At 34.8% G+C, this 57,671-nt stretch carries 48 protein-coding genes (1 of these 48 running past the window's edge); 43 read left to right on the top strand and 5 right to left on the bottom strand.

The annotated features are described in order from the left end of the window. Both pdxH and KO505_RS07290 read left to right on the top strand, forming a co-directional pair. Positions 1 to 586, top strand: the 3' portion of a protein-coding gene (pdxH, locus tag KO505_RS07295) for a pyridoxamine 5'-phosphate oxidase (RefSeq protein WP_216054795.1). The gene continues 59 nt to the left of window position 1, outside the view; only the last 586 of its 645 coding nucleotides appear in the window; the start codon falls outside the window, past its left edge; the stop codon is at positions 584 to 586. 167 nt (positions 587 to 753) lie between these two features. Beyond that, on the top strand, positions 754 to 1,542 hold the full coding sequence (locus KO505_RS07290; protein ID WP_216054794.1) for a TatD family hydrolase: 789 nt from the start codon (positions 754 to 756) through the stop codon (positions 1,540 to 1,542). Positions 1,543 to 1,549: 7 nt separating this feature from the next. Here KO505_RS07290 and KO505_RS07285 read toward each other — a convergent pair whose 3' ends face one another. Continuing rightward, a complete protein-coding gene (locus tag KO505_RS07285; protein WP_216054793.1) occupies positions 1,550 to 2,170 on the bottom strand; it encodes an AhpA/YtjB family protein in 621 nt (206 codons plus the stop codon). Between the two features lie 137 nt (positions 2,171 to 2,307). On the opposite strand from KO505_RS07285, the gene serB reads away from it, so the two are divergent. Together serB and cysS are read left to right on the top strand one after the other, a co-directional pair. Further along, the gene (gene serB / locus KO505_RS07280; RefSeq protein WP_252731692.1) at positions 2,308 to 3,387 is read left to right on the top strand and encodes a phosphoserine phosphatase SerB; all 1,080 of its coding nucleotides are present in this window, start codon (positions 2,308 to 2,310) and stop codon (positions 3,385 to 3,387) included. 96 nt (positions 3,388 to 3,483) lie between these two features. Further along, a complete protein-coding gene (gene cysS, locus KO505_RS07275; protein ID WP_216054792.1) occupies positions 3,484 to 4,863 on the top strand; it encodes a cysteine--tRNA ligase in 1,380 nt (459 codons plus the stop codon). A 104-nt stretch (positions 4,864 to 4,967) separates the two neighbouring features. On the opposite strand, the gene KO505_RS07270 is transcribed toward cysS, so the two are convergent. Next, a complete protein-coding gene (locus tag KO505_RS07270) occupies positions 4,968 to 5,567 on the bottom strand; it encodes a Yip1 family protein (protein WP_216054791.1) in 600 nt (199 codons plus the stop codon). 411 nt (positions 5,568 to 5,978) lie between these two features. Between KO505_RS07270 and KO505_RS07265 the strand changes: the two genes are divergently transcribed. Next, on the top strand, positions 5,979 to 7,493 hold the full coding sequence (locus KO505_RS07265; RefSeq protein ID WP_216054790.1) for a hypothetical protein: 1,515 nt from the start codon (positions 5,979 to 5,981) through the stop codon (positions 7,491 to 7,493). Between the two features lie 106 nt (positions 7,494 to 7,599). Here KO505_RS07265 and KO505_RS07260 read toward each other — a convergent pair whose 3' ends face one another. After that, the gene (locus tag KO505_RS07260) at positions 7,600 to 8,394 is read right to left on the bottom strand and encodes a hypothetical protein (RefSeq protein WP_216054789.1); all 795 of its coding nucleotides are present in this window, start codon (positions 8,392 to 8,394) and stop codon (positions 7,600 to 7,602) included. A gap of 147 nt (positions 8,395 to 8,541) precedes the next feature. Here KO505_RS07260 and KO505_RS07255 point away from each other — a divergent pair, with 147 nt between their 5' ends. Together KO505_RS07255 and miaE are read left to right on the top strand one after the other, a co-directional pair. Next, positions 8,542 to 10,566, top strand: a complete 2,025-nt coding sequence (locus KO505_RS07255) for a winged helix-turn-helix domain-containing protein (protein WP_216054788.1) — start codon at positions 8,542 to 8,544, stop codon at positions 10,564 to 10,566. 132 nt (positions 10,567 to 10,698) lie between these two features. Beyond that, a complete protein-coding gene (miaE, locus tag KO505_RS07250) occupies positions 10,699 to 11,463 on the top strand; it encodes a tRNA isopentenyl-2-thiomethyl-A-37 hydroxylase MiaE (RefSeq protein ID WP_216054787.1) in 765 nt (254 codons plus the stop codon). A gap of 23 nt (positions 11,464 to 11,486) precedes the next feature. Here miaE and KO505_RS07245 read toward each other — a convergent pair whose 3' ends face one another. Further along, the gene (locus KO505_RS07245) at positions 11,487 to 12,005 is read right to left on the bottom strand and encodes a hypothetical protein (protein WP_216054786.1); all 519 of its coding nucleotides are present in this window, start codon (positions 12,003 to 12,005) and stop codon (positions 11,487 to 11,489) included. A gap of 293 nt (positions 12,006 to 12,298) precedes the next feature. Here KO505_RS07245 and KO505_RS07240 point away from each other — a divergent pair, with 293 nt between their 5' ends. The 36 genes from KO505_RS07240 to KO505_RS07065 all read left to right on the top strand — a co-directional run bounded on the left by KO505_RS07240 (position 12,299) and on the right by KO505_RS07065 (position 56,147). Continuing rightward, entirely contained in the window at positions 12,299 to 15,022 is a 2,724-nt protein-coding gene (locus KO505_RS07240; protein WP_216054785.1) for an SLBB domain-containing protein, read from the top strand. 6 nt (positions 15,023 to 15,028) lie between these two features. Beyond that, entirely contained in the window at positions 15,029 to 15,940 is a 912-nt protein-coding gene (locus tag KO505_RS07235; protein WP_216054784.1) for a Wzz/FepE/Etk N-terminal domain-containing protein, read from the top strand. A gap of 16 nt (positions 15,941 to 15,956) precedes the next feature. Further along, complete coding sequence (locus KO505_RS07230; RefSeq protein ID WP_216054783.1) at positions 15,957 to 16,862, top strand: sugar transferase; 906 nt, start codon at positions 15,957 to 15,959, stop codon at positions 16,860 to 16,862. A 1-nt stretch (position 16,863) separates the two neighbouring features. Then, complete coding sequence (locus tag KO505_RS07225; RefSeq protein WP_216054782.1) at positions 16,864 to 17,682, top strand: glycosyltransferase; 819 nt, start codon at positions 16,864 to 16,866, stop codon at positions 17,680 to 17,682. A 12-nt stretch (positions 17,683 to 17,694) separates the two neighbouring features. Further along, positions 17,695 to 18,816 (top strand): hypothetical protein, encoded by a 1,122-nt coding sequence (locus tag KO505_RS07220; RefSeq protein ID WP_216054781.1) that lies wholly within the window; start codon positions 17,695 to 17,697, stop codon positions 18,814 to 18,816. Further along, a complete protein-coding gene (locus KO505_RS07215; RefSeq protein ID WP_216054780.1) occupies positions 18,813 to 19,628 on the top strand; it encodes a phosphorylcholine transferase LicD in 816 nt (271 codons plus the stop codon). The genes KO505_RS07220 and KO505_RS07215 overlap by 4 nt, the downstream gene beginning before the upstream one ends. Positions 19,629 to 19,631: 3 nt before the next feature. Next, positions 19,632 to 20,672: a hypothetical protein gene (locus KO505_RS07210; protein ID WP_216054779.1), complete on the top strand. Its 1,041-nt coding sequence runs from the start codon at positions 19,632 to 19,634 to the stop codon at positions 20,670 to 20,672. A gap of 3 nt (positions 20,673 to 20,675) precedes the next feature. Beyond that, entirely contained in the window at positions 20,676 to 21,560 is an 885-nt protein-coding gene (locus tag KO505_RS07205) for a hypothetical protein (protein WP_216054778.1), read from the top strand. 439 nt (positions 21,561 to 21,999) lie between these two features. Further along, a complete protein-coding gene (gene galE / locus KO505_RS07200; RefSeq protein WP_216054777.1) occupies positions 22,000 to 23,013 on the top strand; it encodes a UDP-glucose 4-epimerase GalE in 1,014 nt (337 codons plus the stop codon). Positions 23,014 to 23,128: 115 nt separating this feature from the next. Beyond that, positions 23,129 to 25,939 (top strand): SLBB domain-containing protein, encoded by a 2,811-nt coding sequence (locus KO505_RS07195; protein WP_216054776.1) that lies wholly within the window; start codon positions 23,129 to 23,131, stop codon positions 25,937 to 25,939. Positions 25,940 to 26,041: 102 nt separating this feature from the next. Continuing rightward, complete coding sequence (locus KO505_RS07190; protein ID WP_216054775.1) at positions 26,042 to 26,395, top strand: four helix bundle protein; 354 nt, start codon at positions 26,042 to 26,044, stop codon at positions 26,393 to 26,395. Between the two features lie 35 nt (positions 26,396 to 26,430). Beyond that, positions 26,431 to 27,480 carry a Wzz/FepE/Etk N-terminal domain-containing protein gene (locus tag KO505_RS07185; protein WP_216054774.1) on the top strand — a complete coding sequence of 350 codons (1,050 nt, stop codon included), beginning with the start codon at positions 26,431 to 26,433 and terminating at the stop codon, positions 27,478 to 27,480. After that, positions 27,477 to 28,610: a non-hydrolyzing UDP-N-acetylglucosamine 2-epimerase gene (wecB, locus tag KO505_RS07180; protein ID WP_216054773.1), complete on the top strand. Its 1,134-nt coding sequence runs from the start codon at positions 27,477 to 27,479 to the stop codon at positions 28,608 to 28,610. The genes KO505_RS07185 and wecB overlap by 4 nt, the downstream gene beginning before the upstream one ends. A 58-nt stretch (positions 28,611 to 28,668) precedes the next feature. Next, on the top strand, positions 28,669 to 29,970 hold the full coding sequence (gene wecC / locus KO505_RS07175) for a UDP-N-acetyl-D-mannosamine dehydrogenase (protein WP_216054772.1): 1,302 nt from the start codon (positions 28,669 to 28,671) through the stop codon (positions 29,968 to 29,970). Beyond that, positions 29,960 to 31,597 carry an asparagine synthase C-terminal domain-containing protein gene (locus tag KO505_RS07170; protein ID WP_216054771.1) on the top strand — a complete coding sequence of 546 codons (1,638 nt, stop codon included), beginning with the start codon at positions 29,960 to 29,962 and terminating at the stop codon, positions 31,595 to 31,597. Before wecC ends, KO505_RS07170 begins: the two co-directional genes overlap by 11 nt. After that, the gene (locus KO505_RS07165; RefSeq protein ID WP_216054770.1) at positions 31,584 to 32,222 is read left to right on the top strand and encodes an HAD family phosphatase; all 639 of its coding nucleotides are present in this window, start codon (positions 31,584 to 31,586) and stop codon (positions 32,220 to 32,222) included. The genes KO505_RS07170 and KO505_RS07165 overlap by 14 nt, the downstream gene beginning before the upstream one ends. Further along, the gene (locus tag KO505_RS07160; RefSeq protein ID WP_216054769.1) at positions 32,219 to 33,487 is read left to right on the top strand and encodes a hypothetical protein; all 1,269 of its coding nucleotides are present in this window, start codon (positions 32,219 to 32,221) and stop codon (positions 33,485 to 33,487) included. Before KO505_RS07165 ends, KO505_RS07160 begins: the two co-directional genes overlap by 4 nt. Continuing rightward, positions 33,480 to 34,574 (top strand): glycosyltransferase family 4 protein, encoded by a 1,095-nt coding sequence (locus KO505_RS07155; RefSeq protein ID WP_216054768.1) that lies wholly within the window; start codon positions 33,480 to 33,482, stop codon positions 34,572 to 34,574. Before KO505_RS07160 ends, KO505_RS07155 begins: the two co-directional genes overlap by 8 nt. Further along, complete coding sequence (locus KO505_RS07150; RefSeq protein ID WP_216054767.1) at positions 34,558 to 35,796, top strand: hypothetical protein; 1,239 nt, start codon at positions 34,558 to 34,560, stop codon at positions 35,794 to 35,796. The genes KO505_RS07155 and KO505_RS07150 overlap by 17 nt, the downstream gene beginning before the upstream one ends. Beyond that, complete coding sequence (locus KO505_RS07145; protein WP_216054766.1) at positions 35,789 to 36,943, top strand: glycosyltransferase family 4 protein; 1,155 nt, start codon at positions 35,789 to 35,791, stop codon at positions 36,941 to 36,943. Before KO505_RS07150 ends, KO505_RS07145 begins: the two co-directional genes overlap by 8 nt. After that, a complete protein-coding gene (locus KO505_RS07140; RefSeq protein WP_216054765.1) occupies positions 36,934 to 38,040 on the top strand; it encodes a histidinol-phosphate transaminase in 1,107 nt (368 codons plus the stop codon). Before KO505_RS07145 ends, KO505_RS07140 begins: the two co-directional genes overlap by 10 nt. Then, positions 38,018 to 39,136, top strand: a complete 1,119-nt coding sequence (locus tag KO505_RS07135; RefSeq protein ID WP_216054764.1) for a Gfo/Idh/MocA family protein — start codon at positions 38,018 to 38,020, stop codon at positions 39,134 to 39,136. The genes KO505_RS07140 and KO505_RS07135 overlap by 23 nt, the downstream gene beginning before the upstream one ends. Then, the gene (locus KO505_RS07130; protein ID WP_216054763.1) at positions 39,133 to 41,253 is read left to right on the top strand and encodes a bi-domain-containing oxidoreductase; all 2,121 of its coding nucleotides are present in this window, start codon (positions 39,133 to 39,135) and stop codon (positions 41,251 to 41,253) included. The genes KO505_RS07135 and KO505_RS07130 overlap by 4 nt, the downstream gene beginning before the upstream one ends. A 171-nt stretch (positions 41,254 to 41,424) precedes the next feature. Further along, positions 41,425 to 43,011 carry a heparinase II/III family protein gene (locus KO505_RS07125; protein ID WP_216054762.1) on the top strand — a complete coding sequence of 529 codons (1,587 nt, stop codon included), beginning with the start codon at positions 41,425 to 41,427 and terminating at the stop codon, positions 43,009 to 43,011. Further along, a complete protein-coding gene (locus KO505_RS07120; protein WP_252731691.1) occupies positions 42,996 to 44,237 on the top strand; it encodes a glycosyltransferase family 4 protein in 1,242 nt (413 codons plus the stop codon). The genes KO505_RS07125 and KO505_RS07120 overlap by 16 nt, the downstream gene beginning before the upstream one ends. Positions 44,238 to 44,284: 47 nt before the next feature. After that, the gene (wecA, locus tag KO505_RS07115) at positions 44,285 to 45,334 is read left to right on the top strand and encodes a UDP-N-acetylglucosamine--undecaprenyl-phosphate N-acetylglucosaminephosphotransferase (protein ID WP_216054761.1); all 1,050 of its coding nucleotides are present in this window, start codon (positions 44,285 to 44,287) and stop codon (positions 45,332 to 45,334) included. A gap of 239 nt (positions 45,335 to 45,573) precedes the next feature. Beyond that, complete coding sequence (gene cysD, locus KO505_RS07110; RefSeq protein WP_371819974.1) at positions 45,574 to 46,482, top strand: sulfate adenylyltransferase subunit CysD; 909 nt, start codon at positions 45,574 to 45,576, stop codon at positions 46,480 to 46,482. A gap of 242 nt (positions 46,483 to 46,724) precedes the next feature. Further along, on the top strand, positions 46,725 to 47,069 hold the full coding sequence (locus KO505_RS07105; RefSeq protein ID WP_216054760.1) for a four helix bundle protein: 345 nt from the start codon (positions 46,725 to 46,727) through the stop codon (positions 47,067 to 47,069). Between the two features lie 57 nt (positions 47,070 to 47,126). Continuing rightward, entirely contained in the window at positions 47,127 to 48,548 is a 1,422-nt protein-coding gene (gene cysN, locus KO505_RS07100; RefSeq protein ID WP_216054996.1) for a sulfate adenylyltransferase subunit CysN, read from the top strand. A 226-nt stretch (positions 48,549 to 48,774) separates the two neighbouring features. Next, a complete protein-coding gene (locus tag KO505_RS07095) occupies positions 48,775 to 50,514 on the top strand; it encodes an SLC13 family permease (RefSeq protein ID WP_216054759.1) in 1,740 nt (579 codons plus the stop codon). Between the two features lie 96 nt (positions 50,515 to 50,610). Beyond that, complete coding sequence (locus KO505_RS07090; protein WP_216054758.1) at positions 50,611 to 50,967, top strand: four helix bundle protein; 357 nt, start codon at positions 50,611 to 50,613, stop codon at positions 50,965 to 50,967. A gap of 21 nt (positions 50,968 to 50,988) precedes the next feature. Then, the gene (cysC, locus tag KO505_RS07085; protein ID WP_216054757.1) at positions 50,989 to 51,612 is read left to right on the top strand and encodes an adenylyl-sulfate kinase; all 624 of its coding nucleotides are present in this window, start codon (positions 50,989 to 50,991) and stop codon (positions 51,610 to 51,612) included. Positions 51,613 to 51,765: 153 nt separating this feature from the next. After that, positions 51,766 to 52,740: a DHH family phosphoesterase gene (locus tag KO505_RS07080; RefSeq protein WP_216054756.1), complete on the top strand. Its 975-nt coding sequence runs from the start codon at positions 51,766 to 51,768 to the stop codon at positions 52,738 to 52,740. A gap of 94 nt (positions 52,741 to 52,834) precedes the next feature. Next, entirely contained in the window at positions 52,835 to 53,860 is a 1,026-nt protein-coding gene (galE, locus tag KO505_RS07075; protein ID WP_216054755.1) for a UDP-glucose 4-epimerase GalE, read from the top strand. 132 nt (positions 53,861 to 53,992) lie between these two features. Further along, on the top strand, positions 53,993 to 54,961 hold the full coding sequence (locus KO505_RS07070) for an NAD-dependent epimerase (RefSeq protein WP_252731689.1): 969 nt from the start codon (positions 53,993 to 53,995) through the stop codon (positions 54,959 to 54,961). A 16-nt stretch (positions 54,962 to 54,977) separates the two neighbouring features. Continuing rightward, positions 54,978 to 56,147 (top strand): nucleotide sugar dehydrogenase, encoded by a 1,170-nt coding sequence (locus KO505_RS07065; RefSeq protein ID WP_216054754.1) that lies wholly within the window; start codon positions 54,978 to 54,980, stop codon positions 56,145 to 56,147. A gap of 247 nt (positions 56,148 to 56,394) precedes the next feature. Here KO505_RS07065 and galU read toward each other — a convergent pair whose 3' ends face one another. Then, positions 56,395 to 57,288, bottom strand: coding sequence for a UTP--glucose-1-phosphate uridylyltransferase GalU (gene galU / locus KO505_RS07060; protein ID WP_216054753.1), 894 nt, complete (start codon positions 57,286 to 57,288; stop codon positions 56,395 to 56,397). Between the last annotated feature and the right edge of the window lie 383 nt (positions 57,289 to 57,671).

Raw genomic sequence — 57,671 nt, 5'->3', positions numbered from 1 at the left:
GACAAATGATCCTATGACACAGTTTGATGTTTGGCTAAAACAAGCCATAGATGCAAACCTACAAGACCCAACGGCAATGGTCGTGGCAACGGTTGATGAAAATGGTCAGCCATCACAGCGTATCGTGTTGTTAAAAAATAGTGATGAAAATGGGTTTGTATTTTTCACCAATTTAGCCAGTCGAAAAGCACAAGAGTTAAAACAAAATAACAAGATATCACTCCACTTTCCTTGGCATGCATTGGAAAGACAAGTGATTGTTTATGGTGAAGTTGAGCCATTAACAACAAAAGAAAATATGACCTACTTTTTATCACGCCCTAAAGAGAGCCAGTTAGCAGCTTGGGCTTCCAAGCAGTCACATCCAATCAATTCTCGAAAAATGTTAATGGAAACCTTTGAGCGCATGAAACATAAATTTAGCCAAGGTGACATGCCAACCCCTGATTTTTGGGGGGGATATAGAGTTAAGCCTTCTAAAGTCGAATTTTGGCAGGGGGGGGAATATAGGTTACATGACAGAATCATGTACACCCGAAAGGAGTCGGATACCTCAAGTTGGGATATACAAAGGTTAGCGCCATGAAATAGTGTTAAGAGCAGCTTCGAGTTTCGAGATACGAGATATGAGTTTCGAGATACGAGATATGAGCTTCGAGATACGAGATATAAAGCCTTACAGCCCTAAAGCCTTTTAACCTTCAAGCCTTTAATCCATCATGAAAGGGATTAATAAATAATGAGCCAAATAAAATGCAATTGATTGATAGCCATTGCCATCTTGATTTCTCTGACTTTGAAGACGATTTAGATTCAGTCATCAAACGTGCAAATCAACATGGTATTGACTCATTTATAGTGCCTGGAGTGTCTAAGACAAATTGGTCGAAAGTAACTAAGTTAACTCTACGCTTTGATAATGTTTATTGCGCATATGGTATTCATCCAATGTTTTTAAAAGATAGTGTAATCAGTGAAAGCGAACAAAGTGATGTTTGTTTTGATGATTTAACGGTACTAGAAAACCTACTACAGAATGAACCTTGTATTGCGGTGGGTGAATGTGGACTGGATGCGACGGTTGATAATATGCCATTACAACAACAAGTGTTTAAGGCGCAGATTGAACTGGCCAATAAATACAATAAACCGTTAATCGTACATCACCGGAAAACGCATCATTTGATCCAACAATGTTTCAAACAAATTAAACCACTTAATGGCGGAGTTATTCATGCCTTTTCTGGCAATCTACAAGAAGCACAAAAGTACATTGAATTAGGCTTTAAACTTGGAGTAGGCGGTGGGGTAACTTATGAACGTGCGACAAAAACACGTGCAACCATTATCAAATTTGGTTTGTCTCATATTGTATTAGAAACAGATTCACCAGATATGCCGTTATGTGGCCAGCAAGGGACGCGAAACGAACCAAAGAATATATATGGCGTTGCCAAGGCTCTCGCTGAGTTATTAGAATGTTCAATTGATGATGTAGCAACAACAACGACGGAAAATGTAAAACGTTTATTCAGTCTTTAATTTTATCTTAGTGTTCGTCTTTTACACTTTCTTTGACAAAGTAAGAGTGAGATGAAAATGGTCTTAAACCTATAGTGAATAAATACCCAATCAATCCTGCAATACAAGCCAGTAATACAATTTGTTGGCTAATTCGGCTGATAAATAAGTTACCACTTTGCTGTAAGTTTTTCTTTAACACGGTAATACGTACAAATCCCAATAATTCATTTTCATCGTCACGGATCTCTTTAACAAAAGGGGTCGGTAGCAATGGTTCAAATTCTTGGTTTAGCTGAGTAATGAAACGGGCTTTTGTGGTGATTGCATTATCGCTTTTACTTAATACTAATCCTTTATTGTCATAAATAACCATTTCTAAGATATAGTCAGACTTAAGGGCTGAATCAGTTAAGTGATCGAGTGATTTTATATCGTCTTGAGATATATAGGTTTTAGCACTGTGTGAGGTTTGCAGTAATATATTCTCAGCTAATACTATCGAGTTTTCTTCAAGCATAGCTCGTCCTTGATTACTGACATTTAGCCAAAGACTGATAGTGACAATTAATAAAACAACCGCAAAACCCAACTGTGTGAACTTTCGATTTAACGACGATGTTTTAATGTAAGTAAGTTTTTTACTCATTAGGATCTTATTTATATGAGATTGTTTTAAATACTGCGCATTTCTAGATTAAAAAGCAATGCACTTTAATATATTCTATTAAGTCATTTCTACATTTGATTAAATAATCCACAAAAACTAAAGTTGGAACCCCAAAAATGGCTATAGATGAGTTATCTCACATATTTTCGATATCCGAAGTTTCTTTCGTCCAGGTTCAGCAGCAATTAAAAAACACCGACTTGTTTAATTTAGTTTGGTTAGCAGATAACACAGACAATGATGCACCGACATTAAAAGATATTAACGATTGTCAGCAAGTTAAATTGGAAATGATAGCAGAGCAAGACTTAAGCGCACACTCATCCAGTGCCAAACTTGTTTTATTTAATGATCTTAATTGGCAGATATTGTTCGACTTCATTAAAGTATGCGAAGCAAATTCGATTAATTTGAACATTTGTAAGTTAGTTAAACCCTCGGATGAATTAGATGGAGCCATTAGTTTCACACTGACTGATGCCATTACGAAACAAATCCAGACGGAATTAAATCAATGGGCTGAACAACACGATGTAGAATTGTGTTATGTCGAAAATGGACCATCAATTGATAAACCGGGTTTATTAGTTATGGATATGGACTCAACAGCTATCCAAATTGAATGTATAGATGAGATTGCCAAGTTAGCTGGGGTCGGTGAGCAAGTTGCAGAAGTGACCGCCGCTGCTATGCGCGGTGAATTAGATTTTGCTGAAAGCTTACACGCTAGAGTAGCCACATTAACAGACGCACCAGTATCTATTATTGACCAAGTGGCGGATAATTTACCGCTTATGCCTGGATTGGAAAACTTAGTCTCACAGTTACAATCTTATGGCTGGAAGTTAGTCATTGCATCGGGTGGTTTTACTTATATGACCGATGTTTTAAAACGTCAGTTAAATTTAGATGAAACCGTAGCAAATCAGCTAGAAATGAAAAATGAAAAACTGACTGGCAAAGTACTTGGGCGCATTGTTGATGCCAATGTAAAGGCAGAAACCGTTGTGGAGTTGGCGCATAAATACAATATCGACATCAGCCAAACCATTGCAATGGGGGATGGTGCCAATGATTTAGTTATGATGGAGGCTGCCCAACTGGGGGTTGCCTTTCATGCTAAGCCATTGGTTCGAGCACAAGCCGATGTAAGTGTCAGAACCGGTGGATTAGATCAGTTATTGTATTTACTGTAAAAATCGCATGAATTTAGCCGCGACTTTGTTAGAATGCGCGGTCAAATTTACAATTGTTTTATTAATAATAACGTTATTTAAAGATCAGGAATATAAATGTTACGTATATACAATACATTAAGCCGCCAAAAAGAAGAGTTTAAACCACTAGTTGCAGGTAAGGTTGGCATGTATGTGTGTGGCATCACAGTGTATGACTTATTACATATGGGGCACGGTCGTACGTATGTTTCTTTCGACATTATGCAACGCTATTTCAGATACTTAGGTTATGACGTTACTTATGTTCGTAACATCACCGACGTTGATGACAAAATTATTAAACGAGCTCAAGAAAATAATGAGACGTTTGAGCAATTGACCAAACGTACGATTGACATGATGCATGAAGATTTTGATGCATTAAGAATGTTACCTGCGGATATTGAGCCTAAAGTTTCGACGCATATGCCAGAGATCATTGACGTGATTCAACGTTTAATTAATAAAGAACATGCATACGTGGCGTCCAATGGCGATGTGATGTTTGCCGTGTCATCTTATGGTGAGTATGGCAAGTTAGCTCGTCAAGATTTAACTCAGCTTGTTTCTGGTTCACGAGTTGACGTAGATGAAGCTAAGCGTGATCCCCTTGACTTTGTATTATGGAAATTAGCAAAAGCGGGTGAGCCGAGTTGGAGCTCGCCATGGGGCGAAGGACGACCTGGTTGGCACATAGAGTGTTCAGCAATGAACTCTAAACATCTTGGTAAACATTTTGACATTCATGGTGGTGGTTCAGATTTAATTTTCCCACATCATGAAAATGAAATTGCCCAATCTTGCTGTGCATTCGACACGCCATATGTTAACTACTGGTTACATACAGGCATGGTGCAAGTGGACAATGAAAAGATGTCTAAATCTTTGCATAACTTTTTCACTGTAAGAGACGTATTAAAACAATACGATGCTGAGTCAGTTCGTTATTTTTTAATTAACGGTCACTACCGTAGCCAATTAAATTACTCAGATGATAACTTAAAACAAGCAAAAGCAAGTTTAGAACGTTTATATACTGCTTTACGTGATGTAAATGTGAATACAGATGTTGAATTAAGTGGTTTTGAGCAAGTGACGCGATTTAATGCCGCAATGGACGATGACTTTAATACACCAGAAGCTTTGTCGGTTCTGTTTGAATTAGCTAAAGATTTAAACAAAGAAAAACTGGTCGACGTGAAAAAAGCGTCAGACATAGCCGGTGTATTAGTAAAACTCGGTGAAGTGTTAGGTATTTTACAAACGCCAGCAGAGCAGTTTTTCCAAAGTGGACAAGGTGATGATGTTGCAGTGATAGAGCAATTGATTGTTAAGCGTAATCAAGCTCGTGCTGATAAAAACTGGGCTGCAGCCGATGAAGCGCGTGATGCGTTAACAGCTATGGGCATCATTCTTGAAGACAGTGAAGGTAAAACAACTTGGCGTAAGATCTAATCTATTATTGCGTTAATCGATAAACAAAACTTTATCAATAAACAACGAAAAAGGTGCATCAATGATGCACCTTTTTATTTAACTAATAAAAGTTAGAGTTTGTGTTAATGGCTAAACGCTGGGGCGTAACCTGAACTCCAAAATATGGCAAAAGAGGTCATAATACAAACGAGTAATATCAGACCACAAGTTACAACTGAGCTCGAGTATATAAATCCACGTTCCTCTGGGATATGCATTAAAATTGGAACCCCTGCATAAAGTAGATAAACAGAATAGGCTAATGCACCAAACCCAACTAACATAACAAACCAAATTTCTGGATATAAAGCAGCTAAGCCCGCAGTAAATAATGGTGTTGCTGTATAGGCTGCTAATTCAAGCGTTTGGGTGTAGGTTGGTTTTGAACCAAATGTGTGGGCCATCCAATGTGCTAAGTATCCTAATACAAACACACCGGCTATCAGCGCAAAATACATACCTACGGATAACATTAATGCAGAATTTGTTGGTAAAAATAAGCGTTCTCCAACGCCAACGCTCCAACCTATCGATGTAAGTGAAAAATAAGCACTAATGGCTGGAATTAGTGCGATGATCATTATGTGTGACATAGAATATTTAAAACTTTCGTGTCTATCGTCAATAGAATGCCACTCTTCTACTGGGTGTGCGTAAAGGCCCCACAGGTGGTTTAATATCATAATTACTTCCCTCAACTTCTAAAAAATACCTAATGATTATATTGTTTAATTTCTCAACAATATGTTTATGTTATGACCAAAAAAAGTGGATACGTCAAGTATTTAACAGTTTAAAATTATCGACCTACGTCAGTTTTGGCTCAATATAGAATCATTAATACAGAGAGCAAAAACTCTAATCTTCCGGGTTAGTGCCCACTAAAAAAGGCTTGTGCATTTTAATTATGTTTACATCCCTGACATTAATAGAAGTTATAAATTTTTGATCATTTATTTATTCATACTCTTTACACAATAGATGCACAGTGTCTGCACATTGGGTTGTTAATTTCCTGCTCTAGTCATTTCAAATGGATAAAAGTCTCAAGCCTTGAGAAATCCAATACTATTTCTAATAACAGGAACATATAAATGAATTTTAATCGTGGAATTTTTAATAAAATTAAACGCGGATTGCCTATCATTTTTGCAGCTCATATATCACTTACTCTATTTGGTTGTGACAGTGATTCATCTTCAGGTACTGGCTATATTCAAATGTATAATCTGTCATCGAATGCCCCTGATATTTACTTAACAGTCGATCAATACAGTGATGATGATTTTGTTGAAACCGCATATTCTGGCGTTCCCTTTACAGGTTTAAGTAGCCGCCTTGAATTTGAATCTACAACTTACGATATTGAATTAGCTTGGCAGGATGAATACAACAGCAGCGACTTAGAAAATATCTATGAAAGCCAATTGTCAGTCAGTGATGATATGGTTGAATTTGTGGTCATGACTGACGACGTAAGATCACCTAATGTACTTGTGTATGAATTGCCCATTCGCGATGAAGATGAAGTGGAAGAAGACAGTGATGATGAAGTCTTTAATATTCGTATTTTAAATATGCATGACTCTTCACAAGGGGTGGATATTTATTACTCAGAATCAGATGAAAGCTTCAATGAAGCGCAGTTAATATCTCAAACTAACTATACCCAAATGTCTGAAAATCAAAAATTAGCACAAGATGATCTTATATTTTATTTAACATTGGCTGGCAGCACAGAGGTTCTATTTCAATCACAAGATATATCGTTTCCTTATGCCGCTGAGTACATTATTGTAATTAGAGAAAATACCGGAGCAGGCACATCGCCATTTATTATCGATAAGTTATCGACCACTTCATCAGTTGAATACTCAGACATTAATGCCGAAGCTCAATACCGAATTTATAATGGTATTGTCGAGCACGAATTGTTACCTGAGTATCAAGGGATGTTCGATTTTTACGTGAACGGTGTAGATGAAGAAGCAGAAGTATCGTCATTAACCTTTGGCCAGTTTAGCGATTCAATACTTTCTAATTCTGGCGATTTTAGTATGAGTTTGTTATCACCTGCAGATCAAAGTGTGATTGTGAATAACCATTTATTATCATTAAGCGATAACACAAACACGACGGTTTTCTTTTACCTGTTAGAAGAAGCAGTTGATGAAGATGGTGATAACGATGTTGATGAAAACGGTGATGGTTACATAGATGAAATTGAAATTTCGATTAATTCATTAGTCGTTAATAATAGCCAAAGTGAAAGTATTTATAGTCACCAAATTAATGTAATTAATTTAATCGATGAAAATGAAATCTCAGATGATTTTTCTTATATCAAAGTTTATTTTGTAAAGAGTGATGAGACAATTAGTAGCGCAGATCAATCAACGTCGGCGGTATTTGCAACGCCTAGTTCGGTACAGTTACTTAATAATACTTATGAAGTCTACGTAATAGGACGTTTAGGTAGTAGCGATGTGATTTTAACATCACAAGAATTAGTGTTAGATGAAAACAGCAAAGATCAATTTTTAATTTTAGAAAAAGACTTATCGTCTTCAACTAACTATAAAATGGCGTTTGTAAATCAAGCAAACTAATTATGCGTGGTTATAAACATCCAATGATACCGTAATAATCTTTAAAATAGGCCTCAAATGCAGAGGCCTTTTTTGGTTTTAATGTGCAGATTTTAGGGCAACATAATTAAATGGCAAAATTGCAGGGTTGGTTTAGCTCTATGGTTTTTGAAGCCATGCGACGCAGAAACGATTGTGTTTCTTGATTGGCAATAATCTCTTCAATAAAAGGCAGCAGGGTGGCAGACTCTCCGGTGATCACTTCATAAAAAACATAAGCGGTTAATAGTAAACCTAACTCTGAAGCATGATTACCGTCAGAGCTGTGTAATGGAATTTCAGGATCTTCAATAATGGCTTTGTCCCAAGCTAATCCAACAGGAGCAATACAGGATTTTTGCAGTTTGGCTATACCTGTATGGATTCGATGAACTTGCGCCGCTTCTTTTGTTCTGCCTCGCTGTGGATGCTCTGGAAATAAGATTGGTGTTGCATCTAGCTGTTTCGTTTTATCTATCCAAATTCGAGTCTGAGTGGTTGGGTATCGATAAGCTCCGGATTGAGAGTACTTTTGTCCCTGCAATATCACATGGGTCCATGGTTTACTTTCCAATAACTCCCTTCTTGCCGTTCGGGTTGATTGGTTATCTAAGAACCCCCCCCCGGCATTGACGATTTCAATTTCGGCCGCTGGATTCCCATTGTTAATTAACACTCTAATCACCTCGTCTAGGCCAATAACGTGACTATTTCCAAATATTAATATTTTGTATGTGTTTGAATATCGATTGTCAGGTATCGATAAATTGGTGTTTTTATGTGAACTGCTGTTATCAAAAATGGAGGCGTTATTATTGGCGCTATTTCCTGAACAAGCCATTAAAAAATGCAGCGTAAATATTACAAAACATAAAATGCGCATGATATATCCTTGTTTTAAAGTTAATACGGTTTAAGTTATGAGGTAAAGATTGGAACCGGAGTTTCTCAGCTTATTGATTTAACACAATAAAGAGATAACAATGTTTTCATAATGAAATGGTAATGACGCAAGATAACGAGGATTTAAATGCAATTTGTGTTTGGCGATATAGTGGTTGACACCGAACAGGTGAAGTTAACCAAAGGTGCAATGCAAATTGAATGTGAGCCACGGGTTTTTGACTTGATGGTATATTTTAGTCTACATCCAGCAGAAGCCATTTCAAGGGAAGAGTTAATAACACACGTTTGGGACGGCAGGATTGTAAGTGATGCGGCGGTAAATCGAGCCGTTGGTGAGCTTCGTAAAATTATAGAAGACGATCCATCATCACCACAATGGATAAAAACGGTCAGTAAAGTGGGCTACAAGTTAACCGTTACGCCGGAAGTACTCACGAACAAAGCCACAATTTCTAACAACTTACAAACTCCAACGAATACGGTTAATACCAGTGTAATAACGAATAAAGCAATCTGGATTAGCCTTATATTGTTGTTCATAATCGTTGGATTCTATTTACAAATCACCAAGTCTGGTCTTGATAAAACTAGGTTGATCATTACAGAGAGACAACCACTAACCACATCAGTCGGCAGTGCTTTTAATCCTTTTTACCATGAAAAATCCAATACCTTGTTGTACCTATATCGCTCAAGTCTTAACGCTAATGCTCAAATTTATTTGAAACAAGAACCATCAATTCCGATTACCAATGACGACTATTATTATACAGACGTCGTATATGCGGATACTGGTTATGTGTTTGCCAGCAGAGTTAATAATTTACAACAAAGACAATGTGAAATAGTCAAAATTGAACTGGATTCACAAAAAGTTGATTCAATACTCGGTTGTGGTGAAGGGAATATCAGCCAGATAGTTTATGACAACAGCAATAACCGGTTAGTTTACCAGTATCGAGCAAGTATCTCAGAACCTTATGCACTGTACTCTTATCAGTTAGATACAGGACGAAAAATACAAATAACACATCCGCAACAACGAGGAAATAATACTGGAGATTATGTATTTTCGTTATCACCTGACAATCAAAAGTTAGCCATTGTTGAGTATCTAGGAGATGGTATTGATGAGATAAAAATAGTTGATATCAACAACAATAAAACCAGTATCAGCTTGCCTTTTATTAATAATGTATTTGGATTGGTTTGGCGTACTAATGATCAAATATTTGCCTCAAATAATGACGGCTTGTATGAGTTTAGCGTTAAGGAATTAAGCGTTAACAAAATAGAAATGAATGACCAATATGGACGTCTTGCGATTGGGGCTGGTAAATCAATATTGACTGAGTGGAGTAGAACCACAATTAACATATTTAGATATAGTAATAATGGAACCTTTAAACATCCAATGACGGCAAGCCGAGGAGCAAACATCAACCCTACCTTAGGTAATAGCTCGAATATTATGGCGTTTCTATCGGATAGAACGGGTAAAAAACAGATATATATACAAGAAGAAAATAAACCTGAGGAGGTTGCCACCTTTGATAGTGAGATTGAATATGTCGATGTTATGGCGTGGTCACCGGACGACGATATATTAGTCTCAAGCATCAATAACCGATTATTTGCTTATTCCCTTAATAACAAAAGTTGGCAAGCGCTGGCTCAGCAATATAAAAAAGTGCATTACGTCAGTTTTGTCGGACAAACCATTATGTTCAGTGCCGAAGTGGACGGGCAGTGGAATATATGGCAATTAGATTTAGGTAACGATGAGATTGTACAGGTTACAAAAAAAGGGGGCTATAGTGTTCAAGGTGAGGGCAGATTTATTTACTTTACCAAGTTTAATCATCACGGGTTATATAAACTTGATTTAACAAGTAGTGAAGAGTCAAAAGTGATCGATGCATTCCCTATTGTAGGTTGGCGGCATTGGCAATTAAGAGGCAATTCCATTTATTACCTTCTAGGTAAGCAGTACTTTGTAATTGATATTAATTCGGGTTATAGACAGGCGTTGAAAAATTTTGACGACGAAAAACCGAATCGGTGCCATTTGTCATTTCGTCAGGATCTTTTAGCCTGTGAACACGTCGAATTTCGTACTAGTAACATCTGGCAGCTAAAATGGTTATAAATAAAGGCAGACCAGTTGTTCAATATATTGATGGCTCAACAAATAAAAATCCTAAAAAATCGCAGAGTTGTCAGACACCCTATGATAAAATCAACGGCATAATCACTCCTAAAAACAGATAGAAGCTGCATAATGTCTAATCAAGAATTATTAACACCGATATTGTCATTTTTAAAATGTGAAACGCCACAGTCTTGGATTGACGAAGCCATCAAAATTGAAAACTTACCTGTGTTATTAATTGATCATTTAGTCTGCGAACTTAAAGCCGCACAATCAGCCATGTATTTAATACGCAAGTATGCGGTAGACAAAGAAAGCGGGGATGCCCTATTAAATTGGCTACAACCTTTTGAACAGTTTATATATAAAAAAGAAGGAGATTGGCGTGAATTACCGAGTAAAAATAAACTAACCAAGTCGATGCTCCCTAAGTCTAATTCACCTTATGGACAAGAGTTGATAGATAAAATGGTGTTGTTAATAAAAGAAGAGTTACATCATTTTTATCAAGTATTAGAAATCATGGATGAATACGATGTGGAATATAAACATATAACACCAGGGCGATACGCAAAAGGTATGTTAAAACATGTTAAAACGCACGAACCTCAAACCTTAGTGGATAAACTTATTTGTGGCGCTTATATAGAAGCTCGTTCTTGTGAACGATTCGCAAAGTTAGCACCCTATGTTGACAAAAGACTCGGTGACTTTTACGTCTCTTTATTACGTTCAGAAGCTCGCCATTATCAGGACTATTTAACATTGGCGGAAGAGATTGCTCAATCGGATATTACACAATGGGTGACTCATTTTGGTGGTGTTGAATCAGATTTAATCACATCGGTGGATGACGATTTTAAATTTCATAGCGGAATACCGAGCGGCAGGTAGTTTTTATATCTTTATTGAATAGCCTAAATAACATTCTTTACATTAAACTTATGAAACTCTAGTACGGTATTTAGTACCAATTCTACTTGGTTATTTATGCTTTCAGACATATCGCCATTAAATTCTACTTCTAATAAATAGTCTTGTTCATCGTGATAACAGTCAGACACTTTTAACAGCATGCTTTGTTGAATGTCATCATGCAGTAACTCAAAAAATCCACGGAAGTTAATGTTCTCATCCCATGTACTTAAGTTGTAAGACATGGAAAACCGAAAATGTAACTCGTTATTTATAAAGCCAATGCTGATGGTATCGCAGTATTTATAGATAGAAATTGAACAAGGGAAGTGTAAAAAGGTATTTTCAGGGATCTCATTAACAGAAGTATATTTTATATCGTCGTAAGTTAATTCGGATTTATCACATTCAAAGATATTTAAACAAGACCAGTAATATTCATCTGGAGCAATAGCAAAGCCAGATAATCGTTTATCGTTAAATAATAATTCAATAGCAACTGCAGACCCATGATTGTTCATACTCGTTCCTTGAATGGTAAATTACCCTTAAAAGGAAATTGTAGAAAAGGATAGTTATTTTGCAAATTAAATTAAGTTAATTAATCCATTTATAAAGGCTGTTGGTGTCAAATGAGAAGGGAAAGTTAGTTTTTGGGATGATCTTCACGGTTATGGAATGTATTTTAATCAGTCATGACAATAACTAAAGGATTCTACAAATTATGAGTGCCATCTAGAATAGAATTAGATTACAATTGCCGATTACATTTTTTATGTTTCATAAAAAGACAGAATTCAGGGAATAGCGACATATGTTTAACGGCAGTAAAAACATTCTTTTAATAGTATTTTGCACAGTATTAGTTTCATTAACTAGTTTCTCTATTGGTGCTCAGATCTCTACCACTCCTTCAGCTGCGCAGATAGAACAATTTAAAAAACTTCCAAAGTCACAACAAACTGCATTAGCAAAACAATTCGGGTTCGATTTGTCATTGCTCAATTCTAATATGAGTGGAGTTAAATCTTCGGAAGAAACAACAACACCTGAAACACAGTATTTAAATGGCAATAACAATCCATTACGTCAGGTTGAAAAAACCGCCGAAGAAGACAAAGAATTAAAACCGTTTGGTTATGAGATGTTTGAACAAATGCAGGATGCATTTTTACCTCAAGGTAATATCCCTGTGCCTTCGGATTATATCATTGGCAGTGGAGACAGTATTAACATCTCTTTGTTTGGTAAAGAGTCCCAAGAACATCTGTTGACGGTAAACAACGAAGGCAAAATCACCATACCAGGATTGGAACCAATCTCAGTGGCTGGTTTAAGTTATAGTGAAGTAAAACAGTATATTGCCAATATCATTTCGACAAAAATGATCGGAATGAAATCCGTTGTCTCCATTGGTGAATTAAGAAGTGTTCAAGTTTACGTTCTGGGTGATGTCAAAAAACCTGGTGCTTATTTACTATCAAGTCTATCGACAATTTCAAATGCGTTGTTTATTAGTGGCGGCCCAAATGAAGTTGGTTCACTAAGAAATATACAACTTAAACGTTCAGGCAAAACACTTGCTCATTTTGACCTTTATGAGTTTATGCTCAAAGGAAATGTAACCACAGATCAAAGAATACAGCAGGGCGACGTGATATTCGTTGCTCCAATCGCTAACCAAGTTACGGTTATGGGAGAAGTTCGACGTCCTGCCATATATGAAGTTAAATCTAACGAAACCTTAGCACAACTGCTGGAATTCGCTGGTGGTTTAACACCACAGGGTTATGCCAAGTCAGTACAACTTTCTACATTTGATTCTCAGCAGTTAAGAAAAATTAACACCATCGACTTAACAAACAGTAATAGTAAAACGCAGCTAATACATAACGGCGATATTGTTAAAGTTCATAAAAACATAGAACGTATCGGCGAAGCGGTAAACTTAGCAGGTTATGTGTCTAGACCAGGTGCTCAAAGTTGGCAAGAAGGGATGAGGTTAAATGATATTTTAACTAATCCAGCAGACCTTTTAATTGGTGCTGACTTTGATTACGGGATCATTGTTCGTTCGGTTGGTAACTTTTATCAAACCTTCAATATTAAACAATTCTCACCTATTAACGTCATTCAAGGCAAAGACGTAATACCGTTACATAAAAACGATTTGGTATTATTTTTTAACAGCTTAGGTAAAGAACACTATTACAAAGAACAAGGGTTAATGATTGACGACCTTGAAAAAGAAGTGAAATTAGAAGAAAGAATAAACCAACTAAATACGCCTCAAGGTGTTAAAAACCAAAACTACCGTGTTGCACTAGAAGAGCTTTCTGCTATTTACGGTGATGAAGAAGCCTTAAAAGCAGAAGAGAGCCAGAAAACTAATTATTTATACAAAATCTTGTTTGGTAATTTAGTAGAAAAGCACCAAGCACTTATCAGCACACAACAAATGTCTCGTCATCAATTGTTATATCCAATCAAACAATTGTTGGAGCAAAAAGTAACACCTGGAGCCAAAGTAAAATTAGTGGAAGTAAGAGGTGAAGTACGCTTCCCTGGTATTTACCCTATTAATGGCAAATCTACAGTCACGGATGCCGTCATTGCAGCAGGTGGGTTAAAAGAGTCTGCTAGTTTGTATCGCACTGAAATATCAAGAATAACTACTGATGTAGATGAGACCGTGTCCACGCAACATATGTCCGCAAGTTTGTCGGCTGCATTATCAGGGGTAGAGTCTGAAAATATCAAGCTTGAAGGTCGTGATGTAATTAATGTATTTAAACAAGCTAATTGGAACGAAGAGTTAAAAATCACCTTAGAAGGTGAAGTGCGTTACCCTGGTGAGTACACAGTTAAAGAAAATGAAACCTTAACTCAAGTCATTGAGAGAGCCGGTGGTTTAACCGAATTTGCATCTTTAGACGCTGCATTCTTCACGAGAGAATCGTTGAGAAAACTGGAAAAACAACAAGCTCAAGACATGGCGAGAATGTTAAATAAAGAACTTGCTTTAAAATCCATGAGTTCTTCGGTATCAAATGTAAATGTAAACGACGTGAATAAACTGGTAACCGCACTTTCTGAAACCCCGGGTATCGGACGATTAATTATAGACTTGGAAGACATAATCGCTGGTAATAGAGACGACATAAAGCTAGAAAGTGGTGATAAACTTATCGTGCCTTCTTATCGTAATGAAGTGAATGTAATTGGTGAGGTACAAGTAGCCACCTCTCATATGTATAACCCTGAATGGACCGCTAAAAAATACATCAACTCAAGTGGCGGATACCGTGCACAAGCTGACGATGACAGAGTTTATATTATAAGAGCAAACGGTTTAGTCGATATCCCTGATTTAGATAAATGGTTTGGTACCGACAAACGAGCAAGTATTCACCCTGGAGACACTGTCGTGGTGCCACTAGATGCGAGTTACACAGATAGATTAACGCTTTGGGAAAAAGCAACATCCATATTTTATCAGTTAACAGTTGGTTTAGCTGCGTTAAGTAGTTTTAGGTAGGCTGAAATGGAAAATGTAAAAGTAATAGATATCCAAGAGGTAATTGTCGCTTTATGGCGAAAAAAGTTAATGATCGCAACGATTACTTCATTGCTCGTAGTTATATCAGTTTGCATAGCTTTAGTATTACCAAATATATATCAATCTAAAGCTTTATTAGCACCTAATAGCGAAGAAAGTAGCGGTGGTATTGCTGGTATGTCAGGGCAGCTTGGAGGTATAGCAGCATTAGCTGGTGTAAATCTAGGGGGGAGGTCGACTGACAAAGTTTCATTGGCATTGGAAGTGTTAAAATCACGTGATTTTCTTTTTAATTACTTTAAAGAGAAGGATTTAGCCAAAGATATAATAGCCGCTAAAGGTTGGGAGAGATCTACTAACACTTTAATATATGATGAAAGTGTTTTTGATGTAAATACAAATTCCTGGGTGCGAGAAGTGAGTGCACCTTACAAATCAAAACCTAGTTTTCAAGAGTTATATGATTACTTTATAGAAAACAATTTGCTAATTAACAGAGATGAAGAAACTGGTTTTGTTACAATTGCTGTTAACCATTACTCACCATACTTAGCTAAAGAAATAGTTGTTAATTTGATCAGCCGTTTGAATAAGGTTATTCAACTGCAAGAGTTAGAAGAAGCCGAAAAAACGATACAATTTTTGGAAAGCGAGTTAGAAACTACCAATGTAGCTGAGATGCGTAGTATGTTTTATCAACTAATAGAGCAACAATATCGGACCGTTATGTTGACAAAAGTAAAAGTGGATTACGTGCTTAAAGTAATAGATAGCCCCATTGTTACAGAAAGAAAATATAAGCCATCAAGGGGCTTAATAGTTGTTGTTGGCGCATTACTAGGCTTTTTTCTATCTTGTATTCTAGTTTTATTTGTAACTTTTAAAAATCGTTTTTAAATAGGTAATTGTATTAATGAAAATAAAGCAAAAAAAGATATACATTTATTGTTCAGAAAGTTCACTTGAAAAAATAAGACAAACCCTCCAACCATATGACGTTGAGGTAATTTTCAATGAACACAATTTAACGTCATTTAAAGGTAAGATATTACTACATCATGAATTAAGCCTTGTATCTAAAGAAGAGCGAAACTTTTTAGTTAATGCAACCGAAAGAGGGGCATGGGTTGAGCCATTAGTGAGCTTTCTTGATAGAGTTTTAGGTTATACAGAAGTTGAGTTGTTACAAAGTAGTTACTTTTTGCATACGAAAGCGTTTACTATTTTATCGACTAAACGAACACAAGTGGTGAAAAGAATACTCGACTTATTTTTTTCTATGATTTTACTACTGTTGACGTTGCCTATTATGATTGCAACAGCTATCGCTATTAAGATTAGCTCAGAGGGCCCTATTTTTTACTCACAAAAAAGAGTTGGTCTTTTTAATAAAGAGTTTAAAGTCTTAAAGTTTCGCTCAATGCGCACTGACGCAGAAAGTTCAGGTGCGCAGTGGGCACAAAAAAATGACGATAGAGTAACTCAAGTTGGTCATTTTATACGAAAGACTCGAATTGACGAATTACCTCAGTTGGTCAATGTGATCCTGGGGGAAATGTCTTTAGTTGGTCCAAGACCTGAGAGAGAAGTTTTTGTTAAAGATTTGGAAAAAGACATTTCATATTACAGGTTTCGTCACTCAGTAAAACCGGGGGTAACAGGTTTAGCACAGGTATCTTACCCATATGGAGCTTCTTTAGAAGATGCAATCTGGAAACATAAGTACGATATATATTATATAAAACATCATCGTACTCTTTTTGATTTATACATAATATTAAAAACAGTAAAAGTCGTACTTTTTGGCATGGGACGATAGCTTGATTAACTCATTTTCCGTACTTTGTTCTTTGTATATTGCCGAAGAACCTGACTTTTTAACTTCAGCATTAAAGAGTATTGAAGCTCAAAGTATTCAGCCAGATGAAGTGGTTGTAGTACAAGATGGTCCCCTGACTAATGATTTGTTGGATGTATTAAATGCATGGAAATCACGTTTACCAATTACAACGGTTGTGATTGAAGAAAATGTAGGTTTAGGTAAAGCTCTTAACAAAGGGTTAAGTGTTTGCCGCAATGAGTTAGTTGCAAGGGTTGATACAGATGATATAAACAGACCAAATAGGTTTGAAGTTCAATTAGCTGAGTTTGCTAACGACTCAAGCTTAGCAATAGTTGGCTCCGCTATAGAAGAGTTTAATTTAATTCCTGGAGATTTAGGGCTGGTAAGGCAAGGTGCTACTACAGACTTTATCAAGGAAGAAAGCGTTTATAAAAACCCTTTTAATCATATGACCGTTATGTTTAAAAAGTCTTTGGTTTTGGAAGTTGGAAGTTATCAAGAGCTTCATTTTATGGAAGATTACGCACTATGGTTAAGAATGATAACTGCAGGTTACTCTACTAAAAATAAGGAGCAAATATTAGTCGATGCAAGGATTGGTAATGGCATGGTAGCTCGTCGGTTAGGGCTTAAATATGTTAAATCTGAATACTTATTATTACAATTGAAACAAAAATTAAAATTAGCCTCTCCATTTAAATTGTTAGTTTCGTTTATTCTTAGGAGCTCCACTAGAGTACTTCCAGTTCGTATCATGAGCAGCGTATATAAATTTTTACTTAGAAAAAAAAGCTAGAGTTTGTAAATAATGAAAGCAAAAATATTAAAGCTTTTTAAAAAATTAAGTGATGGAATACTACTTTATATACCACAGCTTCTATTTGGTATTATTGCGCCAATATTAATATATCAGTATGAAAACGCGGCTCAAAATATGCTTGGTTTTTATACAGCAACATTTGGTATTGGATTATTATCTAGTGGTTATGCAAATACCTGTCAGTATTTGACTAGAAGAGAGGATTCACATAACTCTATTTTTGGTTTCTATAATAGCTATATCATTTCTCGTTTTGTATTATTATCTCCTTTGTTCGTAATAGATGTTAATTTTGTTGTTTTTGAATTTACTTATACTAAGTTATTGATTGTATTTATTATTTTAGGGTCGCTACCTAGTTGGGGATTCTTATTTCTCTTAGGCAAACGAAAATTACCTATATTTTTGGCTTGGTTAGAAACAATTTTAAAAATAAGTATTTTAGCTTATGTACTGGAGCAACAATTACCTGTTTGGTATTTTGTAGTCGGAACCGTAGTTATAAATATATTTATAACTCTCTATGTAATATTAAAATACAAAAGTAAGGAGATAATGAAACTTAGAGCTTTTTTACAGAATTATATTCCTTTCATAACATCTGGGGTTTTATTTTCTCTAAGCTGGTTAACATTCATGTCAATTGTTCTTGTTAATTATACCCATACTTCAACGATAGTTGTTTTTTTAGAAAGGACCTTAAGGATATTAGAGCGTGCAAGTGCTGTAATAACTACCGTCCTATTTAGAAAAGACAATAATGTTTATCTAACTTCAGGAGTAAAAACTAAGTTTAAAGCAATAATTAAATGGTCATTAATGCCTGTGGTTGTTTTTAGTTTAGTTGGGAGCATTTATTGGCAACAACATGCTGTATTTTTTATTTTATGTATTATCAATGTGTTAATTGGTCAGCTTGCTCAACAACTCTTTAATCCAAACCGATGGTATAATTTGGGGGGGGTATTAGCCGCATTAACTTTGTTACTTCCAATTATTTTTATTCCAAAAGCTGAACTTTACGGCTTTGAATTATTTACATTAGGCACACTATTAAATTATTTAATAAGACGAAGTTCATTATTAAGCAATACTAAAGGACAACAATGATCGATCTAAACTATATTCAAGAAGAAATGTTAAAAATTGCTATCAAATTTGATGAATTTTGTGAAACACATCAATTAGAGTATTCAATATGTGGTGGTAGTTTGATCGGTGCAGTCAGGCATCAAGGTTTTATCCCGTGGGACGATGATTTTGATGTAGTAATGCCAAGAGCTGACTTTGATAAATTTTTACAATTATGGCCTACCTCTGAATTTTATCAGTTAATTACTACCAAAGATGATTCGTATTATAAAGTGGGGACTCCTGCAAAATTATATGACCCAACAACAAGAGTTGCTGAAATTAACGAAAAAGAAAACGGAATGCCGGAATTTAACCCTTATGGATTATTTCTAGATATTTTTCCAATAGATATTTACCCAAAAAGTAAGTTAGGTAGATTCGCTAATCGTTATTGGGGCTACGTTGTTTTGGCTAAATCGTTAAGCCAATTCTCCATGAGAAATCGCAGTTTGAGCCAACGAAGCATTTTTAAAGTGGTAGGTTTAATTCCAAAATCGCTGATTAATAAAATAAACAATAAATTGGTGAATTGGTTAAAGCAATTTGAATCTAAAACCGGTGATGACTTTTTTGTTGGTTACGGGGTCGAAACTCCATTTCATAACTTAACAATCAAACCTGAGCAAATGTGGCCTGCTAAAAAAGACTTTGATGTAAATGGTCACAAATTTAAAGGCCCAAAAGACCATGTTGCATATTTAACATGCCGGTTTGGTGATTTCATGCAGCTACCGCCAGAAAACGCACGTTTTCAACATATAATTGATGTAAAAAAAGTGAATAAATAAATCATGTCCAAGAAAGTTGTAGCTGTTCTTGCTGAGATGGCATTTTTAAAAGGGATTGTTGGAAGCAATCCTACAGTGGCTTGGTTAGAAGAATATTTTTCTAATGACAATGTTACTTACATAATGCGCGGAAATGAGCCTGACAAAGATGGAGTAATAAATTTACCTTCTTCTAAGGGGACTATTGATTATTTGAAAAACTACTTATTTAATCGTAATTATAGAAGTGCCGCCAAAACAAAAGCAAATAAAATCAGAACTGATATTTCCAATGCAGATCTAGTATGGGTGAGAGCACCATCATTAGTACCAATGTTAATTGCGCAAATATGGAAAAAAGAAGTACAAAATAAACTTAATGTCCATATTTGTGCTAATAGAATGACATGGAGTTATTTAAAAGAAGTTCCATCACTAATAAATGTTGTCCGGTTTATATATGGGGCAATCCTAAAAGTATGTTTTAAACGGCTTGAATCTAAGGGTGTAAAATTCTATTTTACAGGAAAACAGGTTGGAGATAATTTTGGTATAAAAAATGGCACTTATTTAATTGATTATTTGACTGGATCATTAATAGAGAGCGAATTTAACTTTGAAATGATCGCTCTAGGAAGAACGACTAAATTTGCTAATAATAAAGAAATGTTTCGTTTTGCACAGGCTATTGGAAGTCCAATAGATATTTATGGTCCGGGTGAGGCATTAAATAAAAATTTTTCAGGGATTTATAATACAAAAGGCGTTGTTCCACCAAGTAAAATACAAGCAGTGTTATCTAATTACAACACACTAATATGTATTAGTTTCGAGTATTACGAAGGTTTTCCTAGAGTCATAGCTGAAGCTATTCAGCAAAACTTATGGGTTGTAGTTACCAAAAAATGTGTGTTTTTTAACGATATTAAAGATTACCCTAAAATAATAATTTCAGAGTCAATAATTAATGAGCAAGATTATTTAAGTACAATTAACCAGGTGGTTAATAATAAGAGGTTAGATCAATTTAAAGCATTAATATGCGCGCGTTCATTGTTAAAGTAACTTATGAGATTTTTAGTAAAACTGATTTGTATATTTTTAGTTCTTTTTTTAACTAACGAGTATGCTCACGATTATCAAATGCTAGAAAGCGCCTTCAAAAAGCAGCAAGAAAGTTATGGCATTGTTTTTGTAACGTTATCCAAGTTCTATTTTCAGCTCGGCTTAGAATATATCTTACTACATATTACTTACTTATTTATTATGTCTATTTCTATAGCACTAATTACTTCTAACTTACTCTTGATGATAACGCTATTAGTATTAATTGGTCACATTCTAAATGAACAAACTCGATTCTTTACGGGAGCTATGGTTTCAATAGCTGGGTTGCGATATTACAAACCTGCAATTTTAATTAGTTTTCTATTCCATCCAGCTGCATTTGTACTTACTTTAGCCGCTTATTTCATTCATTGGTTTACAAAGTTTAAACAAAGTAATTGGTTCATCATTTATCTAATCACAGCATATGTTGTTGGATTTGCGCTAAAAGAGGTCATTTTAAGCATTGGAAGAGCAATAGGTTACGATTACTCAGGCAGTATTTATTTAGACCCTATATCGTTAGCTGGTCAGTTATTTTTATTCGCTATAGCAATTTTTGAGGTCTTTAAAAAACAATTAGAAGAACAAACTAATCAGGAGCAAGTTAAACAAAATGAAGTAAGAGCATTTATATTGTTATGTGTAGTATGTTCAGGTTTTGCTATTGTTTCTGGAAGATTATTAATGGTTATTGCTATTTTAGTGATAGCTAATAGTACTGTCCCAAAGTTTAATGATCAAAATCAAGTATCTAAAAAGTACAATGTATTTCTTCTTTTATCTGTCATTGTGGTTTTCCTTACTCTTCTTATACGAACATTAAAGTTTTTTGGTATAGGATAAGTATTAGCTAAAAAATTTGTTAAAATAATCGTACATTTCAGTTTAGTTAAATAGATATGAGCCAAAAAACTCTGTAATTGTTTTTACATACTTTTTTCATTTATCCAAAATAGGTTATGTTAAGTTGAATAAAAGGGCTTGCTGATAAAGTGTATGTAGGTATATTCAGTGAAAGTTGTAATGCTTTAAAAAAGTTATTTTATATCTATGAATAACAGAAAGAAATTTTTGAATATATTCAATATGTGGCATAATTTCTAAGAGGGATCTTTGGAACTACTTAGAAACGATATTGAAAAGTATGAAACAGTCATTTTGAACTTGAGGTCAGACTGGGCTGATATGTTTGATGACCTTAATATTTCTCAACAATAGAGATTGTTTAGTCCGTTACAAACTTCTACCATAACAGATAAATTAACTTGTGAGTTGTCTATAAATGAAGATATTAGTTACCGGGGGAGCTGGCTTTATAGGCTCTCACACTGTAGTAGAGCTACTCAATTCAGGATTTGAGGTTGTTATTGCAGATGATTTATCCAATTCCTCAATTGAAGCGCTTGAAAGAGTGAAAAAGATTACAGGAAAAGATTTTGATTACTATCAACTAGATATTGGAAAATCTGATTCAGTAAGAAGTTTATTAAATGAGCATACCGATATTCAAGCAGTCATCCATTTTGCAGCATTTAAAGCTGTTGGTGAGTCAAGCCAAAACCCTTTGAAGTATTATAAAAATAATGTTGCCAATACAATTATTCTTTTAGAGGAATTAAAGCGTGCAGGTATTTACCAATTCGTGTTTAGTTCTTCTGCAACGGTTTATGGCGATCCAAACGCAGTTCCAATTACAGAAGGCTTTCCTACTGGCGCGACTAACCCTTATGGACAGTCAAAATTGACCGTGGAAGAAATACTAACAGATCTTGCAAAATCGGAACATAAATGGTCAATTTCAATTTTAAGATATTTCAATCCAATTGGCGCACACGAATCTGGATTAATTGGTGAAGATCCAAACGGTATACCTGATAATTTATTACCTTATGTTTCGCAAGTAGCAGTTGGTAAATTAGATAAGCTAAGGGTTTTTGGTGAGGACTATGATACCCCCGACGGTACAGGCATTAGAGACTATATTCATGTTGTCGATTTGGCCAAAGGTCATATCAAGGCTCTTGTGAATCAGAGTAAAAAGCATGGCTGTTTTACTTATAATCTAGGTACAGGAAAAGGGTATTCTGTATTTAGTATAATAAAAGAATTTGAAGTGGTATCGGGGAAAAAAATACCTTATAAAGTCGTTGATAGAAGACCTGGTGATATTGCTGAGTGCTGGGCCAATGCAAGCTTGGCTAAAGTAGAATTAGGTTGGGAAGCAGAGTACGACTTAAATCGAATGCTTGAAGACACCTGGCGATGGCAATCTAAAAACCCTAATGGGTATGAATAGAGTAGCTTGATAATTAAACAGTAGACGGTTTAGTCTAAAGTTTGTGCTGTTATTTATAGTAATTTTTGTTAGATTAGCGTCCGTAATATTAAAACCTAAGTTATGGATGCTCTAAATGAAGTTTTTGTTTTCTCTAAGCGTAATATTTTTCTCGCTTTCGATATTTGCTATCACTCCCTCAGCAGCCCAAATTGAGCAATTAAAAAACCTTCCTCGTGCTCAACAAGAAGCATTAGCTAAACAATATGGTATTGATTTAGATTCATTAGTGCCAAGTAAAGGTTCTTCAACAGGTGAATATGATGAAGAACGCAATCTACCTGCAAAAAAAATAAAACAAAACAAAAATGAATTTATTCAAGAAACCAAATCAAATGTTAAAAATTTTAATGATGTCAACTTAACTAATTTAGTTGATCAGGTTGATGACAATGACACTTCGATTAACCTATCTGAACAAAGTGCTAATAAAGTTGAAGTACCTGAAGAAGAACCTCTAAAACCATTTGGCTATGAAATATTTTCTGGTGAAAATAATGGATTTGCTCCATTAAAAAATGTACCTGTTCCTGCTGGTTATATATTAGGTCCTGGAGATGAAATAAACCTTCAGTTATACGGAAAAGAAATTCAGAGCCTATCCGTTGTTATTGATAGAAATGGCGTTTTCATTACCCCAGAAACTGGGCCAATACCAGTAGCAGGATTAAGTTTTTCTGAATTCAAAGAATTATACACCCAACAGTTAGAGCAAAAGGTTATCGGGCTAAAAGCGCTAGTCACAATGGGGGAGTTACGCAGTATTAAAGTATTTGTATTAGGCGATGTTGTACAGCCTGGTAGTTATACCCTGAGTTCACTTTCTACCATTACCCATGCTATTTTTTCAGCTGGTGGAATTTCAAATGTTGGTACGTTAAGAAATGTGCAGCTAAAGCGACGAGGGAAATTAATTACTTCATTAGACTTGTATGATTTCTTATTAAAAGGCGATACCGCCAATGACATGAATTTGTTGCCTGGAGATGTTGTATTTGTGCCACCTTCAGGAGATGTTGTCGGTGTAAAAGGGGCGATTAAACGTCCCGCTTTTTATGAATTAAAAGGTAATGAAACAGCGCTGGAAATGTTCAATCTTGCAGGTGGTGGTGCTACCAATGCATTTATAAAATCGTCTAAATTACAAAGAATCAATGAGAATGGATTAAGTACGTTAATCGATATTGACTTAGCTAATAAAATAGAAGCAAATACGCCCTTAAGAAACGCAGATACTTTGGTAGTCGGCTCCGTATTAGAGCAAGTTGAAAATGTGGTTGTTTTAAATGGTCATGTTAATAGAGCAGGCGTATATGGGTACAAAGAAGGCTTAAAATTATTAGATGTCATTGGCAATATAAAGCAATTAAAATCTAACCCTGACTTGGAGTACGGATTAATTGTTCGTGAAGATAAATTAGTAAGAACCATTTCAACGCTTTCCATTTCTTTACGCAAAGCTTTTGAACAACCAACAAGTAAATATAATATCGAGTTAAGTAGTCGTGATGAAATCTGGGTTTTTAGTGCGGATGAACCGCGTAATATTGAAAGTATTATTGCCAGATTAAAGTCCCAAGCAACAAGAACCAATCCAACTCAACTTGTAGAAGTGATAGGTAATGTTGAACTACCAGGTGAATACCCGTTAACCGACAAAATGACGGTACAGGATTTAATCAAATCAGCGCATGATATTAAAGAATCAACGGATTTAAATTATGCATTGATAAAACGAGTGAATATTGAAAAAAATATAACTGATTTTGAAGTATTGTCTTTGTTAGAAAACACAGAGTTACAACTGAAATCACAAGATAAACTGTATATATTTAATATAAATGAACCTCGTGATTTTTTAATTGCGGACTTAATAGAAGAAATAAATCAACAGACCAGCAAAGACAATGAGCGTTTGTTAGTGTCCATTCAAGGGGAGGTGCGTTTCCCTGGTGAATACCCCCTTGCAGAAGGGATGACTGTAAAACAATTATTGGCAGCTGCCGGTGGGTATACAGAAGCCAGTTATTTAGTTGATTTTAACCTTTCAAGATTTACTTCTAACGGGGTTGATGATTCAAAGTTTGATTTATCTACTGAGCCGTTAACTGACGAATTAACTTCACAATTTAAGTTAAAACCACGTGATGCAATATTTATAAAACGCATACCAGACTGGAAACAAACCGAGGTGGTTGAATTAAAAGGGGAATTTAAATTCCCAGGTAAATACACGATTAAACGTGGTGAAACCTTAGCTCAGCTGATCCAGCGTGCAGGTGGTTTTACTGAATATGCCGCGCCTAAAGCGGGCGTGTTTACTCGTGAATACCTAAAAGAGAAAGAAGATAGAATATTAGCTCAAGCACAAAAAGAACTTAAAAAACAATTGGTAACCGCTAGATATAATGTTGGTCAACTTTCAGGTGGTGAAAACGACAACTTAGAGCAAATGTTAGATTCGTTAGAATCAGCCGAGGCGGTAGGGAGAATGGTTGTTGAGCCTGAACACTTCACCAGCTTAGAAAGCTCTATAGAGCTACGAGACGGTGACAGGTTAATTGTACCACGCAAATCTTTTGAAGTGAGTGTGTTAGGCCAAGTGTATCAACCAACTACATTACCCTGGACTGAAGGCATGAGTATGAAAGATTATGTATTTGGTGCAGGTGGTTTTAACCAGATTGCAGAAGATGATGATACTTATTTAATCAAAGCCAATGGACGTATTGTGGTAGATAGTTGGTTAGGTGTGGACATTGAGCCTGGTGATACCGTAATGGTGCCTGCCAATGTACAACCAATACCAACATTAACATTATGGCAAACCGTAACCAGTATATTGGCGCAATCTGCAACAACACTTGCGTTAATAGCGGCTTTATAAAAATCATTTTACGAAACTCGAAACTCGAAACTCGAAACTCGAAACTCGAAACTCGAAACTCGAAACTCGAAACTCGAGATGTTGCAGTTATAAGGAAATATCATGCAATTTAAACAATTGGAAGTATGGAAACGAAGCGCTCGGCTTACAGCTGAAGTCTACAAAGTTCGAAACAACATAAAAGATTTCGGATATAGAGATCAATTAACTCGTTCACTATTATCAATACCTTCGAACATAACGGAAGGTGAAGATAGAGAAAGTATTAAAGAATGCATGCGATATCTTAATATTGCAAAAGGCTCAAGTGCAGAAGCAATAACTCAGTTATACATTGGTTTAGAAGCAAGTATGATTGATAAAACACAAGGAATGAAATGGATTAAAGAAGTAGAAGAGATTAACAAAATGTTAGGTGGCTTGTTAAAATCAAAGCGCCAAAAACTAGACAAATAATCTAAATTCTAAATTCTAAATTCTAAATTGTATTTATGACTAATGATAAAAGCACTGAAATAGCAGAACTAAAAGCCAAACTCGATATATACGAGAAATGGCACAATGAAGAATCTAAATTCTCTAATCTAAATTCTTCTTTTTCTGCAGGGCAAAGTCCTGACGATGAAATTGACCTAAAAGAGCTATTCAACGTTATTTGGGCCGAAAAAATAAAAATAGTAGCAATAAGCTTCGTTTTCGCCGTGGTTTCAGTATTTTACGCTTTGTCCTTACCTAACATTTATAAAGCAACAACAGTATTAGCACCAACAAGCCAAGAATCTACCGGTGGATTAGGAGGATTAGCAAGCCAATACGGTGGCTTAGCGGCCATGGCGGGTATTAATCTAGGAAGTGGTGGTGATAATAAAATAGAACATGCATTAGAGTTGATGAAAAGCTGGCATTACTTAGATTCATTCATAAACAAATATAACTTAAAACCAACTTTTATGGCAGTAGAAGGGTGGAATAAAGCCACAAATGAATTGGTTTATGACGACAGTTTATACAATGCAAAAACAAGTACTTGGCTTACAGATACTGATGGAGAAACGTTAGAACCTTTAAGTATTGATACATACAAGGAGGTTTCAAAATTTATAATGGTAAGTCAAGAAAATGACACTGGTTTAATTAAATTAGATGTTAGCCATTATTCCCCGAATGTAGCTTACGAGTTAACAAAATTGTTAACAAAAGAACTTAATAATCATTTTCGCGAGTTAGATAAACAAGAAGCAGAAGCTAGTATTAACTTTTTAACTAACAAAATTAATGGAACCTCTAATACAGAGATGCGGCAAGTGTTTTACAGCATGATAGAGGCCCACTCAAAAACATTAATGATGACAGAAGTTAATAAACAGTACTTAGTTAAAACATTAGTGCCAACTATGATGCCGGAGGAAAAAGATTCACCTAAACGAGCTTTAATTTTAATTTTAGGCGTAATATTAGGCGTTATGTCATCGGTTGCTGTAATTTTAATAAAATTCTTCAATAATATTGAAGAATTTCAAGTGATTAGAAGTGAAAAATGAAAAGAGTATTAACTGTTATTGGAACAAGGCCTGAAGCTATAAAAATGGCTCCATTAGTAAAAGCATTAGAAGCTGATCATCGATTCGATGCTAAGTTATGTGTCACAGCTCAACACCGAGAAATGCTAGATCAGGTATTAAAGTTATTTGAAATCGAAGCTGATTATGATTTGAACCTTATGAAGGTAGGTCAAACGTTACCTGAGTTAACTAGCCGTATTTTATTGGAACTCACACCTGTTTTAAAAGAATTCAAACCAGACGTAGTTCTAGTACACGGCGATACTGCAACTACTTTTACAGCTAGCTTAGCTACTTATTACGAGCAAATTTCAATTGGTCATGTTGAAGCAGGTTTACGTACCGGTAATATTTATTCACCTTGGCCGGAAGAAGGTAACCGCAAATTAACAGGTGCGTTAGCCAATTTTCACTTTGCGCCGACAGAAACGTCTAGAAAAAATTTGTTAGATGAAAATGTTGATCATAATAAGATAGTTATTACCGGTAATACTGTTATTGACGCTTTATTATTGGTCAAAGAAAAAGTAGAAACCGATACGGTTTTAAAAACCGAAATGCAAGTAAACTTTCCTTTTTTAAATAATGATAAAAAGCTTATATTAATCACAGGTCATCGACGTGAGAGTTTTGGTGGTGGTTTTGAGCGTATTTGTGAAGCAATTAATAAACTCGCCACCCAAAATCCAGATGTAATATTTTGTTACCCTGTTCATTTAAATCCTAATGTGCAAGAGCCAGTGAATAGACTATTGTCAAACTTACAGAATGTACATTTGATTGAGCCTCAGGAATATTTACCTTTTGTATATTTGATGAACCGATCCCATATCATTTTGACAGATTCGGGGGGGATTCAAGAAGAAGCCCCATCGTTAGGAAAGCCAGTATTGGTTATGCGTGAAACTACGGAACGACCAGAGGCAGTCGATGCTGGAACGGTTAAACTTGTTGGCACAAATGTAGATTTGATTGTCAGTGAAGTAACTAAGCTATTAGAAAATGAATCATATTACAATGAAATGAGTTTCGCCCATAATCCATACGGAGATGGTAAAGCTTGTCAAAAAATATTGGATGTTCTCGCTAATAATTATTTTAAAATTTAACGAAACTCGAAACTCGAAACTCGAAACTCGAAACTCGAAACTCGAAACTAGGATTTTTATGTCATTTGAAACAGTTTCTGTAATAGGCCTTGGTTATATTGGTTTGCCAACCGCAGCCATGTTTGCATCTAGAAAAAAGAAAGTTATCGGTGTTGATGTTAATCAACATGCCGTTGATACGATAAACCGCGGTGAAATACATATTGTTGAGCCTGAATTAGATATTATTGTACACGCAGCCGTTACCGAAGGGTACTTAAAAGCTACAACTAAACCAGAACCTGCGGATGCTTTTTTAATTGCTGTGCCAACGCCGTTTAAAAGCAATAGCGACAATGAAAACGGAATACCTGAGCCTGATTTAACCTATATAGAAGCAGCGGCTAAAGCGATAGCAACTGTATTGAAAAAGGGTGACTTAGTGATATTAGAGTCGACGTCTCCTGTTGGTGCAACAGAGCAAATGGCGGAATGGCTGAAAGAGGCTCGCAGTGACTTGTCATTCCCTCAGGATAACAATATAGAACCTGATGTAAATGTCGCGCATTGCCCTGAACGCGTTCTGCCGGGCCATGTAGTGCGTGAACTGGTCGAGAACGACAGAGTGATTGGCGGCATGACTTTAAAATGTTCAGAAGCTGCAATCAAGCTGTATAAAACGTTTGTGAAGGGGGACTGTGTCACAACAAATGCACGAACAGCTGAGATGGCAAAATTAACTGAAAACTCTTGCCGTGATGTACAAATAGCATTTGCTAATGAATTATCGATTATTTGTGACAAATTAGATATTGATGTTTGGGAGCTGATTTCAATCGCTAACCGACATCCGCGTATAAATATATTACAACCAGGTCCTGGAGTGGGCGGTCACTGTATTGCTGTAGACCCATGGTTTATTGTATCTAAAACACCTTCAGAAGCACGAATTATTCATACAGCGCGGAAAGTAAATGATGCTAAACCCGGTTGGGTGTTGAATAAAGTTAAACTCGCACTAGCGAATTATTTATTAGACCATAAAGATAAAGTTGCAAGTGAAGTAATTATTGCTTGTTATGGGGTAGCATTTAAACCTGATATAGATGATTTAAGAGAAAGTCCGGCATTAAACATTGTTGTTGAACTACAAAAGGTACATTCAGGGCCTTTGTTTATAGTTGAACCTAATATAACAACACTACCTGAAAATTTGGAAATCAAAAGTAAACTTGTTTCGACAAAAGAGGCTCTTATACACGCTGATATTCATGTAATGTTAGTAGATCATAAAGAATTCAAAAAGGGGGATGTAAGTTTCCTTAATAAGAAATACTTAGTCGATTGCAAAGGAATATGGGAGAACAGCTTTGTCGATTAAAAACATGTTAATTTCTTTTAACTCTACTAAATATAAGATAAAAGAAACGAAAACTACAGAATATTTAATACTCGGGAGTATATACAAAAACAAAGAAAAGTTAGAAAAACTTATTACTAAATTCGATGAGTATAATATAAAGAAGTTATTACCTGAAGTTGAAGGCTCATTCGTTATATTAATTTGGTTGAAAGACAGAAAAGAATTTCATTTTATAATGGATAAATGGGCAAGTATGCCAATTTTTGTTAATGAAGCTTCAAATACAATTTCAGAAAGAATAAAATCTCTAATTAACAAACCTATGAAGTTAAATAAAGCGGCTGCAAACGAGTTTATTTTTTATTATGCTTTTTTACATGGAAATAAAACTTTAATCGAAAATGTATTTAAAGCCCAGCCTGCTTATTGGTACAAGTTTAGTAATGAACACTGGAGTTCTGAACGTTACTGGGCTCCGCGATTTCAATATTCAACAGGCAAGAATAATATAAAAGAAAAGTTAAACAAGGCTTGGGTAAATGTTTTTGATGATATAGAAACTTTTTTGAATGGAAAAAAAGTTGTTTGTCCTATTAGTGCAGGTCTTGACTCGAGGGCAATTTTATCAGAATTGGCTAAGAGGGGGATGCAAAAAAATGTTACAACTTTCACTTATAGTCTTGAAGATACTTTTGAACTTGATGTAGCAAGGAACGTTTCATTATCTTTAGGGTTTAAACATATACACTTGAAAATCACAGGGGATGAAATAATAAATCCAAATGAGTTTATAGAGCTAGCTGAAATACATGATTATTCTATTTGGAACTCACCATATGTACCCTGTTCAGTACAAAGGAAAATGAAAGAATATGGTGACGTATTATTATCTGGTTTTGGAGGAGATCCCATTATGGGATCTCATGTAGCAAAAGGGAAAAAGAATTTAACAGACTATGTGTTTACTAAATATAGATGGTTATTCGATAGTGAAATAAGTTTTATTAAAGGTGCAAACTTAAATAAATTATATGATCAGTTAGTAGTTGAAACGTCAAAGTTTGAATATGGGGATTTAGCTGAGAATTTTGACTCTTGGTATTTATTCCAACGTAATGTGAATATGACACAACATAGTGTTCTAGCACACCGCGATATTTTTGAAATTATCTCACCTTTTATGGATAATAGAATAATTGAAGCTGTTAAATACATGTCAATTGAAAATCGTGAAGGTAGAGTTTTATTTTTAGAGTTAATGAAGGAGATGTATCCAGTAACATTCAAGTTACCATCATCAGCACATAAAGGAAAAGGTAAAGAATTAAAGTTTTTCTTAGAAAGAGTTATTTCAGTTTTAACTCGTACTTTGTTTGGAAAATCTTTAGTTAGGAATAGTTTCGATTATAAACCAGACCTTAATGATAAATTTAGATCGAATAAAGAGTTTAGACAAATTATTATAAATAATTCAAAATATTTAGTTGAAGTTGGATTGATTGATAATATATTTTTGGATTCCATAATTGACAGTGTGATTAAAGGAAAGCGGAATGGGTTTAACGGCCAACAAAGGTTTCCTGTATTATGCGCTTTATCTTCATTAGCTATAAATATAAAGGAACTTGACCTTGAAGTATCCTAAACTATTTTGCATTGATTTTTGTCAGACTTTAGTTTTTGAAGATTCATTACCGCTATTTATAAAATTTGTATGCTTGAGGAATTTAAAATTTAGGACTTTTAAGTATCTATATTTTTGGTTGATTGAAAAGCTTGGATTTAAAGTTAGTAAATATAATCGCATATACTTACTAAAAAATCTGAGCGTTTTAGAATTAAATTCAATAGTTACAGAGTTTTCAAAAACGCAACTCCAGCCTGTAATCAACAGAAATTTATTGCAATATATTAACTTAAATAAAAGTTTTGATGACCGAATAGTTATAGTTTCAGCTGCAATAGCAGACTATATAGAACCGTTTTGTAAAAATAATCAACTGGGTGATGTAATTGCTAGCAAATTAGAAGTTAAAAATGGAATAACAACAGGGAAATTAACAGAAGAGCTTGTATTTGGAAAACTAAAAGTAAAAATGATTAATGAATTTATTAAGGGAAATTCATTAGAATTCGAACAAATAATCGCGGTAAGTGACAGTATACACGACCTACCTTTATTAGAGTTTTCTGACATCCCTGTCGTAATTGAAGGAGTTTGTGAAGAGTTGACTGAAATCGCATACCAAAGAAATTGGGACATGATTTGAGTACAATGAATTTCCAAAAGTTTTTTCATTTAAGTAAACGCTTTTTTGCTGGAAGTTCAATTGCTTCAGTTTGTACTTTTAGTGCGATATTACTATTGTCAAAGTCATTATCTATTAGTTCATTTGGTTATTTTATTTTAATTCAAGCTATCGTATATTTTATTGAGGGGATTTCATTTTCCCAAAGTTGGCAATTAGTTGTTAAGTTTGGCTTAAATAAAAAATACAATAGACTTGACGTAATAAAAATAGCTGCAATAACAGACTTGATGAACATTTTATTAAGTGCAGTCGTCCTTCTTATTGTATTTTTCTCTTTTAAGGATTTTTTAGAAGGAGGTAAGTTACTTCTGGTTTACGCTGTCATATTACCTTTCCGTATGAATGGCTTATGGCAAGGAGTAGCTCGTTTAACTGATAAGTTATATTTAATAAACTACCAGTTAATTATCGCAGGAATTGTCAAGTTGATCGTATCTTTTTTAGTCTTTATTAGAGTAATTGAGCAAGTTGAATGGGTTCTAGTTGGGTTTGCTCTTGCTGATATTTTAGGGGCTATTTATCTCGCTAAAGCTGGCCTTCCTTTTGTTAGAAAGTATTGTTCTTTTCTTTCTTTGTTCGAAAACCTGAAAGTATTTAAATTAAATCCTGATTTAACTCGTTTTATAGTTATTAATCATTTTAATGTTACGAGTGTATTATCAATTAGGTACCTAGATGAAATTTTAATCGCTAGGTTAGTCAGCTTAGAATCATTAGCTGTTTATAAACTAATTAAATTGATATCAGCATTCCTTTCAAAAGTTATAGAGCCTATGTATATAGTAATATACCCTGAAATAGTAAAGTTGCTTTCTGAAGGTGATAGCTCCAAACTTAAAGAGTTATTAATACAAATAACTAAGTTTACTTCAGTTATTGCCTTATTATTCTTCACTTTTAATGCCCTAGCAGGCGAGACAGTGCTTAATTATTTCCTAACTGTAAGAGTGTATAATGATTTCATTGCAATGTTAATTTATGTATCGGGTATTAGTATCAATATGATGTTTTTCTATGCACATCCATTAGCTATAGCAGTAGGACTTGAGTCATATGTTTTGAAAGTAAATTTAACGTTAGGTATTATATATTTAGTATTATTAGTTCTCTTAGGTAACTGGCTAGGACTACTTGGTATTGCTTTGTCTTCAGCACTTTATTCAATATTTTCTGTACTATTACGCTTGGATGCTTCAAATAAAAAAATGGTATGTTATGAATAGATTAATATATGTTTCAAACTCAATTATACCTAGTCAAACTGCGAACTCACTTCATGTTATGAAGATGTGTAATGGATTTTCATTAAACCAATATGATGTAACGTTGTTGGCTAAAACTAACTCAGCTAGCGAAAAAGAAACTAAGATTTTTGAAATTTACAATGTACCTCAGACTTTTAATTTATATTTAAGTAAGCTTGGAAGACTTCCAATTCATTCTTTGTTTATTAGTCTTGTCATATTTCCATTGAAAATTTTTACACTTAAGGACTCAAACGATTTCATCTACTCTAGAAATAGACATACTTCATTTATATTAAGTTTAATGGGATTAAAACAGTACTATGAAATGCATGGAATCCCTAAAAGTAAAGTTCAATTACTAATGGACAAGTTTATAGTTCGCAATAAAAATACAGTTAAATTAATTACTATTTCAGAATGTTTAAAATTAGATGTTTGTAAAACCTTAGGTGTGGATATTAAAAAGGTTACTGTTTTACATGATGGTGCAGATGTAATCGATATTGATTCAATCCAGATTATAAAATTACTTGGTAATAAGAAAGTAAACCTTGGGTACGTAGGTAGTTTATTAGAAGGTAAAGGTGTCGATTTAATTTGTGAAGCTGCATTATTACTTCCTGATATAGGCTTTCATATTATTGGTGGTACGAGGAAGCAAATTGGTGAGTTAAATAAACACTATATTTCTGCAAATAATCTATTTTTTTATGGTTATAAAGAACAGGACGATGTTCAACGTTATATAAAGTCTTTCGACGCAGTTATATTACCTAATAAAAAAAATGTAATAACTAGTAATGGTGAGGATATCGGGCGTTATACTTCACCTTTAAAGATGTTTGAATACTTATCTTTTAACAAATTGATTATTTCCGCAAATCTTGAGGTTTTACAAGAGGTTCTTTCAGATAAAGAAGCAAAATTTTTTAATGAATCGTCAATAACTAGCCTCGTGAATATTATAAAAGGTTTGGGGGATATTGTACCCACAGAAGGTGCTAAATTAATTGAAAGTAAATTTAGTTGGCAATTAAGGGCTAAGAGTGCAGTCAATAGTTAATAGACAAAATAAAAGCTCTAGCGCTACCTTTTTACTTACCTTTATCGTTACCTTTACCTATTTAATTGGAATGAAATTTAAAAATGGTTTGGATTTAAGCTTGCTAGCTGCGTTTTTATTATCATTATTTTATTTAAAGTCTATTAGAAAGTACACTTTATTTATTTCTATAGTGATACTAGCTACATCTATAACTTTAATTGTCAGTTTCATAGCTTCAGGAGCTCAAGGTGATTCAATTGTTTTTGCTTTTAAAATATTAATTTATTTTTTAGGCTCTTTAGCCTTGACTACTTTTTTTATAAAATTTTACGGAAAATCAGCTTTACAATATTTTTTACTTTTTGTATTTCTTAGTGTTTTATTACATTCTCTAGTGGTAATCATTCAATTTATCAACCCCGAATTTAAGAATTTCATTTATAATTTTTCTGATGTGTCTCCTTTGATGTATACAAGCGTTGGCTCTTATAGAATGGCTGGCTTTTCAGGAGGTGGAGGTGCTTTATTAAGTCTATTTCACGCTATAGGTTTCTTATCTGGGATATTATGTTTGAAAATAGGCATGATTAAGAGTTCAAGGTTTTTGTTTGGAGGTTTGGTTATTATATTGTCAACTTTATTCATTGCACGAACTGGTTTGTTGATAATATTACTTGCTAGCCCTTTTTTATACTTTAAAGGGATGGTTAACTTTATGATAAACGCCTCATTTTTAGCTATAACATGTGGGCTAGTAATATTAATAATAGGTAATAATGATACTTTATGGGGCGTATGGGATATGTCTCAAACTGCAATTGATAGAACTATCAGTGAATTTTTTAGTACATCAAATGGTGATGAAAGTAAAAAGTTTCATACGTTTAAAGTTTTATCTAATATGTTTTTTATCCCTCAGATGGACTACATTGATTATATTTGGGGGACAGGCTCAACTGGAAGGATGCACAATGATTACCTAAAAAGTGATGTCGGCTTCATAAGAATGTTTTATATGGGAGGGCTAGTTTTCATACTTCTTTTCATAACATTGATAATTAGTAGTTTTTATATATGCCTTACTAGTACTCAGGCGTTAAAGTATGAAGTTTGCTTTATTTTAGTAATTGTTTTATTAGTTGAAATGAAGGAGTTAGTGATTTTAGGCCGCCATATCTTACCTTTTACCTTAGCTCTGATGTTTTTTATAATTAACCAAAGGCGCGAAAATTTTGAATAAAAAAATTCTTTTAATTGGTCCATTACCTCCCCCACACCATGGACAATCTTTGTCATTTAAAATGTTAACTGATTCAATTAAGAAAGATTTCAATAATAAAGATATTAGTGTAATTGATATTTCAGATTCAGATATAGTAGGAAGGCGTGGATTCATAAAAGTATTAATTAGATCTCTAAAATATGTAAAGGTTTTGATTAAACTGTTTGGAATGCTAACTTGGAATAAGACGAGGGTATATCTTACAATTTCTCAATCTAAACAAGGATTTCTAAGAGATTTTTTTATTATTTGGATCTCTTTTTTATTCAAAAGTGACATGATTTTACATTTAAAAGGAGGTAATTATGGCCACTTTTATCAAGGTCAAAACTCTCTCTTTAAGTATCTAATTCGAAAAACGTTGCTACGATCCGAAAGAATTTTAGTTTTAGGTAAAAATTTAGTAAAAATGTATGACTTTGAACCTAAGTTGCATTCTCGTATTCATATTGTAGAAAATGGTTTACCATTTAGTGCTAAACCGAAAAAAAATAAGGTATTTATCGAAAATAATTCAATCGAGTTATTGTTTTTATCTAACTTAGTGGAGTCTAAAGGGTACTTAGATGTTTTAGAAAGTGTAGCAAAACTTAAGCATAAAGGTATAAAAGTACGGTGTCACTTTGCCGGTAGTTTTTACACAAATGAAGATGACATAAATGTAAAAACATTAAATGGAGCTAAAGAGTTGTTTTTCTCTACAATTCGAAAGCTAGGTATTGATGAACATGTAATTTATCACGGAGTAGTATCTGGAGATGTAAAACTAAATTTGTTATCAAATTCACATATTTTCATTTTGCCAACCAATTATAATAATGAGGGGCAACCTGTATCTATAATAGAAGCGTTGTCTTTTGGGCTTCCCATAGTAACTACCAACTACAGAGCAATATCAGACATGGTGCATGATAAAGTAACTGGTGCGTTCGTAGATTATAATAACCCTGAGTCAATTACTCAAGCCATTGAATACATATACTCAGCTGATAACTATGAGGTAATGAGTAAGGAATGTTATAAGTTATTCGACAAAAAGTTCACTACAGAAGCTCATTTAAGTCGAATATATCCACATATTTTAGGAGAGAATAAGTGTTTTTAAATAAATTTGTTAAATGTTTAACACCTTACAAAGTTACAACTCATAAAGCCTGGGAGTTAGATAGTCGAGGTGATGTTCTCAAGTTGGATTGGAATGAGTCTACTGTTCCACCATCACCTAAAGTGAAAGATGCACTCGTAAAGTTTGCAAATAATGGAACAATGAATTGGTACCCTGATGTTGACAATAAAGTATTTCGTAACTTGTTATCTGAATACAGTAAAGTACCTGCTTGTAATCTTGAATATTTTGGTAGTTCGGATGCACTTCACGAATATATCATTAGATCTTTTGTAAACCCAGGTGATGTTATTACTTTAATTTCACCTACTTATGATAATTTTAGAGCTGCGGCTGAAAGTATTGGAGCGACGATTAATTACTTTCCATTAAATAAAGATAATACTTTTAGTTTTAGTTATTTAGATTTTGAGCTCCATATGCAATCTATTTGTCCTAAAATTGTGTACTTATGCAACCCTAATAATCCAACAGGTACAAATTACTCCACAGAAGTAATAGAAAAATTAGTTCGTAGATTTAATGACGTTTTATTCGTAATTGACGAAGCTTATTATGAATTCTCTAAAATCACGGCAAGTTCTCTAGTAACAAAGTTTGAAAATATAATTATATGTAGGACATTTTCAAAAGCCTTTGGGCTAGCATCTTTTAGAGTCGGATATGCCTTAGGGAGTGAAAACAATATTAATGGCTTAAAAAGAATCAGAAATCCTAAAAACATTAGTAGTTGTGCACAAGTAGCGGCTATTGCTGCTTTAAATGACATTAAGTACATGGAGGATTATGTTAATGAGGTTAATTATACTAAATTATGGTTTATTAAAGAATTAGAGTCAATTGGGGTGAATACCAACGATTCAGAAGGCGGTAATTTTATTCTATTAGATCTTGGAATTAATAAAAGCTTAGTCATTAAAAAGATGGAAGATAATAATATTTTCATTAGAGATTACGGACATATTAATACTATGGAAGGTTATGTAAGAGTAACTATTGGACTTAAGAAACAAATGGTTCGTGTTTTGGAAGTTCTTATAAGTCTTGATTTGAATGAGAAAACTCGCAGTGCATAATTATAAAAAGCTATTTCGATTTTATTTAATTTACGGTTTTAAAAGAACTGTGGTAAAAGCTTTAGGTCGTCTTCGAATAAATGTAAATATTGTTCTATTGTTGTTTCCTTTAAAATATTTTTATTCAAAAAAAGACATAGCTGTTATAGGTTGTGGACAATTTACGTTTGCGACAATTGGATTTTTTATTTCTAAAAACTTTGGAAGGCGAATTAAATATTGCTTTGACATTGATCAAAAAAATTTAGATAGTTTTGCAAAATGTTATGGAGTACAACATAGAGTAATAATAAAAACAGGTGAACAACTTCCTAAATTGAAAGGTATATCTTTAGCGTACATCGCTTCTAACCATTATAGCCATACTGATTATGCATTAAACTTATTAGAACAAGGCATAGATGTTTACATAGAAAAACCAGTTTCAGTAAATAGGGAGCAGTTAGCTAAAATAGAACAAGCCTACATTCTTAATGAAAATAGAATATATGTTGGCTATAACAGACCACATTCCAAGGCAATAAATGAACTAAAAAAATATCTTGTAGATACCCCATTTACACTGACATGTACTATTGCTGGGCATGTTATTGATAGTGAACATTGGTATAGAGATATTAAAGAAGGCACAAGGGTTTGCGGTAATTTGGGTCATTGGATTGATCTTGCTATCGACTTATTATATGCGACTAAAAGTACGATAGATTTGACAGTTGACATTATCTGGTCTGATGATGAAAATAAAGACGATAATTTATGTTTAGTATTGAAATCGGCTAGGGGTGACTTAATCTCAATTGTGTTAACCGCACGGAATGAACCTTTTGAAGGTATTAATGAGATGATATTTTTTCAACAAGACGGCGTGTTAGCTAAAATTGACGACTTTAGAGAAGCTGAATTTCAAATAGGAACAAAAAAAATTAAAAGAAAGTATTATCCAAAAGATGTTGGTCATGAAACGGCTATACTTCAACCGTTTCATCATATTAAAAGAGATTTTAATTGTATTTTAGTTTCCTCAAGATTAATGCTTCAGGTCATGGAACAAATTCAAATCAAATCAAAAACTAATAAATTTATAGATAAAATATGAAACAAATTCTACAAAATATAGCTAACGGCGAAACCCAGTTAGTTGATGTTCCATGTCCCCAAAATAAAGTAGGGCAACTTTTAATTACCACTCAAAAATCTTTAGTGTCTGTTGGTACAGAGCGGATGTTAATTGATTTTGGTAAGTCTAATTTTATCGAAAAAGCACGTTCTCAGCCTGATAAAGTGAAAATGGTTTTAGATAAAGTTAAAACTGATGGTTTAATGCCCACTATTGATGCTGTGCGTTCTAAGTTAGATCAACCTTTGCCTTTAGGTTATTGCAATGTTGGTATAGTGCAAGATAATAGCGGAACAAGTTTTCAAGTAGGAACCCGTGTTGTTTCTAATGGTAATCATGCAGAGGTTGTGCGTGTACCTAAAAATTTGTGTGCGGAAATACCCGACAACGTTGATGATGAAAGTGCCGCTTTTACCGTACTTGCGGCAATCGCCATGCAAGGTGTTCGTATAGCTAACCCTACTATTGGTGAAACTGTAGTTGTTACTGGCCTTGGTTTGATCGGTTTAATAACAGTCCAGTTGCTCAAAGCTAACGGTTGCCGTGTGCTAGGAATTGATTTTGACTCTACAAAATGTTCGATGGCACGTGAATTTGGTGCAGAAACGGTAGATTTGTCTATTGGTGAAGATCCTATTGCTAAAGCTAATGCTTTTTCACGTGGTAATGGTGTAGATGCAGTAATAATTACGGCATCTACCAAAAGTAATGAACCTGTAAGTAATGGCGCCAACATGTGTCGTAAGCGTGGTCGTATTGTTTTGGTTGGAGTTGTTGGCTTAGAGTTATCACGTGCTGACTTTTATGAAAAAGAAATATCTTTTCAGGTTTCTTGTTCTTATGGTCCCGGACGTTACGATTCTGAATATGAAGACAAAGGTAATGATTATCCTATTGGTTTTGTTCGCTGGACTGAACAGCGTAACTTTGAGGCGGTTTTAGACTTAATGTCTAGTGGCGCTATTGATATGAAACCTTTAATCAGCCATCGTTTTGAAATTGAAAACGCTATTGAAGCTTATAAATGTTTAGATGATAAATCTTCGTTAGGTATTTTGTTAAATTATTCATCTAATACAGAACAATTACTTGAAACTAAAGTGGTTAATATTAGAAATGCAGATAACTATGCAGAAAAAGATGCTGTATGTGGGTTTGTTGGTGGCGGTAATTATGCTTCTAGAGTTTTAATTCCTGCCTTTAAAAATGCGGGCGCAAAGCTTGATACTTTATTAACCAGTGGTGGTGTAAGCGCTGTTCATCATGGTAAGAAAAACAATTTTGCTAATGCTTCCACTGATTTAGAGCAATTATTAAATAATAACGCAATTAATACTGTTGTTATTGCTACTCAGCATAATTTACATGCAGAGCAAGTAATACAAGCAATTAATAAAGGTAAAAATGTTTTTGTTGAAAAACCTTTAGCGCTTACTCATGCAGAATTAGATGCCATTCAAACGGCTTATGATGCACAAAACGGTAAGTGCAGAGTAATGGTAGGTTATAACCGTAGGTTTGCTCCACACGTTGTGAAAATGAAAGCACTCTTAGGAAATATAGCTGAACCTAAGTCATTTATTATGACTATGAATGCAGGGGCTATACCTGCTGATCACTGGACACAAGATCCGAGTGTTGGTGGTGGTCGTATTATTGGTGAAGCTTGTCATTATATTGATCTAATGAGGTTTTTAGCTGGTAGTGAAATTACTGGGTTTTCTGCAACTTGTATGGGTAAAGCTGATGGCGTTGATATTACTGAAGATAAAGCGTCAATTACCCTAACATTTAAAGACGGTTCGTTTGGAACTATTCATTATTTGGCTAATGGTGGTAAAGCTTTCGCTAAAGAACGCATTGAAGTGTTTGCTAATAATGGTGTTTTACAATTAGATAACTTTAGAAAACTTACCGGTTTTGACTGGAAAGGCTTTAAAAAAGATAAGCTTATGTCGCAAGATAAAGGACAAGCAAATTGTTCTAAAGTTTTCATTGAGTCTATTGAGAAAGGGCAAAGTTCACCAATTTCTTTTGAAGAGATAATGGAAGTTGCTCGTTGCTCTGTTGATATTGCCGAGTCATTAAGAAAGTAAACTTTTCTTAATGTGTTTTAGAGGCTTTCAGCTGCTTTATTTAAGTATGGTGAAAGTCTCTTTTGTTTTTACTGCTCCATTTAAACATTATATTATTTATTCATGTCAAAACTTACATTGTATTTTCACACATTAAAATATCTTAAATTGACTCAGCTTTATCATCGAGTTTTGAAAAAATTTAAGCATCCTAAAATTAATACATTTACCGTAGTTACGGCTCAATTATCAGGTGAATGGGTAACTCAATATCTTCATGAACCGAAATTTATTAGTGATACTGATGTGTGTTTTTTAAACCATATAGGTAAAGTTTGTAATAAAGCTCACTGGAACAATGAAAATGAAGAAAAGCTTTGGCTTTATAATTTACATTATTTTGATGATCTCACTGCTTTTAACTCTGATAAAAGAATTTCTTTACAAATTAAATGGATAAATAAATGGATTGAAGATAATCCTGCTGCAGTTGGCGGTAATGGATGGGAACCTTATACCTTGTCTTTACGTATTGTTAATTGGACTAAGTCATTTTTGTCTGGTTTAAATTATGATCAAAATATGCTTAATAGTTTAGCCCAACAAGCTGATTTTTTGTCACAAGATTTAGAAAAGCACCTGTTGGGTAATCATTATTTTGTTAATTTAAAAGCACTCTTTTTTGCAGGTTGTTTTTTAGAAGGTAAAAATCCTGATGCTTGGCTGAATCTTGCTATTAAAGACTTTGAAAAGGAACTTAATGAGCAAGTGTTAAACGATGGTGGTAGTTTTGAGTTAACACCAATGTATCATGCCATATTGCTAACTGATCTTTTAGACCTAGCCAATTTATTCAAGTGCTTACCTGAACGAGTACCTAGCAATATTGTTAGTGTTGTTAATAAAACCATAGTAAAAATGTTCAATTGGCTTGATATTATGAGTTTAGGTGACGATAAAATAAGCTTCTTTAATGATTCTGCTTTTGGCATTGCCCCTGATAATAATGTGCTTAGAACTTACGCTAATAAGCTAGGTTTTTCAGTAGATAAATTATCAGAAGCTAAAGATAAGTTAGCGGTTTATAACTTAAAAGACAGTGGTTATGTTTCTGTAAAAGGAAATAACCTACAGTTAATTGCTGATTTGGCTGAAGTTGGTCCTAGTTATATACCAGGTCATGCTCATGCTGATTCTTTAACTTTTGAATTATCTATTGACGATCAACGTGTATTTGTGAATTCAGGTACATCATTATATGGCATGAGTGAAGAGCGAATTCGGCAAAGAGGTACTGCGGCTCATAACACGGTTGTTATTAATAATACCAATTCGTCAGAAGTTTGGAGTGGTTTTAGGGTTGCTCGCCGCGCTAATATTATTAAGCGTAAAGTTGGCGATATTACTGAACAACAAACAGTACAGTTTTCAGCATCACACAATGGTTATAATAAACAGGGCATTTCTTGTCAGCATAATCGTTCATGGCAAGTATCTTTAAATGATCTTGAAATTAAAGATAAGCTTGAAGGTGAATATCAATCAGCGGTTGCCATATTGCATTTACACCCTGATGTAGATGTTGTTTCGTACTCAGTTAATGATTGTTTATTTAAGCTAAGTAATTATGAGATTAATATTAAAATAGCAGGTGCTAGTTTGCTAGTAGAAGATGCTACTTGGCACCCAGAGTTTGGTGTTGTCAAAGCAAGTAAAAAGCTTAAACTTAATTTTTTAATGCCATCTGTTACATATAAAATTACATGGAAAAAGTTATAAAAATGCATATCTTATTTTTAACGGACAATTTCCCTCCTGAAGGTAATGCTCCTGCTACACGTACTTACGAGCATGCTAGAGAATGGGTTAAGGAAGGCCATAAAGTAACTATTATTACCGGATCACCTAATTTTCCGGAGGGAAAGGTTTTTGAGGGATACAAAAATAGTTGGTATAAAAAAGAGTATTTAGAGGGCATAGAAGTTCGCCGTGTGAAAACTTATATTACGGCGAATGAGGGCTTTGCAAAACGTATTTTAGATTTTATGTCTTTTATGGTAACTAGTTTTTGTGCCGGTTTATTTGTGAAAAAACCAGATGTTATCATTGGTACGTCGCCGCAGTTTTTTACTGCAGTTAGTGCATGGGCCTTAGCTGCAGTCCGTTTTAAACCTTTTATATTTGAACTTCGAGATATATGGCCGGCATCTATTACTGCGGTCGGTGCTATGGGGCGCACACTACCTATTAGAATTTTAGAAAAAATTGAAATGTTTTTATATCGCCGGGCAATTAAAATTATTTCTGTGACTCATAGTTTTAAAACTGAGTTAATAGAACGAGGGATAGATGGGAGTAAAATTGATGTTGTACTTAATGGTGTTGATTTAACAGTATATTCACCAAGCAAGGTTAAAGCGCCTAAGTTTGTTGATGAATATAATTTAAAAGATAAATTTGTTGTTGGTTACGTTGGCACGCATGGTATGGCGCATGCGTTAGATAAAATTGTAGAAACTGCTGAGCTTTTGGTAGGTTATAAAGATATAGTTATCCTTTTTGCTGGTGGTGGGGCTGCGAAGCCTGAAGTAGAAAAACTTGTAGCTGAGAAAAAATTATCCAATGTAGTGTTAATACCAAGACAGCCGAAGGAGCTGATGCCAAAGTTATGGAGTTTATGTGACATTTCATTAATTAGCTTAAAGGATACTGAACTATTTAAAACGGTTATTCCGTCTAAAATTTTTGAATCTATGGGTATGGGGTTACCAATGATCATAACAGCGCCTAAAGGTGAAGCAACAGATATTGTTTCAGGTACTAAATCTGGTGTTATTATAGCCCCTGAATCGCCTGAACTACTCGAGTGTTCGATTCGAAATTTATATATGAATAGAAATAAATTAATAGAACTCTCTAATAATAGTGCAGAAGCTGCTAAAATATATGACCGTAAATACTTAGCAAATAAAATGTTATCTTGCTTTATTGAAATGATTAATTGATATACTTTATATTTGTTGTAAGTTTTAAATAACTCTATAGGCGTTAAATGAGTTTTTCATTGTTAACTTTTAGTTTTGTATTCTTTGTAGCTGCTGCCTCTCTCTATATTTTTAGAAAAATTGCAAAAGTTATTGGACTTGTCGACAAACCAAATATTCGGAAGCATCATTCAGGGTCTATTCCATTAATAGGAGGAGTATCAATTTGTTTTACGGTTGTTCATTATTTATACCTAAATCCAATTCTATTTGATAATAATAATTGGTATATATGTTCAATAATATGTCTGACTTTACTAGGGACTATTGACGATCGCTTTGACATTAGCTTTAAAATCAGAATTATTGTTCAAGCTATTATTTCAATTCTAATGATTGAATATACAGGGATAATGCTGGCTAACTTAGGTAATATGTTCGGCTTTGGCCAAGCTAGCCTAACTTTATTAGCTGTACCTGTAACTGTAATTGCAGTAATCGGTGCAATTAATGCATTTAATATGGTGGATGGCATTGATGGTCTGCTTGGTGGGTTGTCAATAGTTACTTTTAGTTCGATTTCAATATTGATGTATTGGACAAACCAGACGGATAAGTTATACATAAGCTTATTATTCATTGTGTCAATTATTCCATTTATTTTAATGAACCTTGGTGTTATAGGACGTGAACGTAAAGTATTTATGGGTGATGCTGGAAGCATGATGATAGGTTTTACTGTAATTTGGTTACTATTGGGAGCTAGCCAAGATAATCAAGTGAGTACAATTCGTCCAGTGACTTGTTTATGGTTAATTTCAATACCATTAATGGACATGACATCAATTATGATAAGGCGTATTCAGAAAAAAAGATCTCCTTTCATGCCTGATAGAGAACATTTACACCATATTTTTCAAAATAAGGGCTTTAATACCCATAGCACCCTAATTTTAATATGTGCACTGGCGACTTTATTTTCAGGCATTGGATTAATAGGTGAGTATTATCAAATAGCTGAACCAATAATGTTTTGGGGATTTTTAATATTGTTTTTAATCTATAATAGTATACTGCAATTGATTTCCAAAACTACTTCAGATCTTTCTAACAATTAATTTAGTATAAAATCTTTAAACACCTTTTCTAGCGCTAATCTAGAATTATTTGATATTAATTTATGTATTTGACTATTAGCTTTTCATGTTAATTTTAGTGAATATATAAGTCATTTTTATGTTACATATTCCTATTTGCACTTAATTAGTATTTTTTTATAACATAATTACTATTATTTCTCTTTAACAACATTGCTAACTTAGTCATAATGAATCAAATCATTTTGTTAGGAATGCTTGTGTCGCACAAAAATCTTACTCATTTAAAAAAACTTGAAGCTGAGTCAATCCACATAATACGTGAAGTGGCAGCTGAGTTTGACAATCCTGTTATGTTGTATTCAGTTGGTAAAGATTCCGCTGTTATGCTTCATTTAGCTCGTAAAGCTTTTTACCCTGCAAAAATTCCTTTTCCTTTATTACATGTAGACACTACATGGAAGTTCAAGGAAATGATTGAGTTTCGTGACAAGACAGCTGAAAAGTATGGTTTTGAACTTATCGTGCATAAAAACCAAGAAGGGATAAATGCTGGAATTGGCCCTTTTACTCACGGTAGTGCGAAACATACCGACATCATGAAAACTCAAGGTTTGAAACAAGCGTTAAACGCTGGTGGTTACGATGCTGCATTTGGTGGGGCTCGTCGTGACGAAGAGAAGTCTCGTGCTAAAGAACGTGTATATTCTTTCCGTGATAAAAACCATGCTTGGGATCCTAAAAAACAACGTCCTGAATTGTGGGATACCTACAACAGTAAAGTTGAAAAAGGCGAAAGTATTCGTGTTTTCCCATTATCTAACTGGACTGAGTTAGATATTTGGCAATATATCTATTTAGAAAACATCGACATTGTACCTTTGTATTTAGCGGAAAAACGGCCCGTTGTTGAACGCGATGGTACTTTAATAATGGTTGATGATGATCGTATGCCAATTGCTGAAGATGAAAAAGTGGAAATGAAATCAGTTCGTTTCCGTACTTTAGGTTGTTACCCATTAACCGGTGCTGTTGAATCTACCGCTGCTACGTTACCCGAAATTATTCAAGAAATGCTGCTTACCAAAACCTCTGAACGACAAGGACGAGTTATCGATCATGATTCTGCTGGGAGTATGGAGAAGAAGAAGATGGAGGGGTATTTTTAAAACCGAAGGTTTTAAAAATAGATCGCGCTTTGCGCGTAAGTGTAAAGATCGGTCTTCGTCCGTAAGCTGGAAGTAAAGACTTAAAAGAAAAATCAAACGTTAGCCAAGTTTATCTGCGATATACAAATATAAGCTTAGCTAAATGTTTGTGCTTTTAGAAATAGATCGCGCTTTGCGCGTAAGTATAAAGATCGGTATTCGACCGTAAGCGGAAGTTAAGCAAACAAACAAGGGGATTTGAAATGGATTTTGAAAAATTGGATGTATGGAAGCGTTCAGCTCGTCTTTCAGCTGAAATATATAAAGAGTTAAGTGAGTTAAAAGATTGGGGGTTTAAGGATCAAATTACCAGATCCGGTCTTTCTATTCCTAGTAATATTGCAGAGGGCATGAGTAGAAAAACACCGAAAGATAAATCTCATTTTCTGACAATAGCGAAAGGTTCATGCGCGGAATTGAGAACTCAAATATATATTGGAATTGATATTTATTATATAGAAAAGAATGTTGGACAAAATTGGCTAAACGAAACTAGAGAAATAGCCGCAATGATTGAAGGTCTTAGAAAAAAGCTCCTTGAAGGCTAGTTATTAATAAAATTCAAGCTTCAAGCTTCAAGCTTCAAGCTCATAACTTGGTTTATTATTATGATTGAAAACGAATTATTAAAAGCAGATATTGAAGAATATTTAAAACAGCATGAGAATAAAGAGTTGTTACGTTTTATTACTTGTGGGTCTGTTGATGATGGGAAAAGTACGTTAATAGGGCGTTTGTTGCACGACTCTAAAATGATCTTTGAAGATCAGTTGGCTGCTATAAAAAATGACTCTAAACGTTTTAATACCACAGACGAAGAAATTGATTTGGCTTTGTTGGTCGATGGTTTGCAATCTGAGCGAGAGCAGGGCATTACGATTGATGTAGCGTATCGTTATTTTGCTACTGATAAACGTAAATTTATTATTGCGGACACGCCAGGACATGAACAATATACCCGTAATATGGCAACTGGTGCTTCGACTGCTGACTTAGCTATTATCTTGATTGATGCACGTTACGGGGTGCAAACTCAAACACGTCGTCATAGCTTTATAGCATCGCTGTTAGGCTTAAGTAATGTTATCGTTGCCATTAATAAAATGGATTTAATGGATTTCTCTGAAGAAGTTTTTGAAGATATCAAACAACAGTATATGAAATTAGCTGAAAGTTTAGAGCTGAAGAATATTCAATTTGTGCCTATTTCAGCGTTAAAAGGCGATAACGTGGTAACACGAAGTGAGAAATCGCCTTGGTATCACGGTGAAACGTTAATTGAAATGTTAGAAAATACACCAATTGCGGACTCGTATAACTATCAAGATTTCAGACTTCCGGTTCAATATGTAAACAGACCTAATTTAGACTTTAGAGGTTTTGCCGGAACGATTGCTGCGGGGATTGTTCGCGTTGGTGATGAATTAACGGTTTTACCTTCGGGCCAATCTTCTAAAGTGAAAGAGATAGTGACGTTTGACGGCAATCTTCAGGAAGCCCATGCTGCTATGTCAGTAACGATTACGTTAGAAGATGAAATAGATATTAGCCGTGGCGATGTGTTAGTTCACTCAAATAATCAAGCTGAAGTAGCAAGTGACTTGGAAGTGAACCTTATTTGGATGGCAGAACAAGCCATGACACCAAATAAGCAATATGACTTTAAGTTTGCCAGTAAAACAACCCCTGGTGCGTTTTCAAATATTGATTATACCTTAGATGTGAATACCATGGCACATGGAGAAGCTGTTCATTTAAAACTTAATGAAATCGCTCGTTGTCAGCTTAGTTTGAATCATCAAATTGCGTTTGATAATTACAAAAAAGTAAAAGGCACTGGTTCTTTTATCGTGATTGACCGCTTAACAAACGTAACGGTTGGTGCGGGTATGATTGTTAAAAAAGGCGCGGTTCCTGCTAGAGTATCAGGCGGAAATATATCTGAGTTCGAAATAGAGTTTAATGCTTTAGTTCGTAAACATTTCCCACATTGGGAAGCGAAAGATATTAGTGAGTTGTTTAAGTAAGAGAGTAACGAGCAGCGAGTGGCGAGACTCGAGTAAAGAAAGGTAAAAGCTGTTTCGGTACAGGCATTAAGAAAGCGGTTGTCGCTGTTTGAATATGTTATTAAAATTTTACGAAACTCGAAACTCGAAACTCGAAACTCGAAACTCGAAACTCGAAACTCGAAACTCGAAACTCGAAACTCGAAACTCGAAACTCGAAACTCGAAACTCGAAACTAGGATAAATCTTGAATCTTGACATGATCATTATGGTACTCATTTTTGTGGGTACCATTTTCACTTTAATTAAGTTCCAGCAGAAGTCTGGGCTTGTGTTCGGTGTTGCGTTTGTTCTTACTTATTTAACAAATAATATTTCGGATCAACAAGTTATTGACAGCTTTTCTAATCAAGGTTTATTAATTTTAGTATTATTAATGACTTGCTCTGTGGCGATAGAAAAAACGTCTTTAATCCGTTGGATCACAGGTAAAATTGAAGGCCGTTCTTATTTTGTTACTTGGTTAAAGTTGTTTTTATCGACGGCCATCGGCTCAGCCTTTTTAAATAATACGGCGGTGGTTTCAACCATGATCTCACCAGTACGTAACAACGCTACTATTCCAGCCAGTAAGTTACTATTGCCTTTGTCTTATGCTGCCATTTTAGGTGGTACACTAACCTTAGTGGGTACTTCAACAAATCTAATAGTAAACAGTATGTTAACGGAAGCCGGGCATGAAGGTTTTCAATTTTTCAGTTTTACTTTGGTTGGCTTATTTGCGCTTGTTTTTACCAGTGTGGCTATTTATTTTGTGTCCACCAAACTACCCACCATCAAAGCAGACAAACAAGATTTTCAGTGTTATTTGCTAAATGCCAAGGTACAAGAACATTCTAATTTGATTGGCAAATCGATAACTGACGCAGGTTTAAGACATTTAGATTCTTTGTTCTTAGTAGAAATTAGCCGTCAGAATAGAGTCATTTCACCAATCTCACCTAATGAACAATTAAAAGCCAATGATAGGTTAGTGTTCAGTGGTGATGTGCGCCAAGTAACTCAAATAAAGCAGTTTGATGGCATTGAAATTGTTGTGGATTCTAATTCAGTTTCTGTCGATAACATGACAGAAGTAGTCGTACGACCAGACAGTGATTTAATTAATAAAACCTTAAAAAAAGCAGACTTTCGATCTAAATTTAATGCTGCGGTTATCGCATTTAAGCGCGATGGTGAAGCATTAAGTGGCAAGTTAGGGGAAATAAAAATACGCGCAGGTGACTATTTAGTTCTCGTTACAGGACATGACTTTTCCAAACGGCAAAATGTGAAAAAGAATTTTATAACCTTAAGTGGTGTGGAACCAAACCATAAACTAACCGGTAAAAAACAAAGCTTTGCCGTAGGCGGTTTTTTGGCTGCCATTTTACTTGCGGCGGTGGGGGTAGTTAGTTTATTTAAAGCGTTAGTCGTATTATTCGGTTTGTTAATGTTTACAGGTTGTTTGAGTTTTCAAGATATAAAACAACGTTTACCTTACAATATTTGGTTAATTGTTGGTTCTGCTATCGCCTTATCACATGGTCTCGGGAATACCGGTGTATTGTCTTATGTCATATCTCTTATTAGCTTAGAGCTAACCTTAGACAACGCCTTTATCTTTTTGGTCGGTTTGTATTTTGTCACTTTAATGCTAACTGAGTTGGTCACTAACAATGCAGCTGCTGCGTTAATGTTTCCGTTAGCTTATAGCATACCGTTATTTTACGGCATTGAACCCACTCCATTTATCTTAGCCGTCGCGTTTGCTGCTAGTTCTAGCTTTATTAGCCCGTATGGGTACCAAACAAACTTAATGGTATTTAACGCCGGGCACTATAAATTAATGGACTTTGTCAAAGCAGGAATACCGGTTTCAATCACGTTTTCAACTTCAGTGTTATTGGCAATTTATATGTTTTATCCGGTAACGATGAATAGTTAAAAGCCTTGAGATCTTGAAGACTTAAATATTAATCTGTTACGTAATAATTTATAAATAACACACTATAATAATTCCCTTTATAGGGAATTAAATGACATGAATTTTGAAAACTTAGAAGTTTGGAAACATTCAAAAGCACTATCTTGTGAATTATATAAAGACTTAAAAAACTTGCGTGATTATGGCTTTAAAGATCAAATCACTAGATCTGGTTTGTCAGTGCCGAGCAATATAGCTGAAGGTATGACAAGAGAATCCGAAAAAGAAAAATTCAGGTTTTTGTCAATAGCCAAAGCATCTTGTGCCGAATTGAGAACACAAATATATATTGGAATTGATATTAACTACATTGACAAAGTTACCGGGGAAAAGTGGTTGGATTTAACTAGATTAATTGCTGCAATGATTGAAGGTTTAATGAAAAGAATTCAAACTAATCTTTTAAAGCCTTAAAGCCTTACAACTGGAATATATATGAGTCAACAAAAAACTGAAAATGTGGTTTGGCATAACCAAGCGGTTACTGCCGAGCAAAGAGAAGAACATAAAGGTCATAAAGCTTGTGTACTTTGGTATACGGGGTTAAGTGGTTCAGGAAAGTCGACGATTGCTAATGCGGTTGATAAAAAATTATTTGCGTTAGGTGTCCATACTTATTTGCTAGATGGCGATAATGTTCGTCATGGTTTGAATGGTGATTTAACGTTTTCGGACAAGGACAGAGTTGAGAATATCCGACGTATTGGTGAAGTCTCTAAGTTATTTGTTGAATCGGGTTTGTTAATATCTACTGCCTTTATTTCTCCATTTCAATCAGACCGAGACATGGCACGAGATTTATTAAATGAAGGTCAGTTCATTGAAGTTTTTGTCGACACACCAATCGAAGTATGTGAACAACGTGATCCTAAAGGGTTATATAAAAAAGCACGCTCAGGCGAGATCAAAAATTTTACAGGTATTGATTCTACCTATGAAGCGCCAGTAAATGCAGAAATTCATTTACAAACAGCAGAGCAAACAATAGAACAAAGTGTTGAACAGGTTGTTGAGTATTTGCAAGGGAAAGGGATCATAGAGCTGTCGAGTGGCGAGTAACGAGCCGCGAGGACAAGAAATTTTAATCCTCAACTTTCGGAACTCGAAACTCATAACTCGGAGCTAAATAAATGACTTATTATGATGTAAAGTAACGAGTGTCGAGTTAAAAGCTCAACTCGCAGCTCGCTACTCGCTACTCGGAGCTAAAAAATGACTTATTACGATGTATTTAATGGTGACGCGGATGGGATCTTATCCCTGGTACAGTTGCGTCAAGTCCAGCCTAGAGACTCTATTTTAATCACAGGTGTGAAACGTGATATCGAATTGTTAAAACAAGTGCCTATTGATGGCAGTAGTAATAGTAGCGGTAAAACAATCACAGTACTTGATGTGTCAATGGAAAAAAATAAAGCAGCATTACAAGCTCAATTAACTGATGGTGCTGATGTTTTTTATGCGGACCATCATCGCTCTGGTAATATTCCGCAGCAAGTGAATTTAAACGCTAATATCGATTTAGATGCAAATACTTGTACTGCCCTCATTGTAGATAAATTGTTAAATGGTGAAAAACATCATTGGGCAATTGCCGCTGCCTATGGGGATAATTTAATATCGGTTGCAGATAGCTTGGCTAAAACTGCAGGTTTATCAGAGACTGAAGCGGAACAACTTAAAGAGCTAGGTGTTTTGATTAATTATAATGGTTATGGTGAATCATTGGATGACCTTCACTTTGAGCCTGCAAATTTATACAATAACTTAGTCCAGTATCCATCTCCTTTTGACTGTATTAGCGATCAACATTCGCCATTCCACTTACTTAAAAATGCCTACCAATCAGACTTAAAAAAAGCGCAATCGGCGGTTGTCGTTAATGACGACGATACTTTATTGGCGCTTGAGCTTGAAGATGCTGCGTGGGCAAGACGTATTAGTGGTGTATTTGGCAACCAACTAGCCAATCAAAACCCAGATAAAGCTATTTTAATATTGACGCAAAATACGGACTCAAGTTACCGAGTAAGTCTACGAGCTCCAATTAACAATAAACAAGGGGCTGGTGATGTTTGTAGCCAGTTTGAAACTGGTGGCGGACGAGCTGCAGCTGCAGGGATTAATAACTTGCCACAAACTGAACTTAAAAGTCTGCTTTCTTTAGTTAGCCGTTTTTACGGTTAAAATAGCTACAGTTGGAAATACCTGAATCACTCTATGTTTGTGCCTAGTTAATAAAGTTTATATACTTCATTGTCTTAAAATATTATGGATAAATATGAAAGTATTAGTAACTGGTGGTGCTGGGTATATAGGCTCCCATACCGTATTAGAATTGTTAAACTTTGGTTATGAAGTTGTTGTTATCGATAACTTATGTAATTCGTCAATAGAGTCTTTAAACCGTGTTGAAGAGTTAACTAATAAAAAGGTTACTTTCTTTCAAGTTGATATTTGTGATGGCGATAAAGTCAGTACTGTTTTAGCACAACATCCAGATATTACAGCAACTATTCACTTTGCAGCATTAAAAGCGGTTGGTGAATCTACTCAAATTCCTCTGACGTATTACCAAAATAATGTACACGGCACTGTGACTTTATTACAAGAGTTGCAAAAAGCTAAAATTACAAATTTTGTATTTAGTTCATCAGCCACAGTTTATGGAGAAGATGCTCCCGTTCCTTATGTAGAGACTCTTAAAACTGGTGTACCGTCTAGTGCTTACGGCAAGTCTAAACTCATGATTGAACAGATACTCTCTGATCTAGTGAAAAGTGATCCTTCGTTTAAAATAGGATGTTTGAGATATTTTAATCCAATCGGAGCTCATGAAAGCGGTATGATTGGGGAAGATCCAAACGGTATACCTAACAACCTGATGCCATTTGTGGCACAGGTCGCAGTGGGTAAAAGAGATAAATTATCTATATTTGGTAATGATTACCCAACTAACGACGGTACCTGTGAACGTGATTATTTGCATGTAGTAGATTTAGCGCATGGTCATGTTAAAGCATTAGAGTGGCTAGATAAGCAGTTTTCTGGTATATGTGAAGCATTTAATTTAGGCACTGGTAATCCATTGTCAGTGTTAGAAATTGTTAACAAATTTTCCCAAGTCACAGGTGTTAATATCCCTTATGAATATGCGCCTCAGCGTGAAGGCGATTTACCTGCTTTTTGGGCGGACGCGGAAAAAGCAAAAACAAAATTAAATTGGACAGCGGATAAATCTCTTGAGGATATGATGAGAGACACCTGGAATTGGCAGTCTAGTAACCCTCAAGGGTACAAAAGCTAGTGATATGATTTAACTTTATTTTCGAGTTCAGCTAAAACTTCTAAAGTTTTAGTTTAATAAAGAGTTTATTTAACATTTATCTAATGATCGGTTCAATGTATATTACCTTTTTGGAATTTAGGGAAAATTAAAATGAAATATTTAGTTACCGGAGCAGCAGGTTTTATCGGTTTTCACGTTAGTAAAAAACTTTGTGAGCAAGGGCATCAGGTCATAGGGATTGATAACTTAAACGATTACTATGACGTTTCTTTAAAAGAGTCTCGTTTAAATGAACTAGATTCATTATCGTCTTTTTCATTTATAAAAATGGACTTAACAGCCAGCCAAGAAATTTTATGTTTATTCGAGCAAAACCAATTTGATATTGTTATCCATTTAGCTGCTCAGGCTGGTGTTCGTTATTCTATTGAAAATCCTAATGCATATATCCAAGCTAATATCATAGGTTACATGAGTATATTAGAAGCCTGTAGAGTTTATCCAGTTCAGCATTTAGTTTATGCGTCTTCAAGTTCGGTTTATGGACTGAATAAAGAGGTGCCTTTTTCTACAAGTGATAAAACAGATTCGCAAGTTTCTTTGTATGGGGCTACTAAAAAGTCAAATGAATTAATGGCTCACTCATATTCAAAATTATATGGTATTGCAACTACAGGACTTAGATTTTTTACTGTATATGGACCTTGGGGCCGCCCCGATATGGCGCCATATAAATTTACTAAAAAAATTATTGAAGCTGACGTTATTGATATTTATAACAATGGAGATTTAAGCCGAGATTTTACTTATATAGATGATATTGTCGAAGGTGTTGTAAGAGTATCAGTTAAGCCACCAGAAAAAAGTGAAGAACAAGTCCCTTGTCGGGTATTAAACATAGGTAACGGCTCACCTGTAAATCTACTAGAATTTGTTGAAACAATTGAAGATAAAATCGGAATTAAGGCTATTAAAAACATGATGCCTATGCAAGACGGTGACGTCTACCAAACATGGGCTGAAACCTCTGAACTAGAAGAGTTAATAGATTTTAAACCGCAAACATCATTAAGTGATGGTATTGAAAATTTTGTAAATTGGTATAAAAGTTTTTATTAAGATTAATGGACGTAATATGAAAATTGCAGTAGCAGGAACTGGATATGTTGGCCTTTCAAATGCAATGTTGTTGGCTCAGCACAATGAAGTAGTAGCTGTTGATATTATAGAAGATAAAGTAAATTTATTGAATAAAGGTCAATCTCCCATTGTTGATGAGCAAATAGAGTTATTTTTAACGACTAAAGAGCTTAATTTTACAGCGACGACGGATAAAGAGTTTGCTTATAAAAACGCTGACTTTGTCATTATCTCGACACCAACCGATTATGATCCTCAAACTAATTACTTTAATACCTCTTCGGTTGAATCTGTGATTAAAGATGTGATGTTAATTAACCCTAATGCCGTTATGATCATAAAGTCTACGGTTCCTGTGGGATATACAGCTCGAATTAGTAAGGATATGGGCACTGATAACCTTATATTCAGTCCTGAGTTTTTACGTGAAGGTAATGCCTTGTATGACAATTTATACCCATCGCGCATCATTGTAGGTGAGCGTTCTAAACGAGCCGGACAATTTGCTAACTTGTTAAAACAAGGAGCAATAAAACAAGAAATTGATGTTTTATTCACGGATTCTACCGAAGCTGAAGCCGTGAAGTTATTCTCTAATACTTATCTCGCAATGAGAGTTTCGTATTTTAATGAACTAGATAGCTATGCGGAAACTCATGGCTTGGACTCCAAACAAATCATTGAAGGCGTTAGTTTAGATCCTAGAATTGGTTCTCATTATAACAATCCGTCTTTTGGTTATGGCGGGTATTGTTTACCTAAAGACACAAAGCAATTGTTAGCAAATTACCAAGATGTGCCTCAAACTTTAATTAAAGCAATCGTAGACTCGAATACAACAAGAAAAGACTTTGTGTCAGACGCTATTATTGCTAGATCTCCAAAAGTAGTAGGTATACATAGATTAATCATGAAGGCTGGTTCTGATAATTTTAGAGCGTCTGCTATTCAAGGGATTATGAAACGAATTAAAGCCAAAGGCATTGAAGTTGTGGTTTATGAGCCGGTAATCGAAGAAGATGACTTCTTTAATTCAAAAGTGATTAAAAACCTTGAAGAGTTTAAAAAATTATCAGACGTAATTGTGGCTAATCGTATGGTTGATGAATTAACGGATGTTGCTGAAAAAGTTTATACCAGAGATTTATTTGGTGGGGATGCTTAAGAGCAGTAGCGAGCTACGAGTTGCGAGACACGAGAAAGGAAAAGATGCTGTAAGGCTATAAGGCTGGAAAGTAAAAGTTGCGATAAGGCTTTAAGGTAAAAGATGCTGGAAGGTAAAGGCAGCCGTAAGCTATAAGTGGTAAGAAAACTGGAAAGAAACCGATTATAAGTTTTACTCCTTCAAGCCTTAAATCTTTAGCTACGAGCTGCGAGTTCAACTCGTCACTCGTAGCTCGCGGCTCGAAGCTTTACTTTTTACTTAAATACTCTTTAAATGCTTCACCTAATACAGGGTGGCGTTTTGAATATTCAACAAATGCTTGCATGTATCCTAGTTTATCACCGCAATCATGATAACTACCTTTCATGTGATAAGCGTTAACTTGTTCCCAGCTCATTAGGGTTGCGATGGCATCGGTTAATTGAATTTCATCACCTGCGCCTACAGGTGTTTTTTCTAAAATATCCCAGATTTCAGAAGATAAAACATATCGCCCTACAACGGCTAAATTTGAAGGGGCATCGATTAATTCTGGCTTTTCTACCATACCTTTCATGGCTTTAGATTCTCCGGCAGCTAACGCTTCACCATTAATGTCTACCACACCATATTTTGAAACGTCTTGTTCTGGTACGGCATCAACCATAACTTGGCTAGCTTTAGTTTCATTAAATAACTGCACCATCTCTGCTAAATTATCGCTTGCCAAATTTGAGTCATAGTCATTAATCATGACATCTGGTAAAACAACAGCAAAAGGATGGTTACCAACAACAGGTCTCGCACATGATATAGCATGACCTAAACCTTTAGCAGTACCTTGTCGTACATGCATTATCGTTACATCTTTAGGGCAAATTGCTTGAACTTCTTCTAAGATTTGACGCTTAACCCGTTTTTCTAATATGGATTCAAGTTCAAAGCTTTTATCAAAATGATTTTCAATGCTGTTTTTAGAAGAATGTGTCACTAAGATTATTTCTTTTATTCCAGCTGAGATTATTTCATTCACAACATATTGAATGATAGGTTTGTCAGCGATAGGTAACATTTCTTTAGGTATGGCTTTTGATGCTGGCAACATTCTTGTGCCAAGTCCAGCAACGGGTATAACCGCTTTTGTGATTTTTGATGGTTTCATATATTTCCCAATTTGGTCCGTTTGAAAATAGATTATATTCGAATTTCGCTGGAGTCAGTTCTCCACAACGAAGTGGCGATGATAGCAGAAACGGGGAACAGTTTCGAGAAGCGAGTTCGCATCAGCTGCGAGATTTGAGAAAGGAAAAGATGCTATAAGGCTGGAATATTTAGTTGTCGAGCTACGAGCTACGAGCCGCGAGTTTCGAGAAGGGGGTAAAAGATACTAGAAGGCTGGAAAGTAAAAGGTGTTGGAAAGTTGGAATCTTTAGTTGACCCTGTAACAGATTCTGTGTAACTGCCAGGTTTTAAATAACATCTTTTAATCGGTCTTCGAATTCAATCATAAAACGATTCAAGGCCAATTTCCAATTCCTTATTGGC

Source organism: Psychrosphaera sp. F3M07 (assembly GCF_018860345.1).
Classification (GTDB): domain Bacteria; phylum Pseudomonadota; class Gammaproteobacteria; order Enterobacterales; family Alteromonadaceae; genus Psychrosphaera; species Psychrosphaera aquimarina.
This window is presented reverse-complemented; position numbering and strand designations above follow the sequence as displayed.

Bases quoted from the DNA above. Each gene is read 5' to 3' on its own strand.
- KO505_RS07290 (WP_216054794.1), top strand. From the start codon at position 754: ATGCAATTGATTGATAGCCATTGCCATCTTGATTTCTCTGACTTTGAA.
- KO505_RS07285 (WP_216054793.1), bottom strand. From the start codon at position 2,170: ATGAGTAAAAAACTTACTTACATTAAAACATCGTCGTTAAATCGAAAG.
- serB (WP_252731692.1), top strand. From the start codon at position 2,308: ATGGCTATAGATGAGTTATCTCACATATTTTCGATATCCGAAGTTTCT.
- cysS (WP_216054792.1), top strand. From the start codon at position 3,484: ATGTTACGTATATACAATACATTAAGCCGCCAAAAAGAAGAGTTTAAA.
- KO505_RS07270 (WP_216054791.1), bottom strand. From the start codon at position 5,567: ATGATATTAAACCACCTGTGGGGCCTTTACGCACACCCAGTAGAAGAG.
- KO505_RS07265 (WP_216054790.1), top strand. From the start codon at position 5,979: ATGAATTTTAATCGTGGAATTTTTAATAAAATTAAACGCGGATTGCCT.
- KO505_RS07260 (WP_216054789.1), bottom strand. From the start codon at position 8,394: ATGCGCATTTTATGTTTTGTAATATTTACGCTGCATTTTTTAATGGCT.
- KO505_RS07255 (WP_216054788.1), top strand. From the start codon at position 8,542: ATGCAATTTGTGTTTGGCGATATAGTGGTTGACACCGAACAGGTGAAG.
- miaE (WP_216054787.1), top strand. From the start codon at position 10,699: ATGTCTAATCAAGAATTATTAACACCGATATTGTCATTTTTAAAATGT.
- KO505_RS07245 (WP_216054786.1), bottom strand. From the start codon at position 12,005: ATGAACAATCATGGGTCTGCAGTTGCTATTGAATTATTATTTAACGAT.
- KO505_RS07240 (WP_216054785.1), top strand. From the start codon at position 12,299: ATGTTTAACGGCAGTAAAAACATTCTTTTAATAGTATTTTGCACAGTA.
- KO505_RS07235 (WP_216054784.1), top strand. From the start codon at position 15,029: ATGGAAAATGTAAAAGTAATAGATATCCAAGAGGTAATTGTCGCTTTA.
- KO505_RS07230 (WP_216054783.1), top strand. From the start codon at position 15,957: ATGAAAATAAAGCAAAAAAAGATATACATTTATTGTTCAGAAAGTTCA.
- KO505_RS07220 (WP_216054781.1), top strand. From the start codon at position 17,695: ATGAAAGCAAAAATATTAAAGCTTTTTAAAAAATTAAGTGATGGAATA.
- KO505_RS07215 (WP_216054780.1), top strand. From the start codon at position 18,813: ATGATCGATCTAAACTATATTCAAGAAGAAATGTTAAAAATTGCTATC.
- KO505_RS07210 (WP_216054779.1), top strand. From the start codon at position 19,632: ATGTCCAAGAAAGTTGTAGCTGTTCTTGCTGAGATGGCATTTTTAAAA.
- KO505_RS07205 (WP_216054778.1), top strand. From the start codon at position 20,676: ATGAGATTTTTAGTAAAACTGATTTGTATATTTTTAGTTCTTTTTTTA.
- galE (WP_216054777.1), top strand. From the start codon at position 22,000: ATGAAGATATTAGTTACCGGGGGAGCTGGCTTTATAGGCTCTCACACT.
- KO505_RS07195 (WP_216054776.1), top strand. From the start codon at position 23,129: ATGAAGTTTTTGTTTTCTCTAAGCGTAATATTTTTCTCGCTTTCGATA.
- KO505_RS07190 (WP_216054775.1), top strand. From the start codon at position 26,042: ATGCAATTTAAACAATTGGAAGTATGGAAACGAAGCGCTCGGCTTACA.
- KO505_RS07185 (WP_216054774.1), top strand. From the start codon at position 26,431: ATGACTAATGATAAAAGCACTGAAATAGCAGAACTAAAAGCCAAACTC.
- wecB (WP_216054773.1), top strand. From the start codon at position 27,477: ATGAAAAGAGTATTAACTGTTATTGGAACAAGGCCTGAAGCTATAAAA.
- wecC (WP_216054772.1), top strand. From the start codon at position 28,669: ATGTCATTTGAAACAGTTTCTGTAATAGGCCTTGGTTATATTGGTTTG.
- KO505_RS07155 (WP_216054768.1), top strand. From the start codon at position 33,480: ATGAATAGATTAATATATGTTTCAAACTCAATTATACCTAGTCAAACT.
- KO505_RS07135 (WP_216054764.1), top strand. From the start codon at position 38,018: ATGAGAAAACTCGCAGTGCATAATTATAAAAAGCTATTTCGATTTTAT.
- KO505_RS07130 (WP_216054763.1), top strand. From the start codon at position 39,133: ATGAAACAAATTCTACAAAATATAGCTAACGGCGAAACCCAGTTAGTT.
- KO505_RS07120 (WP_252731691.1), top strand. From the start codon at position 42,996: ATGGAAAAAGTTATAAAAATGCATATCTTATTTTTAACGGACAATTTC.
- wecA (WP_216054761.1), top strand. From the start codon at position 44,285: ATGAGTTTTTCATTGTTAACTTTTAGTTTTGTATTCTTTGTAGCTGCT.
- KO505_RS07105 (WP_216054760.1), top strand. From the start codon at position 46,725: ATGGATTTTGAAAAATTGGATGTATGGAAGCGTTCAGCTCGTCTTTCA.
- KO505_RS07090 (WP_216054758.1), top strand. From the start codon at position 50,611: ATGAATTTTGAAAACTTAGAAGTTTGGAAACATTCAAAAGCACTATCT.
- cysC (WP_216054757.1), top strand. From the start codon at position 50,989: ATGAGTCAACAAAAAACTGAAAATGTGGTTTGGCATAACCAAGCGGTT.
- KO505_RS07080 (WP_216054756.1), top strand. From the start codon at position 51,766: ATGACTTATTACGATGTATTTAATGGTGACGCGGATGGGATCTTATCC.
- galE (WP_216054755.1), top strand. From the start codon at position 52,835: ATGAAAGTATTAGTAACTGGTGGTGCTGGGTATATAGGCTCCCATACC.
- KO505_RS07070 (WP_252731689.1), top strand. From the start codon at position 53,993: ATGAAATATTTAGTTACCGGAGCAGCAGGTTTTATCGGTTTTCACGTT.
- KO505_RS07065 (WP_216054754.1), top strand. From the start codon at position 54,978: ATGAAAATTGCAGTAGCAGGAACTGGATATGTTGGCCTTTCAAATGCA.
- galU (WP_216054753.1), bottom strand. From the start codon at position 57,288: ATGAAACCATCAAAAATCACAAAAGCGGTTATACCCGTTGCTGGACTT.